Raw genomic sequence first — 55004 nt, 5'->3', positions numbered from 1 at the left:
CGAGACAGTAGACCGATTCGAGCGCGACGGCGTCCGGCGCGTGCGCGTCCGCGGCATCGCCGTGCGCTGCGTCGAACCGGCAGCCCGTGCGGGCTTCAGCGTGCGCGGCGAGCGTTTCGCAGCCCATGCTGCGGCACGCTTCGGCGCGGCACATCTGGATCGTCACGCGCGCGGGCGGCACGGTACGGAAGTGGTGATAGTAGGTCAGTACGCCGTGCACTTCCGCGCGCGACAGGTTCAGCGCCCTGGCGAGCGGCGCGACACAGCCCGGCGGCACGTAGCCCGCGTCGTCCTGGATCGCATGAAGGATCGCGACCAGCGACCGGCCGGCGCGCGCATGGCGCTCGACGAGCGCGTCGGGCGCATGGGAATTCGGGGACATCGGTTATGCTCCTCCAAAGTCTCATATGCGCTCACTATTCATATAGTGTGCATCGCGACTTCGTTCAGATTGATTTTCATCAACGATAAGCGGAAGATTTCGCAGTCGCAATAGGAAATCGGAGTACATAATTGGTTCGAATCGAATGCGACGCGTATCTGACCGTACGCGACACGGAAGGTCGCACGGCCAGCCTGTCGGACGTCGCGCCGTTGCTGGAACTCGTGGCCGACACGGGTAGCATCGCGCAGGCTGCCCAGGCAAAAGGGCTGTCGTACCGGCACGCGTGGGGCATGCTGCGCGCGCTGGAAGCGTGCATCGGCGCAGAGTTGATCGAAACCGCGCGGGGCAAGGGATCGACGCTGTCGGAGCTCGGGCAGGCGGTCGTCGACGCGCAGCGCCTCGCGCGCAGCCGGCTCGACGGGAACCTGCGCACGCTGGCGGCCGAGGTGGCCAGCGACCTGAACCGGCGGCTTGCGCAGCGCGACGGCGCCGTGCGTATCCACGCGTCGCACGGTTACGCGGTCGCGACGCTCGTGTCCGCGCTCGTCGATGTGCAGGCAGCCGTCGACATCAAGTATCGCGAGAGCGTCGAGGCCGTGCAGGCGCTCGCGCGCGGCGAATGCGACCTGGCCGGCTTCCATTTGCCGCGCGGCGCGTTTCGCGCTCAGTGCGCGCAGATCTACCGGCCGTGGCTCGACGACGCGCGCCACGTCCTGATTCACCTGACGCGCCGCCAGCAGGGGCTGTTCGTGCCGCGCGGCAACCCGAAGCAGGTCTGCGGGCTCGCGGACCTCGCGCGCAACGACATCCGCTTCGTCAACCGGCAGCCGGGGTCGGGTACGCGCATGCTGCTGGATCTCGCGCTGCGCGCGATCGGCATCGATCCCGAGCGCATCGACGGTTATGCGTCGGCCGAACTCACGCATTCGGCGATCGCCGCGTTCGTCGCGAGCGGGATGGCCGATCTCGGCTTCGGCGTCGAGCCGGCCGCCCGTCATTTCGGGCTCGATTTCATCCCGGTCGTCGACGAGGACTATTACTTCGCGTGCGAACGCGCGCGGCTCGGCGCGCGGCCGCTCGACGGCGTGCTGGCGCTGCTGCGCGACGCGCGCTTCGTCGAGCGCGTCGCCCATCTCGACGGCTACGATCCGGCCGCATGCGGGACGCTGACGAGCATTGCGACGGGGCTGGCGGGCAGTGACGGCACGAGCGCGCCGGACGGCCATTCCCGGTGACGGGCACGCGGTCGGACTGCGCTGCAGGAGCGGGAGATTTGCGCTACGCTTGGCGCTTGATCAACGTTCCAACAAGCACGCCGTTCAGGCGTCATCCCGCCATGAAATTTTCCGTTTCCCTCGCCGCGGCAGCGTTGACCGCGGGGCTTCTGGTCGCTGCTTCGCCGTTCGCGCTTGCGCAGAATTCCCCGGGCGTGCCCGGCGGCATCCTGAGCGAACAGTTTCGCTTGAACGAGCATCCGCAGATGCCGTTCGCGGCGTCGGCGCCATCGCAGAAATACCAGGGCAGCAAGAAATCGGCCTTGCGTCGCAAGGGCGACCTGGGCGACCCGAACGGCTGCAATCTGAAGTGCCCGATGGATACTCAGTAACACCTGGACAGGCGTGTTTGCACCGTCGTCGTGCGGTGTCGAATCGGCAGACGGGTGATGGGCACACGCATATCGGCTTGACCGTCTGACCGGCGCGACTGCACGAATCCCGTGCAATACCATTCGAGCCCCGCGAAGCGTTGTCGCTTCGCGGGGCTCGTGCTTTCAGGCGAGTCGTCATGCGACGCGATGTCGGGCGAAGCAGCGTTCGCGAATCGCCGGCCCGGCGAGTGATCTAGGGTTAACCCGTAAATCAGGAAGGATGTCTTCCTGAAACCTGCCTTATTCTTAAGCATCCGCCTACATAAACTTCAGTTTGTCGGCGCTGAACAAGGTGTTCACCGCGAAAACAGACAAATCTGGAGGTAGGTCATCATGAAGTCGCTCGTTCAAGCTGTTGTCGTTGCTGCCGCTCTCGTTGCCCCGGTCGTGTCGTTTGCCCAGTCGGGTTCGACGATCACCCGCGCGCAGGTCCGGGCCGAGCTGGTCCAGCTCCAGCAAGCCGGTTACAACTCCGCCCGCGGCGAAGATCCGCACTATCCGGAAGCGGTCCAGGCCGCAACGGCCCGTGTTGCGGAACAGCAGCGCAGCGCACTGGCGCAAGCGCAAGGCGCCGACGCCAGCGGGTACGGCGCGCAGGCACAGGGCGCATCGGCATCGGGTTCGCATGCCATGGGCGTGCGCCCGGCCAGCGCTGAAGAAATGAAGTCGCTGTATCGCGGCAGCTGAGTCTTGTATTGCCTGGTGTGCTCGAGCGCAGGGTGCGGCGGACACGTCGCGCCCTGCGCAGCGGCAACCGGGCTGGCCGCAGCCCGTTGCGACCGACGCTTGCGCGGGCGCGGCGGAATATCCGTCACCTCCTGTCGCCGGAATACCGGCGGCATTCCGCCCGGCCCGTCCGTGGCTGGGCGCTTTTTCGAAGGAGAGGGGACGCATGCGTTTCGCCGGCAACAAAAAACCCCGCAGACTTGCGTCATGCGGGGTTCGTGCGGCGAGCGCGGAATTTGGTGGAGGCGGCGGGAATCGAACCCGCGTCCAGAAGCGCTCCACGACTAGTTCTACATGTTTAGTTCAGTCATTTGATTTAACCGCAGCGACGCGGACGAACACGCTGCACTACGGCGATTCGCTAGGTTTTCGACCCTGGCGTCGCGACGCCGACAGGGCTTAACTGACGTAAATGACCTCTGGCGGTATTGCTACCGGTCTTGCGACACTAGCCCGTCAGTGAACTAGGCAGAGGACGGCGGCCGTTAGGCTGCCAGTGCGAACGTATCGTCGTTTGCAGTTACGATTTTCCCATTGATTAACGAGGTGACGGGTCCTCGACATGCCCTAGCCGCTTCACAACCCCTGTCGAAACCAGGTCGCCCCCGCGGATCAGATCGATCATTATAGCCCAACATCGCGCAGCAGTTCGCGCAGTTCCTGCGTCGTGTCGACGAGATGCTGGGCCTGCCAGTCGGCCGGCGCGGCGCCGTCGCCGCAGTAACCGTACGCGGCCGCGACCGTCGCCATGCCGGCCGCGCTGCCGGCCTGAATGTCGCGCAGATCGTCGCCGACATAGACGATGCGCGCCGGCGCGAGCGTCAGCTGGTCGGCCGCGTGCAGCAGCGGAGCAGGGTGCGGCTTCGAGTGCGGCGTTGTGTCGCCCCCGACGACGCAGGCCGCGCGCGGTGCAAGACCGAGCAGGTCGACGAGCGGCGCCGTGAGCCGCATCGCCTTGTTCGTGACGATGCCCCAGCGCACGCTGCGCGCATCGAGTTCGTCGAGCACGTCGCCGATGCCGGGGAACAGCGTCGTTTGCACGCAGATATCCGTCGCGTAGTTGGCCAGGAACTCGTCGCGCATCGCTTCGTAGCCGGGCATGTGCGGATCGATGCCGAACGCGCCGCCGAGCAGGCCGCGCGCGCCGGCCGAGGCCAGCGGCCGCAGCACGTCGAGCGGCGTTTCGGGCAGGCCGCGCGCGCGCTGCATCTTGTTGACGGCGGCGGCGAGATCGGGCGCCGTGTCGGCAAGCGTGCCGTCGAGGTCGAACAGCACGGCAGCGCAGTGCAGCAGGCGCGGTTCGTCGAGTGCGGCCCGCGCGGTCGAAAGGGGAGTCGTCATGCCGGTCGGAGGGTCACGCGCCGCGGCGGCACGCGACGAGGTAGTTGATGTCGGTGTCGTTCGACAGCGCGAAGCGCTTGCCGATCGGGTGATACGTGATGCCCTTGATCTCCACGATGTGCAGATCCGTCGCGCGCACGAAGCCGGCCAGTTCCGACGGGCGGATGAAGCGCGCGTAGTCGTGCGTGCCCTTCGGCAGCATTTGCGCGATGTACTCTGCGCCGATCACCGCGAACAGGTAGGACTTCAGATTCCGGTTCAGCGTTGAGAAGAACACCCAGCCGCCCGGCTTCACGAGCGTCGCGCACGCGGCGACGATGTCGCCGGGCGACGGCACGTGCTCGAGCATCTCCATGCACGTGACGACGTCGTAGCTGCCCGGCTCGCGCGCGGCGATCGCTTCGGCGGCGATCGCCTCGTAATCGACCGCGATGCCGCTTTCGAGGCTGTGCAGGTCGGCGACGCCAAGCGCTTCGGTCGACAGGTCGATGCCTTTCACCTGGGCGCCAAGCCCGGCCATCGATTCGGACAGGATGCCGCCGCCGCAGCCGATGTCGAGTGCGCGCTTGCCGGCCAGGTGCGCATGTGCGTCGATCCAGCCGAGCCGGACCGGGTTCAGGTCGTGCAGCGGCTTGAATTCGGCATTCGGATCCCACCACCGATGGGCGAGGTCGCTGAATTTCTGGAGTTCGTGCGGATCGGCGTTGGTCATGGCGGCAAACGGGCTACGGAAGGAGGGCGGTGCTGTGGTTCGTCAGCCCCGAGTATATAAGCGGGCGGACGACGAGGCCAGCGAGCGCCCGGACGGGCGTCAATGAAAAAGCCCCGCCGGAGCGGGGCTTTGAAGCAGTCGAAAACCGCGGCTTACTGCGCCGGAACGGTCGTCTTCTGGACTTCTTGCGTACCAACCACTTCGACTTCCACGCGGCGGTCCGGTGCGAGGCAGGCGATCAGCTGCTTGCGGTTCTTCTGGTTGCAGCCAGTCGTAACCGGGTTGCGCTTGCCCTTGCCTTCCGTGTAGATCTTGTTGGCCGGCACACCCTTGCTGACCAGGTACGACTTCACGGCCTGCGCACGGCGCAGCGACAGACGGTCGTTGTACTTGTCCGAACCGATGCGGTCCGTGTAGCCCGTTGCGACGACCACTTCCGTGTTCATGCCCTGGATCTTCGAAGCCAGTTCGTCCAGCTTCTGCTTGCCCAGCGGCTTGAGCGTTGCCTTGTCGAAGTCGAACAGGGCGTCAGCTTGATACGTGATCTTCTGGCTCGTGATGGCCGGAGCGACCGGAGCGACCGGCGGCTGCGGTGCCTGGGCGACCAGTGCGCCATCGCACTTCGCGTTGGCGGTGGCCGGCGTCCAGAACGCATCGCGCCAGCAGAGCTCGTTCGTGCCGTTCATCCACACCCATTCGCCCGTGCCGTTCACCCAGTTGTCATTGACGGCTTGACGCGACGCCGGCACCGACTGTGCCGAAGCGGATGCAGCCATAACTGCGGTAGCTGCAATGAACGCGAGCTTTGAAAGTTTATTCATATTTCTCCTCTCGAAATTGAGATTACCGCAGGTTTACTGCGAGCCTGTTGACGGTGACAAGTCATACATTGCTCGAAGTATAACATTGGTGCGGCACAAAAAACGCGGCACCGCTCTGTGTAGACTTCGAGCAGCGTCTAACTTTCAGTGCGTTGGCATTTTGCCATATCGTTCCCTTCCTACGAAAAAAAATCCTCCCCACCCTAAGATCCCCTCAACTTTGTGGTGCATGCGCAACACCGGCCTGCCGCAACTTTTAGAGATTGTCAAGAGTGCGCCGGCGAAATTGCGCGGGTGCGGGCAACTGTTTACTCGTGCGCGTGAAACAAACCGGGTGGGATCGCCGGTAAACCGGGCGCGATCAACGGTGGCGTCGAGTCGCGTGCGGTTCCGGCCGGTCCGCCGCCGCCGCGATTTTCGCTATTTATATATAGAGGGGGAGGCGAATTTGCGGCTGATGGGCGCATGTTAGAATCTCGCGTTGCGTTGCGCATGCAGCGCCCACGCGAAAGGCGTTCGCCGTCTTCGCTCCGAAACGATACGGATACATGGATCAATTCGCCAAAGAGACCCTGCCCACCTCCCTAGAGGAGGAAATGCGCCGTTCGTATCTCGATTACGCGATGAGCGTGATCGTCGGACGTGCCCTCCCGGATGTCCGCGATGGCCTGAAGCCCGTGCACCGGCGCGTGTTGTTCGCGATGCACGAACTGAACAACGACTGGAACCGCGCGTACAAGAAGTCGGCGCGTATCGTCGGTGACGTGATCGGTAAGTACCACCCTCACGGCGACACCGCGGTCTACGACACGATCGTGCGGATGGCGCAGGACTTCTCGCTGCGCTACATGCTGATCGACGGGCAGGGCAACTTCGGCTCGATCGACGGCGACAATGCCGCGGCGATGCGTTACACCGAAATTCGCATGGCGAAGATCGGTCACGAGCTGCTCGCCGACATCGACAAGGAAACGGTCGATTTCGAGCCGAACTACGACGGCAACGAAATGCAGCCGTCGGTCCTGCCGTCGCGCATCCCGAACCTGCTGATCAATGGCTCGTCGGGCATCGCGGTCGGCATGGCGACCAACATCCCGCCGCACAACCTGAACGAAGTCGTCGACGCGTGCCAGCACCTGCTGAACACCCCGGAAGCGACGATCGACGAGTTGATCGAGATCATCCCGGCGCCGGACTTCCCGACCGCCGGCATCATCTACGGCGTCGCCGGCGTGCGCGACGGCTACCGCACCGGGCGCGGCCGCGTCGTGATGCGCGCGGCCACGCACTTCGAGGAGATCGACCGCGGCCAGCGGATGGCGATCATCGTCGACGAGCTGCCGTACCAGGTGAACAAGCGCTCGCTGCTCGAGCGGATCGCCGAGCTCGTCAACGAGAAGAAGCTCGAAGGCATCTCCGACATCCGCGACGAGTCCGACAAGAGCGGCATGCGTGTCGTGATCGAGCTCAAGCGCGGCGAAGTGCCCGAAGTGGTGCTGAACAACCTGTATAAGGCGACGCAGCTCCAGGACACGTTCGGCATGAACATGGTCGCGCTCGTCGACGGCCAGCCGAAGCTGCTGAACCTGAAGGAAATCCTGCAGTGCTTCCTGTCGCATCGACGCGAAGTGCTGACGCGCCGCACGATCTACGAACTGCGCAAGGCCCGTGAACGCGGCCACGTGCTTGAAGGTCTCGCGGTCGCGCTCGCGAACATCGACGAGTTCATCGCGATCATCAAGGCCGCGCCGACGCCGCCGATCGCGAAGCAGGAACTGATGGCGAAGCCGTGGGATTCGTCGCTCGTGCGCGAGATGCTGACGCGCGCCGAGAGCGAGAACGCGGCGGCCGGCGGCCGCTCCGCGTACCGCCCGGAAGGCCTGAACCCGGCGTTCGGCATGCAGGTCGACGGGCTGTACCGTCTGTCCGACACGCAGGCCCAGGAAATCCTGCAGATGCGCCTGCAGCGCCTGACCGGCCTCGAGCAGGACAAGATCATCGGCGAGTACCGCGAAGTGATGGCGCAGATCGCCGACCTGCTGGACATCCTCGCGCGCCCCGAGCGGATCACGACGATGATCGGCGAGGAACTCACGTCGGTGAAGGCCGAATTCGGCGATGCGCGCCGCTCGAAGATCGAGCTGAACGCGACCGAGCTGAACACCGAGGATCTGATCACGCCGCAGGACATGGTCGTCACGATGTCGCACGCGGGCTACGTGAAGTCGCAGCCGCTGTCCGAGTACCGCGCGCAGAAGCGCGGCGGTCGCGGCAAGCAGGCGACGCAGATGAAGGAAGACGACTGGATCGAGACGCTGTTCATCGCGAACACGCACGATTACATCCTGTGCTTCTCGAACCGCGGCCGCGTGTACTGGGTCAAGGTCTATGAGGTGCCGCAGGGCTCGCGCAACTCGCGCGGCCGCCCGATCGTCAACATGTTCCCGCTGCAGGAAGGCGAGAAGATCAACGTCGTGCTGCCGGTTAAGGAATTCTCGGCCGACAAGTTCATCTTCATGGCGACGTCGCTCGGCACCGTGAAGAAGACGCCGCTCGAAGCGTTCAGCCGCCCGATGAAGAAGGGCATCATCGCGGTCGGCCTCGACGACGGCGACTTCCTGATCGGTGCGTCGATCACCGACGGCGCGCACGACGTGATGCTGTTCTCCGACGCCGGCAAGGCCGTGCGCTTCGACGAGAACGACGTGCGTCCGATGGGGCGCGAGGCGCGTGGCGTGCGCGGCATGCAGCTCGAGGACGGGCAGCAGGTCATCGCGATGCTGGTTGCGGGCAGCGAGGAGCAGACCGTGCTCACCGCGACCGAGAACGGCTACGGCAAGCGCACGCCGATCACCGAGTACACGCGTCACGGTCGCGGTACGAAGGGTATGATCGCGATCCAGACGTCCGAGCGCAACGGCAAGGTCGTGGCCGCGACGCTCGTCGACGCCGAGGATCAGATCATGCTGATCACGACGGCCGGCGTGTTGATTCGCACCCGTGTTTCCGAGATTCGCGAGATGGGGCGCGCCACGCAAGGTGTTACACTCATCAGTCTCGATGAGGGTACCAAGCTCTCCGGCCTGCAGCAGATTGCGGAGGCCGAGGAGGGCGATGGCGAGGCCGACGAGGCGTCGGACGGCGAAGCCTGAAGAACGGATGAGACTCTGGCCGCCGCGGGCGTGAAGCGCCGCGGCCGGCGAGCAACCATTCATATTTCCAAAAGGGAGTGATGATGCAAAAGCAATTCAAGCAACTGGTCCTGCTGGCTGCACTGGTGCCGACGTTCGCGATGGCGCAAGCGCTGTCGAATTCCGCACCGGCGCCCGCCGCGGCAGCTGCGCCGATCGACGCCGACAAGAAGGCAGCGATCAAGGATCTGCTCGACGCGATCGACGCGCCGAAGCTCGTGTCGGCAATCGGCAACAGCGCCGAAATGCAGGCCAAGCAGCTCGTGCCGGCGATCCTGTCGGACGCGCTGTCGGAAAACAAGACGCTGAACGACAAGCAGAAGCAGGCTGCCGTTCCGACGCTGCAGAAGAACGCGGTGCCGAAGCTGGTCGACGGCGCGGGCAAGGTGTTCGGCACGCAGCAGTTCCAGAACGACGCAATGTCGGCTCAGTACGACGCATACGCGAAGTACTACAGCACGTCGGAGATCAAGGATCTGACGACGTTCTACAAGAGCCCGACGGGCCGCAAGTTCATCCAGGTTCAGGATCAGGTCGGTCGCGACGTGGTCAACGGCCTGATGCAGAAGTACATGCCGCAAGCGATCCAGGCAACGCGCACGCAGGCTGACAAGGAAGTCGCAGCAGTCAAGCCGGGCAAGTAAGCCGTCCAGGCACGCCCCCCGGCCGTTCGGCCGGGTTTGGCGGGAGCCTTCCGACAGTGCGATAATGGCCGTTTGCGCGCGAGCGCAAGCGGCCATTCTTTTTCTGGCGCGGCTCATTTGCAACTGACATGCGGCGGCAAGCCGCCGGTCGCGTCCCTCCCGAGGTTTTCACGATGCGCGTCTTTAATTTCTCCGCCGGTCCTGCGGCGATGCCCGAGGAAGTGCTGCGGCAGGCCGCCGACGAAATGCTCGACTGGCACGGCAGCGGCATGAGCGTGATGGAGATGAGCCATCGCGGCAAGGAATTCATGTCGATTCACGAGGCCGCGCTGACCGACCTGCGCGACCTGCTCGGCGTGCCGGCAAGCCACCGGATCCTGTTCCTGCAGGGCGGCGGCATCGCGGAAAACGCGATCGTGCCGATGAACCTGCTCGGGTCGCGTAACACCGCCGACTTCGTCGTGACGGGCTCGTGGTCGCAGAAATCGTTCGGCGAGGCGAAGAAGTTCTGCACGCCGCATCTCGCCGCAACCGGCAAGACGGAAGACGGCTTCACGCGCGCGCCGGCGCGCGCCGAATGGCAACTGTCGGACGATCCGGCCTACGTGCATCTGTGCACCAACGAGACGATCGACGGCGTCGAGACGTTCGAGATTCCCGATCTCGGCGACGTGCCGCTGGTCGCGGATGTCTCGTCGCACATCCTGTCGCGCCCGATGGACGTCGCGAAATACGGCGTGCTGTTCGGCGGCGCGCAGAAGAATATCGGCATGGCCGGCGTGACGGTCGTGATCGTGCGCGAGGACCTGCTCGATCGCGCGCTGTCGATCTGCCCGTCCGCGTTCGAATGGAAGACTGTCGCCGAGAACAACTCGCTGTACAACACGCCGCCCACCTATGCGATCTACATCGCGGGTCTCGTGTTCCAGTGGCTGAAGCGGCAGGGTGGCCTCGAAGCGATCGAGGCCCGCAATATCGAAAAATCGAAGCTGCTCTACGACACGATCGATGCGAGCGGCTTCTATCTGAACAAGGTCGAGCCGGCAGCGCGTTCGCGGATGAACGTGCCGTTTTTCCTGGCCGACGAAACGCGCAACGAAGACTTCCTTGCCGGCGCAAAGGCGCGCGGGCTGCTGCAGCTGAAGGGCCACAAGTCCGTCGGCGGCATGCGGGCGTCGATCTATAACGCGGTGCCGCTCGAGGGCGTGAAGGCGCTCGTCGAGTACATGAAGGACTTCGAGCAGCGCGGCGCCTGACGGCGGCGCTGCTCAAACAGCACGGCAAAACGCATGGACGACGAACTGAATTCCCGCCTGAAACCGCTGCGCGATCGCATCGACGCGATCGACGCGCAGCTGATTGCGCTCCTGAACCAGCGCGCCGCGGTGGCGCTGGAGGTGGGCGAGGTCAAGAAGCATTTCAACGCGCCGGTGTTCCGGCCGGAGCGCGAGCTGCAGGTGATCGCGCGGCTGCAGGACATGAGCGCGGGGCCGCTCGAGAGCGAGCACATCAGCGCAATCTGGCGCGAGATCATGGCGGCGAGCCGCGCGCTCGAGCAGACGATCCACGTCGCGTTCCTCGGGCCGGTCGGCACGTATAGCGAACAGGCGATGTTCGAGTATTTCGGCCAGTCGATCGAAGGGCTGCCGTGCCCGTCGATCGACGAGGTGTTCCGTTCGGTCGAGGCCGGTGCGTCCGCGTTCGGCGTCGCGCCGGTCGAGAATTCGACCGAAGGGGCCGTGTCGCGCACGCTCGACCTGCTGCTGCAGACGCAACTGCTGATCAGCGGCGAGCTCGCGCTGCCCATCCACCACAACCTGCTCACGCAGAGCGGCACGCTCGACGGCGTGAAGCGCGTCTGCGCGCATGCGCAGGCGCTCGCGCAATGCCAGCAGTGGCTCGCCGCGAATGCGCCGCAGCTCGAGCGGCAGGCCGTGGCGAGCAACGCGGAGGCCGCGCGCCTCGCGGCGGCCGATCCGACCGTCGCGGCGATCGCGGGTGACCGCGCGGCCGCGCATTACGGCTTGCAGATCGCGTTCTCGCAGATCCAGGACGATCCGCACAACCGTACGCGCTTCGTGATCGTCGGCAAGCAGCCGGCCGGGCAAAGCGGTCATGACCAGACGTCGCTGATCGTGTCGGTGAAGAACGAGCCGGGCGCCGTGTTCAAGCTGCTCGAACCGCTCGCGCGGCACGGTGTGTCGATGACGCGCTTTGAGTCGCGTCCGGCACGCGTCGGCACGTGGGAGTACTACTTCTACATCGACATCGAAGGGCACCGCGACGATGCGTCGGTCGCGGCCGCGCTTGCGGAACTTGGCCAGAAGGCTGCGTTCCTGAAGATACTCGGTTCGTATCCGCGCGCACGCTGACGCGCGGCGGTCCGGCGCCTGCTCGCGCAGGCGCGGCGGCCAGGCGGGCAGGGCAGGCCGATCGGCGCTGCCGAAGGCGGGTTCGGGCGGCATCCGGTGCAGGTCGCGCCGGGTGCGGGCCCGTTGCCCGGAATCTGGAATTCCGTGTGCGGGGCGTCGTTCCGCACGCGTAACTTGGCTCTTGTCGTGTCAGGCTTTGCATTCAACAAACTGGTCATTTTCGGTGTCGGCCTGATCGGCGGATCGCTGGCCCGCGCGCTGCGCGAGCGCGCGCCGGGCGGCGCGGGCGAGATCGTCGGCGTGGGCCGTTCGCGCGTATCGGTCGAGCGTGCGCTGTCGCTCGGCGTGATCGACCGCGCGGCGGCGCTCGACGACGACGCGCAGTTGCGCGACGCGCTGGCGGGCGCCGATCTCGTGCTGCTGGCCGCACCCGTCGCGCAGACGGGCCCGCTGCTCGCGCGCATCGCGCCGTGGCTCGCCGATGCGACGATCGTCACCGATGCGGGCAGCACCAAATCCGACGTCGTCGCCGCCGCGCGCGAAGCGCTCGGCGCGCGGATCGCGCAGTTCGTGCCGGGGCATCCGATTGCCGGCCGCGAGTCGAGCGGCGTCGAGGCCGCGTTGCCGGACCTGTACGTCGGCCGCAACGTCGTGCTGTGCCCGCTGCCGGAGAACGCGCCCGAATCGGTCGCGCGGATCGACGCGATGTGGCGCGCGACCGGCGCCGACGTGCGCACGATGAGCACCGGGCAGCACGACCGCGTGTTTGCGTCGATCAGCCATCTGCCGCACGTGCTGTCGTTTGCGCTCGTCGAACAGATCCTCGGCGAGACGGACGCGGAACTCAAATTCTCGTACGCGGCGGGCGGCTTCCGCGATTTCACGCGCATCGCGGCGTCGAGCCCGGAGATGTGGCGCGACGTGTGCGTCGCGAACCGCGCGGCGCTGCTCGACGAACTCGACGGCTACACGCGCGTGCTCGCGCGGCTGCGCGAGGCAATCGACGCCGGCGACGGCGCGGCGCTCGAAGCCGTGTTCACGCGCTCGCGCGCCGCACGCAAGGCATGGCAGGAGCGTGGCGGCACGCCCGCTGCCGAACCGGTCAAGAAATAACAGGACGATTCTCATGGACTATCTCGATCTCGGCCCGTACTCCAGCGCATCGGGCACCGTGCGCCTGCCCGGCTCGAAGAGCATCTCGAACCGCGTGCTGCTGCTCGCGGCGCTTGCCGAAGGCGAAACGACGATCACCAACCTGCTCGACTCCGACGACACGCGCGTGATGCTCGATGCACTCGGCAAGCTCGGCGTGAAGCTCGCGCGCGACGGCGACATCTGCGTCGTCACGGGCACGCGCGGCGCGTTCACCGCGAAGACGGCCGACCTGTTCCTCGGCAACGCGGGCACGGCCGTGCGGCCGCTGACCGCGGCGCTCGCGGTGAACGGCGGCGACTATCGCGTGCACGGCGTGCCGCGCATGCACGAGCGGCCGATCGGCGATCTCGTCGACGGCCTGCGGCAGATCGGCGCGCGGATCGATTACGAACTGAACGAAGGCTACCCGCCGCTGCGGATCAGGCCCGCGACGATCTCGGTCGATGCGCCGATTCGCGTGCGCGGCGACGTGTCGAGCCAGTTCCTCACGGCGCTGCTGATGACGCTGCCGCTCGTGAAGGCGAAGGACGGCAAGATCGTCGTCGAGGTCGACGGCGAACTGATCTCGAAGCCGTACATCGACATCACGATCCGGCTGATGGAGCGTTTCGGCGTGGTCGTCGAGCGTGACGGCTGGCAGCGCTTCGTCGTGCCGGCCGGCGTCCGCTACCGCTCGCCGGGGCGGATCATGGTCGAGGGCGATGCGTCGTCCGCATCGTACTTCCTCGCGGCCGGCGCGCTTGGCGGCGGCCCGCTGCGCGTCGAGGGCGTGGGGCGGGCGAGCATCCAGGGCGACGTCGGCTTCGCGAACGCGCTGATGCAGATGGGCGCGAACGTGACGATGGGCGACGACTGGATCGATGTGCGAGGCATCGGCCACGACCACGGCAAGCTCGAGCCGATCGACATGGATTTCAACCTGATCCCCGATGCGGCGATGACCATCGCGGTTGCGGCGCTGTTCGCGAGCGGCACGAGCACGCTGCGCAACATCGCGAGCTGGCGCGTGAAGGAGACCGACCGCATCGCCGCGATGGCGACCGAACTGCGCAAGGTCGGCGCGATCGTCGAGGAAGGTCCCGACTATCTCGTTGTCACGCCGCCGGAAAAGCTCACGCCGAACGCGGCGATCGACACGTACGACGATCACCGGATGGCGATGTGCTTCTCGCTCGTCAGCCTGGGCGGCGTGCCCGTGCGGATCAACGATCCGAAGTGCGTCGGCAAGACGTTCCCCGACTATTTCGACCGCTTCGCTGCGCTCGCCAAAGCCTGACCCGACTGTTCCGATGAAATCGACCCGACCCTTTCACCCGACTCCCGTCATCACGATCGACGGCCCGACCGCTTCCGGCAAGGGCACCGTCGCGGCGCTCGTCGCCGCGCACCTTGGCTTCCACCTGCTCGACAGCGGTGCGCTGTACCGTCTCGCGGCGCTCGCAAGCGTACGCTACGGCATTGAGGCGGAGGACATCGACGCGCTGGTGAAACTGATCGACGATCTCCACATCACGTTCCGCGAAGGCTGCGCGCAGCTCGACGGCGTCGACGTGTCGAACGACATCCGCGCCGAAGCGGTCGGCAACCGCGCGTCGGCCATTGCCGTGCACGGGCCCGTGCGCACCGCGCTGGTCGCGCGCCAGCGCGCGTTCCGCAAGACGCCGGGCCTGGTTGCCGACGGCCGCGACATGGGTACGGTGATCTTCCCGGACGCCGTGCTGAAGGTGTTCCTGACGGCCAGCGCCGAGGCGCGCGCGGCCAGACGGCATAAGCAATTGATGCAAAAAGGTTTTTCTGCTAATATAGATGACTTGCTCCGGGATCTTCGTGAACGTGACGCGCGCGACAGCAATCGCGCGGCCGCACCGCTGAAGCCCGCGGCAGATGCCGAGCTGCTGGATACGTCGGCACTTTCGGTCGATGAAGCAGTCGACCAGGTGCTGCAGTGGTACCGGGCGCTCGGCCAGCCCGCCTGAGAAGGCGGGCAGCGGTAGGTGCTCCGCGTCGCAAGCGCGGAGCGTGTTTCGAACCCTTAACCCCGTGTGGTCTTCGATCTGGCCCTTTCAGCCTGCCATTCCGGCCGGCGTGGCACAGCGAGCCATGCACAATCAGATTTTTATGTCCGACCTGCAAACCTCCACCCCGAATACCGAATCCTTTGCGGCTCTGTTCGAAGAGTCGCTGACCCGCCAAGACATGCGCGCCGGCGAAGTGATTTCCGCCGAAGTCGTGCGCGTCGACCACAACTTCGTGGTCGTCAATGCAGGCCTGAAGTCCGAGGCTTACATTCCGATCGAGGAATTCCTGAACGATCAGGGCGAGGTTGAGGTGCAGTCGGGCGATTTCGTGTCCGTCGCGATCGACGCACTCGAAAACGGCTACGGCGACACGATCCTGTCGCGCGACAAGGCGAAGCGCCTTGCATCGTGGCTGTCGCTGGAAAAGGCCCTCGACAACAACGAACTCGTCACCGGCACGATCACCGGCAAGGTGAAGGGCGGCATGACCGTGATGGTCAACGGCATCCGCGCGTTCCTGCCGGGTTCGCTGGTCGACACGCGTCCGGTCAAGGACACGACCCCGTACGAAGGCAAGACGCTCGAGTTCCGCGTGATCAAGCTCGATCGCAAGCGTAACAACGTCGTGCTGTCGCGTCGTGCAGTGATCGAAGCGACGCAAGGCGAAGAGCGCGCGAAGCTGCTCGAGACGCTGAAGGAAGGCGCGATCGTCAACGGCGTGGTCAAGAACATCACCGACTACGGTGCGTTCGTCGACCTCGGCGGCATCGACGGCCTGCTGCACATCACCGACATCGCATGGCGTCGTGTGCGTCACCCGAGCGAAGTCCTGTCGGTTGGCCAGGAAGTCACCGCGAAGATCCTCAAGTTCGACCAGGAGAAGAACCGCGTCTCGCTGGGCATCAAGCAACTGGGCGACGATCCGTGGGAAGGCATCTCGCGCCGTTACCCGTCGGGCACGCGCCTGTTCGGCAAGGTCACGAACATCACCGACTACGGCGCATTCGTCGAAGTGGAATCGGGCATCGAAGGCCTCGTCCACGTGTCGGAAATGGACTGGACCAACAAGAACGTTGCTCCGTCGAAGGTTGTCCAGCTCGGCGACGAAGTCGAAGTCATGGTTCTCGAGATCGACGAAGACCGTCGTCGTATCAGCCTCGGCATGAAGCAGTGCAAGCCGAATCCGTGGGATGACTTCAGCCGCAACTTCAAGAAGGGCGACAAGATCACGGGCGCAATCAAGTCGATCACCGACTTCGGCGTGTTCATCGGTCTGCCGGGCGGCATCGACGGCCTGGTCCACCTGTCGGACCTGTCGTGGAGCGAAGCCGGCGAAGAAGCCGTTCGCAAGTACAAGAAGGGCGACGAAGTCGAAGCAATCGTGCTCGGTATCGACGTCGAGAAGGAGCGTATTTCGCTCGGCATCAAGCAACTCGAAGGCGACCCGTTCAGCAACTACGTTGCAATGAACGACAAGGGCTCGATCGTCGACGGCGTCGTGAAGACGGTCGATGCGAAGGGTGCGGTCATCACGCTGACGGGCGACATCGAAGGCTACCTGCGCGCATCGGAAATCTCGCAGGATCGCGTCGAAGACGCACGCAATGTGCTGAAGGAAGGCGACAAGGTCAACGCGATGGTGATCAACATCGATCGCAAGTCGCGTGGCATCAACCTGTCGATCAAGGCGAAGGATTCGGCCGAGCAACAGGAAGCGATCCGCGGCCTGCAATCGGACTCGAGCGCTGCTGCGACCGGTACGACCAACCTCGGCGCGCTGCTGAAGGCGAAGCTCGACGGCCAGAACCAGTAAGCCTCACGAGGTCTGCTGAAGTATGACCAAATCCGAGTTGGTCGCGCAGCTGGCATCGCGATTTCCGCAACTTGTCCTCAAGGATGCGGATTTCGCGGTGAAAACGATGCTCGATGCGATGTCCGATGCCCTGGCGAAAGGGCATCGCATCGAAATTCGGGGTTTCGGCAGCTTCGGCCTCAACCGTCGCCCGGCGCGCGTCGGACGCAACCCGAAGTCGGGGGAGAAAGTGCAGGTGCCCGAGAAGTTCGTGCCGCACTTCAAGCCTGGCAAGGAATTGCGTGAACGCGTCGACGGCCGCGCCGGTGAGCCGCTGAAGGCTGATGATCCGGACGACGAGCGTTGAGCGTCGTTCGGTTTGCCCGGAACCTGTCCGGCGAAGGCTGAAGAAAAAAGCGCCCCTTGCGGGCGCTTTTTTCGTTTCCGGCAACCGCAGCGCAACGGGGCGAGCAGGATCTGCGCAGCCGCGGAAACGCTTCCTTTACAATACGGGTCGATTCGGTGCGACGAAGGGGAGTCGCGCGCCGCGGCAAACCTCAACATAGAGAGGGCTTCATGAAGTTTATCGTCTGGCTGATCCGGGTATTGGTGTTCGTGCTGCTGCTGGTGCTCGCGCTGGCCAATACGCAAACCGCGACGCTGAATTTTGTTGCCGGCTATGCATGGCAAGCGCCGCTGATCCTGATCGGCCTCGCGTTCTTCGTCGTGGGGCTGCTGGCCGGCCTGCTGTCCGCGCTGCCTTCGATCTTCCGTCTGCGTCTCGAGAACGGGCGCCTGAAGCGCGATCTGCGCGCGGCGCGCGAAACGCCTGCCGTCATCGACCAGCCGCCGATGCCGCCCGTCATTTAACACGGACGCCGCGCGATAATCGCGCGGTTTTCGTCTCTGCTTCGATATTTCGCATGGATCTGGATTTCTGGTGGTTGCTCGCGATTCCGGTTGCGTTCGCGCTCGGTTGGGCGGCGTCACGCTATGACCTGAAGAATCTCCTGTCGGAGAGTGCCAACCTGCCGCGATCGTATTTTCGCGGCCTGAATTTTCTGTTGAACGAACAACCGGACAAGGCGATCGACGCGTTCATCGAGGTCGCCAAGCTCGACCCCGAGACGGTCGAGCTGCACTTCGCGCTCGGCAACCTGTTCCGCCGTCGCGGTGAAACCGACCGTGCAATCCGCGTGCACCAGAACCTGCTGAGCCGTACGGACCTGCCGGTCAACGAGCGCGACCATGCGCTGTACGAGCTCGGCCAGGATTTCCTCAAGGCCGGCCTGCTCGATCGCGCCGAGGAGGCGTTCCACAAGCTCGCCGACGGCGACTACGCGCTTGGCGCACAGCGGGCGCTGCTGACGATCTACGAGATCGAGAAGGACTGGAACAAGTCGATCGATACCGCGAAGCGCATCGAGTCGATGAGCGACAAACCGCTCGGCACCGAAATCGCGCAGTTTCACTGCGAACTCGCGCAGGACGCGTTGCAGCGCAAGAACGCGGCTGCGGCCGCAGAGCAACTGCGGCTCGCGCTGACCGTGAACCCGCAGAACGTTCGCGCGACGATCCTGTCCGGCGATGCCGCGGAGGCGGAGGGCAATCACGCGGCTGCGATCGAGCACTGGAAGCGTGTCGAAGCGCAGAACCCGGCGTATCTGCCGCTCGTCGCCGACAAGCTGATGAAGGCCTATGTCGCGCTCGGCAAGAACGTCGACGGCGCGGAGCTGCTGATGGGGTATGTCGACCGCTATCCGTCGAACGACCTGCTCGACATCGCCTATCAGCATATCGCGGGGTTGCGCGGCCAGGATGCAGCGCACACGCTCGCGCGCGCGCAGATGGAGAAGTCGCCGAACCTGTCGGGGATGCTGCACCTGCTCGATGCGCAGATCGCGGCGGCCGACGAACCGCGTCGTAAGGAACTTGAAATGATGCGTGCGCTGATCAAGCAGCGCACGAAAAATCTGCCACGGTATACGTGCCAGAATTGCGGTTTCCGGGCGCGGCTCTTCTACTGGCAGTGCCCCGGATGCAGCGGCTGGGAAACCTATGCGCCGCGCCGCGTCGAACCTGCGATGTCGAGCTGATCCCGGCACGCGGAACCAACGCGCAGCGGTTGTCGCCGGGCTCGGCCCGGCGGCCAAGTTAGTCAATTACCGGGAAGTACCGGAACATCTATGAAAATCACCATCATCGGCACCGGCTATGTCGGCCTCGTCACGGGCTCATGTCTCGCGGAGATCGGTCACGACGTCTTCTGTCTCGACGTCGATCCGCGCAAGATCGACATCCTGAATAACGGCGGGATGCCGATTCACGAACCGGGGCTGCTGGACATCATCGCGCGCAACCGCGCGGCGGGGCGCCTGCGCTTTTCGACCGACCTCGAGGCGAGCGTCGCGCACGGCGAGATCCAGTTCATTGCGGTCGGCACGCCGCCCGACGAGGACGGCTCGGCCGACCTGCAATACGTGCTCGAGGCCGCGCGCAACATCGGCCGCCACATGACGGGCTTCAAGGTGATCGTCGACAAGTCGACGGTGCCGGTCGGTACCGCGCAGCGCGTGCGCGGCGTGGTCGACGAGGCGCTTGCCGCACGCGGGCTCGGCGGCAGCGTCGCGCATCGCTTCTCGGTCGTGTCGAACCCGGAATTCCTGAAGGAAGGCGCCGCGGTCGAGGACTTCATGCGCCCTGACCGGATCATCATCGGCGTCGACGGCGACGAGACGGGCACGATCGCGCGCGAGAAGATGAAGAAGCTTTACGCGCCGTTCAACCGCAACCACGAGCGGACGATCTACATGGACGTGCGTTCGGCCGAATTCGCGAAATATGCGGCGAATGCGATGCTCGCGACGCGTATCTCGTTCATGAACGAGATGTCGAATCTCGCCGACAAGGTCGGTGCCGACATCGAGGCCGTGCGCCGCGGGATCGGCTCCGATCCGCGTATCGGCTATCACTTCCTGTACGCGGGCGTCGGCTACGGCGGCTCGTGCTTCCCGAAGGACGTCCAGGCGCTGATTCGCACCGCGGGCGAGAACGGCCAGCCGCTGCGCATCCTGGAAGCCGTCGAGGCGGCCAACCATGCGCAGAAGGACGTGCTGATCGGCAAGATCGAGCAGCGCTTCGGCGCCGACCTGACCGGCCGCGAGTTCGCGGTCTGGGGCCTGGCGTTCAAGCCGAACACCGACGACATGCGCGAGGCGCCGAGCCGCCGCCTGATCGCCGCGCTACTCGAGCGCGGCGCGATCGTGCGCGCGTACGATCCGGTCGCGGTCGACGAGGCGCGGCGCGTGTTCGCGCTGGATTTCGGCGACGATGCGGATGCGCTTGCACGGCTGCAGCTCGTCGATACGCAGGACGTCGCCGTGACGGGGGCGGACGCGCTCGTGATCGTGACCGAATGGAAGGAATTCCGGAGCCCCGATTTCACGCGCCTGAAGGCCGAACTGAAGGCGCCGGTGATTTTCGACGGGCGCAACCTGTACGAGCCGGACGCGATGGCCGAACTGGGCATCGACTACTATGCGATCGGCCGGCCGTATGTCGATCCCCAGTCGTTCTCCCGTGGCTGATCACACGATGAATACTCTCCGCGAAGTCGTTCCGGTGCCGCGCGCGCAGCTCGCGCGCTCGCGTGTGCTTGTCGTCGGCGACGTGATGCTCGACCGTTACTGGTTCGGCAACGTCGATCGAATTTCGCCGGAAGCGCCGGTGCCGGTCGTGCACGTGCAGCGTCAGGAAGAGCGGCTCGGCGGTGCGGCCAACGTCGCGCGCAATGCCGTGACGCTCGGCGGCCAGGCCGGATTGCTGTGCGTCGTCGGTTGCGACGAACCCGGCGAGCGGATCGTCGAGCTGCTCGGGAGCAGCGGCGTGACGCCGTATCTCGAGCGCGACCCGACGCTGCCGACCACGATCAAGCTGCGCGTGCTCGCACGCCAGCAGCAACTGCTGCGCGTCGACTTCGAGGCGATGCCTACGCACGAGGTGCTGCTCGCGGGGCTCGCGCGCTTCGACGCGCTGCTGCCGCAGCACGACGTCGTGCTGATGTCGGATTACGCGAAGGGCGGCCTGACGCACGTCACGACGATGATCGAGAAAGCGCGGGCGGCCGGCAAGGCCGTCCTCGTCGACCCGAAGGGCGACGACTGGGCGCGCTACCGCGGCGCCTCGCTGATCACGCCGAATCGCGCGGAGTTGCGCGAAGTGATCGGGCAGTGGAAATCGGAAGACGATCTGCGCGCGCGTGTCGCGAATCTGCGTGCGGAACTCGGCATCGACGCGCTGCTGCTCACGCGTTCCGAAGAGGGCATGACGCTCTTTTCCGCCACCGGCGAACTGCACGCACCGGCGCTTGCGCGCGAGGTGTACGACGTGTCGGGCGCGGGCGATACCGTGATCGCGACGGTCGCGACGATGCTCGGCGCAGGCGTGCCGCTCGTCGACGCGGTCGTGCTCGCGAATCGCGCGGCAGGCATCGTGGTCGGCAAGCTCGGCACGGCCACGGTGGACTACGACGAACTGTTTCACTGAGCGCATTCGGCGGCGCGACGAGCGCGTCGCACGAGTGGCTCGCACTTTTCAGGCAGGACGATCATGACCCTCATCGTCACCGGCGCAGCCGGTTTTATCGGCGCGAACATCGTCAAGGCGCTCAACGAGCGCGGCGAGACGCGCATCATCGCGGTCGACAACCTGACGCGCGCGGACAAGTTCCGCAATCTCGTCGATTGCGAGATCGACGACTATCTCGACAAGACGGAATTTGTCGAACGCTTCGCGCGCGGCGACTTCGGCAAGGTGCGCGCGGTGTTCCACGAAGGCGCCTGTTCGGACACGATGGAAACCGACGGCCGCTACATGATGGACAACAACTTCCGCTACAGCCGCGCGGTGCTCGACGCGTGCCTCGCACAAGGCGCGCAGTTCCTGTACGCGTCGTCGGCCGCGATCTACGGAGGCTCGACGCGTTTCGTCGAGGAGCGCGACGTCGAGGCGCCGCTGAACGTGTACGGCTATTCGAAGTTCCTGTTCGACCAGGTGATCCGTCGCGTGCTGCCGACCGCGAAGAGCCAGATCGCCGGCTTCCGCTATTTCAACGTGTACGGCGCGCGCGAAACGCACAAGGGCCGCATGGCGTCGGTTGCGTTCCACAACTTCAACCAGTTCCGCGCGGAAGGCAAGGTGAAGCTGTTCGGCGAGTACAACGGCTATGCACCGGGCGAGCAGACGCGCGATTTCGTGTCGGTCGAGGACGTCGCGAAGGTGAACCTGTTCTTCTTCGATCATCCGGAGAAGTCGGGCATCTTCAACCTCGGCACGGGCCGTGCGCAGCCGTTCAACGATATCGCGTCGACGGTCGTGAACACGCTGCGCGCGCTCGACAACCTGCCGCCGCTGACACTCGCGCAGCAGGTCGAGCAGGGGCTGATCGAATACGTGCCGTTCCCCGATGCGTTGCGCGGCAAGTACCAGTGCTTCACGCAGGCCGACCAGACGAAACTGCGCGCGGCCGGCTACGATGCACCGTTCCTGACCGTGCAGGAAGGCGTCGACCGCTACGTTCGTTGGCTGTCCGGCCAGGTTTAAGCGGAAGCGTTGTATCGATAGACTGGGTCTCACGGTCGGCAGCCGCCGGCCGTTTTCAACGGAGATCCAGCACATGATCAGAAAATGGTTTGCCGCAGCGGTCATGCTCGGCGCAGTCGCGTCGGCCTGGGCGGCCGTCGACGTCAACACCGCGAACGAGGATGCGCTCGTCGGCATCAGGGGCATCGGCCCGGCGCGGGCGAAGGCGATTCTGGACGAACGCGGCGCGCGCGGTCCGTTCAGGAATGCGGAAGATCTCGCGTCACGCGTGAAAGGCATGGGCGGCCATACCGTCGAGCGACTTCAGCAGGAAGGGCTGACGGTAGGCGCGGCCGGCGCGGGCGCGACCGGCTCGGGCACTGCAGCCGCGCCGGTCGCGGGCAAGGCGGCAGCAGCAAAGCCCGCCGCGGCACCTGCCCGCACCGCGCAGAAGTAACGCGTCGCGCGCGACCGACAAAGAGCTCCTTCAGTCGCCGTCATTGCGACGGCTTCCCGCGGCATGCCGCGGGTTTTTTGCGTGCGCACTGCGTGCGCGGCGATCGCGAATCGCGCGGCATGCGTATTCCATCGTCGCAAAGGGGTTGCCGGCGCGAGCGGCGGCGCTGGTTTACAATCGACCGATTGATCGGCCTCGTACTCACGGCATACCCATGGCTTACAAAACTATCGAAGACACGATCGGCAATACGCCGCTCGTGCAACTGGTCCGCTTGCCGGACGACGAGATTCGCGCGCGCAACAACGTGGTGCTCGCGAAGCTCGAAGGCAACAATCCGGCCGGTTCCGTGAAGGATCGCCCGGCGCTGTCGATGATCAGCAAGGCCGAGGCGCGCGGGCGCATCAAGCCGGGCGATACGCTGATCGAGGCGACGAGCGGCAACACGGGCATCGCGCTCGCGATGGCAGCGGCGATCCGCGGCTACAAGATGGTGCTGATCATGCCGGAGGACCTGTCGGTCGAGCGCCGCCAGAGCATGGCGGCCTATGGCGCCGAGATCATCCTCACGCCGGTGAAGGGCGGGATGGAGCTGGCGCGTGACCTGGCGGACCAGATGCAGCGCGAAGGCAAGGGCGTGATCCTCGATCAGTTCGCCAACCCCGACAACCCGGTCGCGCACTACGAAGCGACCGGCCCGGAGATCTGGCGCGACACCGACGGGCGCGTGACGCACTTCGTGTCGGCGATGGGCACGACCGGCACGATCATGGGCGTGTCGCAGTATCTGAAGGAACGGAATCCCGCGATCGAGATCGTCGGTGCGCAGCCGGAAGAAGGTTCGCGCATTCCCGGCATCCGCAAATGGCCGGAAGCCTATTTGCCGACGATCTTCGATCGCAGCCGCGTCGACCGCGTCGAGAACGTGAGCCAGGCCGCCTCCGAAACGATGGCGCGCCGGCTGGCGGCTGTCGAAGGCATCTTCGCGGGCATTTCGTCGGGCGGCGCGTGCGAAGTCGCGATGCGCATCGCGCGTCAGGTCGAGAACGCGACGATCGTGTTCATCGTTTGCGATCGCGGCGACCGCTATTTGTCCACGGGCGTGTTCCCGGCCTGAGCCCGTCCCGCACGCGATAAAAAAACGCCGCAGTTGCGGCGTTTTTTGTTTGGGAGGGTGCGTCGCCTACTGCGCTTGCTCGTCCGCGTTGCCCGGCGTCAGCGCGCCGCTCGCTTCCATCTGCGCCTTCACGGCCTCGCCGAGCTGATACACGGTGAGTGCGTAGAAGAAGCTGCGGTTGTAGCGCGTCAGCACGTAGAAGTTCTTCAGCCCGAGCATGTATTCGGTCGCGCGCCCCGGCGACGGCAGATCGACCACGGTCACCGGCGTGGCGGCTTCGGTGGTGATGTTGACCGTCGGTTCGTTCAGCGTCATGCCCGCGCGCATCAGTTGCGACAGCGCCCAGTGCGGTTCGGGCTGGCCGTCTGCGGCGGCCTGTGCGATCCCCAGGCTGCCCGTATCGGGCGTGATCTGCCAGACCACCGGGCGGTCGGTTTCCCAGCCGTGCTGCTTCAGGTAGTTAGCGACGCTGCCGATCGCGTCGACAGGACTGCTGCGCAGATCGACATGGCCCGTGCCGTCGAAGTCGACTGCATATTCGCGGATGCTGCTCGGCAGAAACTGCGGAATCCCGATCGCACCCGTATACGAGCCGAGCACGGTGGTCGGGTCGAGCTGGTTGTCACGGGTCCAGACCAGGAAATCCTCGAGGTTCTTGCGGAACGTTGCCTGGCGGCTGTCGCGATTCGGCGTGTCCGGATAGTCGAACGTGAGCGTCGTCAGCGCGTCGAGCACGCGGAAATTGCCCATGTAGCGGCCATAGATCGTCTCGACGCCGATGATGCCGACGATCACCTCGGGCGGCACGCCGAACTCCCGGGATGCGCGCTGCAGCGTTGCCTGGTTGGCCTTCCAGAACTTCACGCCCGCGTTGATGCGGATCGGCTCGATGAAGCGCGAGCGATAGACGCGCCAGTTCTTGACCGTCGGCGACGCGGCGGGCTTCACGAGCTTGACTGCCGTCGCCGAATAGCTGATGCGCGAGAACAGCGCATGCAGGCTCGCGGAGTCGAAGCCGTTGCGGCTCACCATCTCGTCGATGAACGCGTCGACCTTCGCGTTGCTCGCGTAACGCTGCGGAACGATTTCCTCTTCGAAGGTCTGGCCTTGCGGCGCCGGCTGCTGGGGCTGGGCCTGTGCGACGCGCGTACCGGCAGGCTTCGCAGGCTGCGTCTGCGCGCCGGCAGGCGCGGCGCCGAGGGCTGCGGCGACGGCGGCAACGACGAGCGGAGCGCGAACACGGCGCAGCGCGGAGAGAAGGGCGGCAGGCTTGCTGGAATTCATGTCGAAGCGGGCGGACGGGGGCGATTGGGTTCGGCGCAGTATACCCGACGCATCCGGCGCGCCGGGGCGAAACCGGGCCCCGTTGTGGTAAGTTAGCGGCGAATTCGCGGCAGACGATGGACATCATTGATGGAGACCTGCGGCGCACCGCGCGCTGCGGATGACAGCTTATGGCAACCGCTTTCTATACGCACCCCGACTGCATGTTGCACGAGATGGGGGAATGGCATCCGGAATGCCCGGCCCGATTGTCGGCGATCCAGGATCAACTGATCGCGAGCCGCATCGACGACCTGATCGTGCACGAAACCGCGCCGTTCGCGAGCGAGGTGGCGTTGGGCCGTGTGCATACGCAGGCGCACATCGACTACATCCGGAGCATGACGCCGGTCGACGGCTACGTCGAGATCGATCCCGATACGCTGATGAACCGCGACACGTGGCGCGCGGCGCTGCGCGCAGCCGGTGCCGCGATCGCGGCGACCGACGCGGTGATCGAAGGCCGCTACGCGAATGCGTTCTGCGGCGTCCGGCCGCCCGGCCACCATGCGGAGCCCGCGCGCGCGATGGGTTTCTGCTTCTTCAACAACGTCGCGATCGCCGCGCGGCATGCGCTCGACGTGCACGGTCTCGAGCGTGTGGCGATCATCGATTTCGACGTGCACCACGGCAACGGCACCGAGGCTGCATTCGCCAACGACGAGCGCGTGCTGATGTGCAGTTTCTTCCAGCATCCGCTGTACCCGTTCTCGGGCGTCGATCACCAGGCGCCGAACATGGTCAACCTGCCGATGCCCGCGCGCAGCAACGGGATGGCGATCCGCGAAGCCGTCGACATGTTCTGGCTGCCGCGTCTCGACGCTTTCAAGCCGCAGATGCTGTTCGTGTCGGCGGGCTTCGATGCGCATCGCGAGGACGACATCGGCAACCTCGGCCTCGTCGAGACCGACTTCGAATGGCTGACCGCGCAGATCGTCGACGTCGCGCGTCGTCATGCGCAGGGCCGCATCGTGAGCTGTCTCGAAGGCGGCTACAACCTGTCCGCACTCGGGCGCAGCGTCGTCGCGCACCTGCGCGTGCTGGCCGGTATCTGACCGTTCGTCCGCCGCCAGCATGTGCGCTTGATCAGCGCGCCGGCACGCGCGCGTGAATCCACGCGATCAGCGCGTCGATCACGCGGTCGCGTTCGAGATCGTTCATCGTTTCGTGGAAACCACCTTCGTATAGCGTCAGCGTGCGATCGGTCGAGCCGACGCGCGCGCCGAACGCACGGCTGCCGTCGGGTTCGGTCAGCTTGTCGTCGGTGCCGTGATAGACGAGCACCGGGACGCGCAGCGCGCCGCGGCCGCGTTCGATGCGCGCCATCGCGTCGAGAATCTCCGCGCCGGTGCGCGCGGGCACCGCGCCGTGATGCACGAGCGGGTCGGCGCGATTGGCCGCGACGATGGCCGGATCGCGCGACAGCAGCGCCGCGTCGATCCGGATCGCGGGAAAGGTCGGCCACGCGCGGCTGATGACGCGGCTTACCGCGAGCATCCAGCGCGGCACGTCGCGCCCCGGTGCGAGCGCCGGGCTCGACAGCACGAGGCCCGTGAGCGCATGGCCGCTGGCCGGCGCGCGTTCTATCGCGTACAGCGCGGCGACCGCGCCGCCCATGCTGTGTCCCATCAGGAACAGCGGCGTATTGCCGCGCGCGGCTTCGGCGACCAGCGCATCCGCATCGTTCAGGTAATCGTCGAAACGCTCGACCCAGGCTCGCTTGCCGGGCGACTGGCCGTGCCCGCGCAGATCGATCGCGAGCACGTCGATGCCGGCCGCGTTCAGCCGGCCGGCGAGCGCGGCATAACGGCCCGCGTGTTCGGCGAGGCCATGCACGAGCGCGATCGTCGCGCGCGGCGGCGCGGTGCCGCTGCCGGCCGGCCAGCGGTACGATGCCAGTTCGAGCCCGTCCGCAGCGCGCAGCCGGCCCATTTTCGGCGCGGGCGGCGACGAAGGCGCCGATCCGGCGGTGGCGGGCGCGGCGGCCGGCGTGGTGGTGGCGGTCATCTGGCGTGTCCCTGTTCGTTGGTCGGTGTTCCGGATCATAGTCGCGGCATTGTCGCGACGGGCCAGCGGCGCTCCTCTAATTTCGTGAGGTTATGAAAAGATCGAAATCGATTATTAAGGGGAATGAGGGGTTTGCGGTAAAATCGCCGGCTATTCCAGATGCATCGGTGGCCGACTGGCGGGCCTGCTCGCCGGCCGGCCACCGTTTTGTTTACATGATCGAATTACGCAATCTTTCGCAGCGTTTCCCCGGGCCGAGCGGCTGGGTCGAGGCGCTGCACAACGTCAACCTGACGATTCCGCAGGGCGAGGTGTTCGGCATCATCGGCCGAAGCGGCGCCGGCAAGAGCACGCTCGTGCGCACCATCAACCTTCTCACGCGGCCGACCGAAGGCAATGTCGTCGTCGGCGGGCGCGATCTCACGCTGCTGCCGGCCGGCGCGCTGCGCGAGGCGCGCCGCGAGATCGGCATGATCTTCCAGCACTTCAACCTGCTGTCGTCGCGCACGGTGTTCGACAACGTCGCGCTGCCGCTGGAGCTGGCCGGCGCAAGCCGTGCCGACATCGAGGCCGCCGTGCTGCCGCTGCTCGACCTCGTCGGGCTGTCCGCGCAGAAGGATCGTTACCCGGCGCAGATCAGCGGCGGACAGAAGCAGCGCGTCGGCATCGCACGCGCGCTCGCGAGCCAGCCGAAGGTGCTGTTGTCGGACGAAGCGACGTCCGCGCTCGATCCCGAGACCACACGTTCGATCCTCGACCTGCTGAAGCGCATCAACCGCGAACTCGGCCTGACGATCGTGCTGATCACGCACCAGATGGAAGTGATCAAGCAGGTGTGCGATCGCGTCGCGGTGCTCGATGCGGGGCGGGTGGTCGAGGAGGGCCGCGTGATCGACGTGTTCCTGCAGCCGCATCACGAAGTGACGCGCGCGCTGATCGGCGACGTGATCGCGCAGGAACTGCCGCCCGCGCTGAAGGTGCGCGTGGCCGAGCGGCTGAAGACAGGTAGCGGGCATCTGCTGCGGCTCGCGTTCACGGGCTCGGGTGTCGACCAGCCGATCCTGTCGGAGACGATCCGCCGATACGAACTCGATTTCAACATCCTGCACGGCCAGATCGACGAGATTCAGGGGCAGGCATTCGGTTCGCTCGCGGTGCTCGCGGGCGGCGAGCCGGGCAAGGTCGGGCAGGCGCTCGCGTTCCTGCGCGAGCAAGGTGTGGTGGTAGAGGAGCTTTCGTATGTTGAGTGAGATGTTCGATATGTTCGTGCAGTCGTTCTGGGAGACGCTGATCATGGTCGGCATCTCCGGGGCGGTCGGCGCGCTCGTCGGTCTGCCGCTCGGCGTGCTGCTCTACCTGACCGATCGCCAGGGCGTGCTGCAGAACCTCGCGGTGAATCGCGTGCTCGGCGGCATCGTGAACGCCGTCCGCTCGACGCCGTTCATCATCCTGCTGGTCGCGGTGATTCCGTTTACGCGGCTCGTCACGGGCTCGTCGATCGGCACGGCCGCGGCGGTCGTGCCGCTGACGCTGGCGGCCGCGCCGTTCATCGCGCGTCTCGTCGAGACGGCGCTGCGCGAAGTCGACCGCGGGCTGATCGAAGCCGCGCAATCGATGGGCGCGACCACGTCGCAGATCGTATTCAAGGTGTTGCTGCCCGAATCGCTGCCGGGCGTCGTGGCGGGCCTGACGATCACGTTCGTGTCGTTGGTCGGCTATTCGGCGATGGCCGGTGCGATCGGCGGCGGCGGGCTCGGCGATCTCGGGATTCGCTACGGCTACCAGCGCTATCTGCCGGAAGTGATGTGGACGGTCGTCGCGATCCTGATCGTGTTCGTGCAGATCGTGCAGTCGTTCGGCGACTGGCTCGTCCGCCGGCTGAGCCACAAATAAGACGAAATTGATCCGTTAGTTAGGGGGAAGAGACGATGCAACGACGCTTCATGCTGAAGTTCGCGGCGGCACTCGGCGCAGCCGCGCTGTTCGCGGGTGCGCACGCACAGGCCGAAACCATCAAGGTGGGCGTGACGGGCGGGCCGCACGCGCAGATCATGGAAGCGGTGAAGAAGGTCGCGGCGAAGAGCGGCCTCGAGATCCGCGTCGTCGAATTCTCCGATTACGTGCAGCCGAACGCGGCGCTCGCGTCGGGCGACCTCGACGCGAACAGCTACCAGCACGATCCGTATCTGCAGGCGCAGGTGAAGGATCGCGGCTACAAGCTGATCAAGGTCGCGGAGACCGTCACGTTCCCGATGGGCATCTATTCGAAGCGCGTGAAGTCGCTGGCCGAACTGAAGCCCGGCGCGCGCATCGCGGTCCCGAACGACCCGACCAACGGCGGCCGTGCGCTGCTGCTGCTGCAAAAGCAGGGCCTCCTGAAATTGCGCGCGGATGCGGGGCTGAAGGCGACGCCGCTCGATATCGTCGACAATCCGCGCAAGCTGAAGATCGTCGAGCTCGATGCGGCGCAGATTCCGCGCTCGCTCGGCGACGTCGACGCGGCCGCGATCAATACCAACTACGCGATGGAAGCAGGGTTGAAACCGAAACAGGACGCGATCGCGATCGAGGGTCCGAACGGCCCGTACGCGAACATCCTCGCGATTCGCGACGCGGACCGGAACAAGCCGTGGGTCGCGAAACTGATCGCGGCCTATCATTCGGCCGACGTGAAGCAGTTCATCGAAGGCAAGTTCGGCGGCGCGGTCATCGTCGCCTGGTAACGGGCAGAGCACGGGACGCCCGGCGGGATTAGAGTCGATGATCGAAAACCCGGGCTTTGCGTCCGGGTTTTTTCTCTTTTAAAATAGAACGACCGTTCGCTATCATTGGCGCGTCGCCAAGAAGCGGTATCCTCGACAGCCACGATGGATGAGTCCGCTTGGCCGCGCAGTCATGAGGCCTCGCTATAGAATGGCCTCTGGTCGTATTCGTAACTTTGGAGCGTGTGCATGAAAATCCTGGTGCCAGTGAAAAGAGTGGTCGATTACAACGTGAAGGTCCGCGTGAAGTCGGACAACACGGGTGTCGACATCGCGAACGTGAAGATGTCGATGAACCCGTTCGACGAAATCGCCGTTGAAGAAGCGGTGCGCCTGAAGGAAGCGGGCGTCGCGACCGAAGTGATCGCGGTGTCGGTGGGCGTCACGCAGGCGCAGGAAACGCTGCGCACGGCGCTGGCGATCGGTGCGGATCGCGCGATCCTGGTCGAGTCGAACGACAGCGTCGAGCCGCTGGCCGTCGCGAAGATCCTGAAGGCGCTGGTCGACAAGGAGCAGCCGCAGCTGGTGATCCTCGGCAAGCAGGCAATCGACGACGATTCGAACCAGACGGGCCAGATGCTGGCTGCGCTGGCCGGCCTGCCGCAAGCGACGTTCGCGTCGAAGGTGACGGTTGCCGACGGCAAGGCAACGGTCGCGCGCGAAGTCGACGGCGGCGCGGAAACGCTGTCGCTGACGCTGCCGGCGGTCGTGACGACCGACCTGCGCCTGAACGAGCCGCGCTACGTGACGCTGCCGAACATCATGAAGGCGAAGAAGAAGCCGCTGGAAATCGTGAAGCCGGAAGACCTGGGCGTGGATGTCGCGCCGCGTCTGAAGACGCTGAAGGTGGTCGAGCCGCCGAAGCGCGCGGCCGGCGTGAAGGTGCCGGACGTGAAGACGCTGGTCGAGAAGCTGAAGACCGAAGCCAAGGTGCTGTAAGAGGGAGCGCAAAGAAATGACGATTCTGGTGATTGCAGAACACGACAACGCGTCGATCAAGGCCGCGACGCTGAACACGGTGGCAGCGGCGGCGAAGATCGGCGGTGACATTCACGTGCTGGTCGCGGGCCACAATGCGCAAGCGGCTGCAGACGCAGCGGCGAAGATCGCAGGTGTTTCGAAGGTGCTGCTGGCCGACGCGCCGCAGCTCGAAGCGGGCCTCGCGGAAAACGTCGAAGCGACCGCGCTGAACATCGCGAAGGACTACTCGCACATCCTCGCGCCGGCCACGGCGTACGGCAAGAACATCGCGCCGCGCATCGCCGCGAAGCTGGACGTCGCGCAGATTTCGGATATCACGGCGGTCGATTCGGCCGATACGTTCGAGCGCCCGATCTACGCAGGCAACGCAATCGCGACGGTGCAGTCGAGCGACCCGATCAAGGTCATCACGGTGCGTGCGACGGGTTTCGATCCGGTGGCGGCCGAAGGCGGCAGCGCTTCGGTCGAGAAGATCGAAGCGGCAGCCGACGCAGGCAAGTCGCAGTTCGTGAGCCGTGAAGTGACGAAGCTGGACCGTCCGGAACTGACGTCGGCAAGCATCATCGTGTCGGGTGGCCGCGGTCTGGGCAGCGGCGAGAACTACACGAAGGTGCTCGAGCCGCTGGCGGACAAGCTGTCGGCCGCACTCGGCGCATCGCGCGCGGCAGTCGACGCGGGCTACGTACCGAACGACTACCAGGTCGGCCAGACCGGCAAGATCGTTGCACCGCAGCTGTACATCGCGGTCGGCATCTCGGGTGCGATCCAGCATCTGGCCGGCATGAAGGATTCGAAGGTGATCGTCGCGATCAACAAGGATCCGGAAGCGCCGATCTTCAGCGTGGCCGACTACGGCCTCGTCGGCGATCTGTTCACGCTCGTGCCGGAACTCGTGGCCGAGCTCGGCTGACGCGGCGTGCCGCTTCAGCGGTAAGCACACGGAAAAAGGGGCGCTACGAGCGCCCCTTTTTTTGATGCCGGTCGACCCGCATTGCTGCGGGCCGCCGCGGCTTATGCGTATGCCGGGCGCGTCTGGCCGGTCACTTCCTTCAGGTAGCGGTGCACCGACAGATCGTCGGCCTGGATCGCCGGCTTCTTGCCCGAGATCAGGTCTGCGAGCAGTTGGCCCGAACCGCACGACATCGTCCAGCCGAGCGTGCCGTGGCCGGTGTTCAGGAACAGGTTCGACACCGGCGTGCGGCCGACGATCGGTGTGCCGTCCGGCGTCATCGGGCGCAGGCCCGTCCAGAACGTCGCCTTCGACGTATCGCCGCCGCCCGGGAACAGGTCGTTCACGCACATCTCGAGCGTTTCGCGGCGCGCGGCGCGCAGGTTCTTGTCGAAGCCGACGATTTCCGCCATGCCGCCGACGCGGATGCGCTGGTCGAAGCGCGTGATCGCGATCTTGTAGGTCTCGTCGAGCACGGTCGACACGGGAGCGGCCGCTTCGTTGACGATCGGCGCGGTGATCGAATAGCCCTTCAGCGGATAGACCGGGATCTTCATCAGGTTCGAGATGAAGCTGGTCGAGTACGAACCGAGCGCGACGACGTACGCGTCCGCGCGCACCATCTCGCTGCCGCATTGCACGCCGGCGATCTTGCCGCCGGCAATCGCGAGCGCGTCGATCGGCGTGTTGTAGCGGAACTTGACGCCGAGCGATTCGGCGAGCGCCGCGAGGCGCGTCGTGAACAGCTGGCAATCGCCCGTTTCGTCGCCCGGCAGGCGCAGGCCGCCCGTCAGCTTGTGCGATACCGCGGCGAGTGCCGGTTCGGCATTCTTCAGGTCGTCCGGCGACAGCAGTTCGAACGGCACGTTCGCTTCCTGCAGCACGGCGATGTCCTTCGCCGCGCCGTCGAGTTGCTGCTGCGTGCGGAACAGCTGCAGCGTGCCGCCCGTGCGCCCTTCGTACTGGATGCCGGTGTCGGCGCGCAGCGCCTGCAGGCAGTCGCGGCTGTATTCGGCGAGGCGAACCATGCGGCCCTTGTTGACTGCATAGCGCTCGGTCGTGCAGTTGCGCAGCATCTGCCACATCCACTGGAGCTGGAAGCGCGTGCCGTCGAGACGGATCGCGAGTGGCGCATGCTTTTCGAACATCCACTTGACGGCCTTCAGCGGCACGCCGGGCGCGGCCCACGGCGCCGCATAGCCGGGGGAGATCTGGCCTGCGTTCGCGAAGCTCGTCTCGAGCGCCGGCCCGGCTTCCCGGTCGATCACCGTGACTTCATGACCGGCGCGCGCGAGGTAATACGCGCTTGCCACGCCCACCACACCGCTGCCCAGAATGACGACTCGCATAGCTGCTCCAGATCGAAGGGACCAGATCGAGGCCGGACGCACCCGCGGCTCCGTGTAACCTCTAGCTGATCTAGTTTTTTGAGCTATGGTATTGTCGAATGTGCAGGTTTTGTTATCGTATTTTTCAGGTTTTCAGCATAAACAAATGAGAACGCAACGTCAGCCCGTACGCTCGCTCGACAAGCTCGACCGGCGCATCCTCAAACTGCTCCAGGACGACGGCCGGATGGCGATGAAGGACCTCGCGGAACAGGTCGGATTGACCGTCACGCCGTGCATCGAGCGCGTGCGGCGCATGGAGCGGGACGGCGTGATCACCGGCTATCACGCGCGGGTCGACCCGGGCCAGCTGGGTGCCGCGCTGCTGGTGTTCGTCGAGATCACGCTCGGCCACAAGGGCGGCAACATGTTCGAGCAATTCCGTCGGGAAGTGATGAAGATCGACGAGGTGCTCGAATGCCACCTCGTATCCGGCGATTTCGACTATCTGATCAAGGCACGGATCGGCGAGATGGCCGACTACCGTAAGCTGCTCGGCGACATCCTGCTGCAGTTGCCCGGCGCCGTGCAGTCGAAGAGCTATGTCGTGATGGAGGAAATCAAGGAAACGCTGACGATCGCGGTCGGCGAGTGACGCGCCGGCGGCCCGTTAACGGGCCCCTTATCACGCCCTTGGCATGCTGCGCCCAATACTGTATAAATGTACAGTATTGGGCGCAGGCGAATGGGTGGGCACATGGACGATCGGTCCGACAACGAATTTCCGGTAGCGCCGCCCGTGCCCCGCAAGGGGCGCGGTGCGGTCGACAACTTGCAGGGGCGGTACGAGCTCGCGCAGCGCGAAGCGGTCGACGACGGCTGGACGCACGAGTCGGACGACGCCGACTTCCCCGCGCCGCTGCGCACGCAGGTGTTCGAGGAGCGTGCGAAGAGCATCCTGACGCATAACCAGTCGCCCGATATTCCGTTCAGCGTATCGCTCAATCCGTATCGCGGTTGCGAGCACGGCTGCATCTACTGCTTCGCGCGGCCGACGCACAGCTATCTCGGCCTGTCGCCGGGGCTCGATTTCGAAAGCCGCATCTACGCGAAGGTCAATGCGGCCGAACTGCTCGAGCGCGAGATTTCGCGCAAGCGCTACGTGCCTGAGCCGATCGCGCTCGGCGTCAACACCGACGCCTACCAGCCGGTCGAGCGCGACCTGCGCATCACGCGCAGCGTGATCCAGGTGATGCACGATCGCGGGTTGCCGTTCGCCGCGATCACGAAATCGTCGCTGATCGAGCGCGATCTCGACCTGCTTGCACCGATGGCGGAGCGCAGGCAGGTAATGGCGGCAGTCACGATCACGACGCTCGATGCCGATCTCTCGCGCACGCTCGAGCCGCGGGCGGCGACGCCGGCGCGCCGGTTGCGCACGATCCGCGCGCTGCGCGATGCGGGCGTGCCGGTCGGCGTGAGCATTGCACCGGTGATTCCGTTCGTCACCGAGCCCGACATGGAGCGCGTGCTCGAAGCGTGCGCGGAAGCGGGCGCGACGCACGCGAGCTACATCATCCTGCGGTTGCCGTGGGAGGTCGCGCCGCTGTTCAAGAACTGGCTCGCCGCGCATTTTCCCGATCGCGCGGAACGCGTGATGAACCGCGTGCGCGACATGCGCGGCGGGAAAGACTACGACTCGGATTTCTCGAAACGGATGAAGGGTGAGGGGATCTGGGCCGACCTGTTACGGCAGCGGTTCCGCCAGGCCGTCAAGCGGCTCGGGCTGAACGAGCGCACGAACGGCATCCTCGATCTGTCGCAGTTTCGCGGCGCGCCGGCCGCCGCGGTGCCCGCGCCGCGCGTTGCAGTTCGCGCAGCCGGCGCGAAGTCGCGCGACGACATGCAGTTGAACCTGTTCTAAGGGGCGCGCAATACCGGTGCTCGTCGGCGCCGGTGCGTCGCGCTCGTTGCGCTTACTGCGAAATCTGCTTCGCTGCTTCGACCTGCGATTCGAAATACGTCTGGAACGACAGCGCGAGCGCGGTCATCAGCAGGAACGCACCGATCAGCAGCGAGAAGATCACGACAAAGATCACGGTCCAGCCCGACCGGCTGTGCTTGCCCGTCTCCGCGTTGAATTGCGCGTCCCACTTTTCGTCGGGGCGCAGCCCGTAGACGAGTGCGGCGAGGAACGCCGCCAGCAGCGAGATTGCGCCGGGTACCGCGAGCCACCAGCCGAGGCCGGCGCTGCGCTGGGTCGCCGCGAGCAGCAGGAAGCCCGGGATGCCGACGATCGTCGCGAGCAGGTGTGCCCAGCCGTACACGTCGCGAAAGCCGTACAGATAGAAGCGGTGCGCGCCGAGCGATCCGAACAGGAATGCGAGGGCGGCGGTGAGCGTCTTGGAACGGAAGCGGCGGGACGGTGCGGTGCTGCTGGACATGGATGGCGGCGTATTGTCGTTGGCATGGGCGGCCGGCGGGCCGGCGCGGGCGCGCGGCCCGGCACGCATTCTACGATGCCCGGTCGGGCCCGGTCACCCCCGGCCTGCGTCAAGGTGCCGCATAGGTCACGCGATAGATTGCACCTGCGTAGTCGTCGCTGACGAGCAGCGAACCGTCCGGCAGCGGCAGCACGTCGGCCGGGCGTCCCCACACTGTGCCGTCGGGCCGCAGCCAGCCCGTGACGAACGGGGTCTGGCGCGCCTGGCTGCCGTCTGCCGATACGACGACGCGCATTACGCGGTAGCCGACCTTCGTGCTGCGGTTCCACGAACCGTGTTCGGCAATGAACATGTTATTGCGATACGACGCGGGAAACATCGGCCCGGTATAGAAGCGCATGCCGAGCGCCGCGACGTGTGCGCCGAGTTTCAATACGGGCGGCACATAACGGCGGCATACGTCGGCGCTGCCGAATTCGGGGTCGGGTGTATCGCCGCCATGGCAGTACGGAAAACCGAAGTCGAGGCCGGCGCGCGGCGCGCGGTTCAGCTTGTCATCGGGCACGTCGTCGCCCATCATGTCGCGCCCGTTGTCGGTAAACCAGAGCTCGCCCGAATCGGGGTGCCATGCGAAGCCGGCCGTATTGCGCACGCCGCGGGCGACGACCTCGCTTCCGCTGCCGTCGGCCTTCATGCGTGCGATGATCGCGTAGCGGCTGCGATCGGCGAGGCAGACGTTGCACGGTGCGCCGGTCGGCACGTAAAGCTTGCCGTCGGGGCCGAACGCGATGAATTTCCAGCCGTGATGGTGGTCGGTCGGCAGCGCGTCGGTCACGACGACAGGGGGCGGTGGCTTGGCGAGCCGGTCGTCGATGCGATCGAGGCGCAGGATGCGCGACACGGCTGATATATAGAGCGCACCGTCGCGGTAGGCTACGCCGACGGGCATGTCGAGTCCGGACGCGATCACGTGGCGCGCGCTGATCCGGCCCTCGTGCATCTCGAACGCATGCACGCGGCCTTCCCGCGTGCCGACATACAGGATGCCGCGCGGCGACCACGCCATTTCGCGTGCGGTCGGTACTGCGTCGGTCAGCACTTGCACGTGGAAGCCGGGCGGCACGACCAGTTCATCGACCGGCAACGTTGCGGCGAACGCCGTAGCGGACGCGAGGCAGGCAAGGCCGGCGAGCAGCGTGATGAAACGGTGCTGAGCGCGGCGCGTCGGGGCGGCGCGAAGGAGCGGCATGACGGTCGGGAGCGTCCTGGACACGACGATTGTATGCCCGGCTGGCAGGCCGTCCGCGGATTTTTTGCGCGTAAGTGTTTGTTGTGCCTCTGGTTTCCGGCTATAATCGCGTGTTTCAGTAGTTTCGAACCCGGTTTTCCGAAGGACATCATATGGTTATCATCCGTCTGGCTCGTGGCGGCTCGAAGAAGCGCCCGTTCTACAACATCGTTGCTACCGATTCGCGTAACCGTCGTGACGGCCGCTTCATCGAGCGCGTCGGCTTCTACAACCCGGTCGCTACGAAGGGCGAATCGCTGCGTATCGCTCAGGACCGCCTGACGTACTGGCAAGGTGTTGGCGCGCAACTGTCGCCGACCGTCCAGCGTCTCGTGAAGGAAGCGCAAAAGGCGCAACCGGCTGCCTAACATGGCACGGTGTGCCGGTCGTGCCGGCTGTGAGGTGCATTGATGGCGGGTCACGATTCCGGTAATGCAAGGCGCGGGCGTGCGTCATTCGGCGCATTCGTCCGCAAGCCGGTCGAGCGCGACGTTGTCGCGAACGCCGGTCAGGCTGCCGAACAGGGTAGCCTCGAAGCGACGCAGGCCTGGCCCGACGATGCCGTCGAGGTCGGGGCGGTGGTCGACGCCTACGGCCTGAAGGGCTGGATCAAGGTGGCGACGCATGCCGATGCCGGTCGCGGCGGCGACGCGTTGCTCAACGCGCGCCGCTGGTGGCTGGAACGCGGTGCGGAGCGGCTTTCCGTCCGCATCATGCAGTCGAAGACGCACAGCGACACGGTCGTTGCGCAACCCGCGGGCGTCAGCGACCGCGATGCCGCGCTGGCCATGCGCGGCTTTCGCGTGTTCGTGCGCCGGGAAGATTTCCCGGCATTGGCCGCGGACGAATTCTATTGGGTCGACCTGATCGGTCTCGAAGTCGTCAACGAGCAATCGGTGGCGCTCGGGAAGGTGAGCGGGATGATCGACAACGGCGTGCATTCGATCATGCGTGTCGAGTATCCGGCGACCGGCAAAGACGGTCAGCCGACCACCGATGAACGGTTGATTCCGTTTGTCGGCGTATACGTCAAAACGGTGGACCAGGCGGCGCGTCGCATCGTCGTCGACTGGGAAGCCGATTACTGAAATGAACCAGGTTACCGAGAGCGCGGTGCAGTTCGACGTCGTCACGCTCTTTCCCGAGATGTTCCGTGCACTGACCGACTGGGGAATCACCAGCCGGGCCGTCAAGCAAGGGCGCTTCGGGCTGCGCACCTGGAACCCGCGTGATTTCACGACGGACAACTACCGCACGGTCGACGATCGTCCGTACGGCGGCGGTCCGGGCATGGTGATGCTGGCCAGGCCGCTCGAAGCTGCGATCGGCGCCGCGAAAGCAGCGCAGGCGGAGCAGGGCATCGCGAGCACGCGCGTCGTGATGATGTCGCCGCAGGGCGCGCCGCTCACGCACGAGCGAGCGGTGCGGATGGCACAGGAGCCGGGTGTCGTCGTGCTGTGCGGCCGCTATGAAGCGATCGACCAGCGCCTGCTCGACCGTTGCGTCGACGAGGAAATCAGCCTCGGCGATTTCGTGCTGTCCGGCGGGGAACTGCCGGCGATGGCGATGATGGATGCGGTCGTGCGGTTGCTGCCCGGTGTGCTGAACGATTCGCAGTCGGCCGTGCAGGACAGTTTCGTCGACGGCCTGCTCGATTGTCCGCACTACACGCGCCCCGAGGAATACGACGGCGTGCGCGTGCCGGACGTGCTGCTCGGCGGGCATCATGCCGAGATCGAGCGGTGGCGTCGCCAGGAAGCATTGCGGAATACGTTGCGGAAGCGGCCGGACCTGATCGTCCGGGCGCGTCGCGAAAAGTTGTTGAGCCGTGCCGACGAGGCATGGCTCGCGAACCTCGCACGCGAAGCGAAGGACGCCTCCTGAGGCGGCGTCGCGGGCGGGAATTGGCGGTGCCGTGCATGCGTGCGCGGTGCCTGATGTGAATCCATCCTCTATCGGGGCCGGCCTGGGAGCAGGCAGGTGCAAACGCCGACACGATGGCAATAGGAGTCAGTGATGAACCTCATCGCAAAACTTGAGCAGGAAGAAATCGAGCGCGCGCTCGCCGGCAAGACGATCCCCGAATTCGCCCCGGGCGACACGGTGATCGTGAACGTGAACGTGGTTGAAGGTAACCGCAAGCGCGTTCAGGCTTACGAAGGCGTCGTGATCGCAATTCGCAACCGTGGCCTGAACTCGAACTTCATCGTCCGCAAGATCTCGTCGGGCGAAGGCGTCGAGCGTACGTTCCAGACGTACTCGCCGCTGCTGGCAAGCATCGTCGTGAAGCGCCGCGGTGATGTGCGTCGCGCGAAGCTGTACTACCTGCGCGAGCGTTCGGGCAAGTCGGCTCGTATCAAGGAAAAGCTGGTGTCGAAGGATCGCACCGCAGCAGCTTCCCAAGAGTAAGAGCTGTAAGGAAAAAGCACCCGACCGGGTGCTTTTTTCATTCTGGCGCGACAATATGCTCGATACGACACGAACCAGAGAGCCCCATTGAACCGCCGCCCCATCATCGATCCCGAAGTATTGCCGGTCGAAGGCACCGGCGCCGGCCTGCCCGCCATCGATCCCCGCCTGATGACGCCGTCCGGCTTGCGCGATCGTTTCGCGCGCACGCTCGACTGGAACGTCGAGCCCGGAGAGGCGAGGCTGCAGGAAGGCGTCGATCCGCGCAGCGCGGCCGTTCTCGTGCCGCTCGTCACCCGCGAGTCGGGCCTCACCGTGCTGCTGACCCAGCGCGCCGATCACCTGAACGACCACGCCGGGCAGATCAGCTTTCCCGGCGGCCGTCGCGAACCGTTCGATCGCGACGCGACCGCCACCGCGTTGCGCGAAGCGAAGGAAGAGATCGGGCTGGCCGCCGAACGCGTCGAGATCCTCGGCGCGTTGCCCGACTACCTGACCGGCACCGGCTTCTGCGTGGCGCCGGTGGTCGGCCTCGTGCATCCGCCGTTCACCGTGCAGGCCGACACGTTCGAAGTCGCCGAGATCTTCGAGGTGCCGCTCGCGTTCCTGATGAATCCCGCGAACCATCAGGTCCGCGTGTTTCGCTGGGAAGGCGGCGAGCGTCGTTTTTTTGCGATGCCCTATCCGAACGGCGAACCGGGCGGGCATTACTTCATCTGGGGCGCAACTGCCGCCATGTTTCGCAATCTGTACCGCTTCTTGGCCGCTGCATAGACGCGCATACCGGCACATGCGCGCGGCCGGCCGCCGGGCGGCTGCGTCGGCAGCCATGCTCGGCTTACGCTGTGCTATCGTTATGCAAAAAATGACATAACTCCGAAGACGGCGCCACGCATGACTTTCTTTTCGGTTCTCCTTGCCCTCATCATCGAACAGGTCCGCGCGTTGTCGCCGAACAATCCGGTGTTCGCGCTGTTCCAGTTTCATGCGGAAACCGTCGCGCATGGCCTCGACGCCGGCAAGCAGAAGCACGGCATCCTCGCGTGGCTCGCGGTCGTGCTGCCCTGGGTGCTGGTCGTCGCACTGATCTATTTCCTGCTGTACAAGGTGAGCTTCGTGCTCGCGTTCCTGTGGAACGTGGTCGTCGTGTATTTCACGCTTGGCTTCCGACAGTTCAGCCATTACTTCACCGATATCCATCTCGCGCTCAACAACGACGACGTGCCGCGCGCGCGCGAAATCCTGCGCGAGTGGACGGGCATCGACACGGTCGACATGCCGGTCGGCGAAATCGTCCGCCATACGCTGATTCACGCGGTTGTCGCATCGCATCGCCACGTGTTCGGCGTGTTCTTCTGGTATGTGCTACCGATCGGGCCGGCCGGCGCCGTGCTGTACCGGATTTCCGAATACCTCGCGCGCAGCTGGTCGACGCCGGGCGACGAGCGCACGGCCGCCTTTTCGACGTTCGCGCAACGCGCGTTCTTCGTGATCGACTGGATCCCCGCGCGACTGACCGCACTCGGCTTCGCGATCGTCGGCAATTTCGAGGACGCGATCTACGCGTGGCGCAACCACACGCGCCAGTGGCCCGACCCGAACGACGGCGTGCTGCTGGCAGCCGGCAGTGGGGCGCTCGGTGCGCGTCTCGCGGGGCCGCTCGCGGAACCGTCGAGCCTCGACGCGCTGGCAGTCGGCGACAGCGGTCCGCTGACGGTCGGTGACGATTGCACGCCGCGTACGCTGCAGTCGGCGGTCGGCCTCGTCTGGCGTGCGGTGATCCTGTGGATGATCCTGCTGCTGATGCTGACGCTCGCCGTCTGGGTGTCGTAACGGGCCGCGCAGCGCCCGATGAAAGGCAAAGGCCGGCTTGATGCCGGCCTTTTTGCTGTGGGTCAGTCGTCGAGCGGATCGCGCACGGCACCGCATTGCCAGCACGCCGTGAACTGGGCCTCGAGCGCTTCGCCGCACTGTCGGCAGCGCCACGGCGCGGCGCCGGCCGACGGGCCGTGCGACGCGGCATCGAGCAGCCGGCGAGCGAGCGCGTCGTCGCGTTCGTCGTCGAGCCACAGCTCGGGCGTGCACGCGTCGGCGGGCAGGCCGCCGAGTGCGCCGGTCGCGTAGCAGTTATGCAGCTCGCAACCGACGCCGGCCACCTGGAGCACGTTGGCCCAATGCTGCGCCGTCGCAAGATCGGGTGCCTTGAAACGCATGGCGGCTCCTGTCGATGAAGGCCGGCCCGAACGGCATTGGCCGCCGCGCGCCTGTCGCGCGATCAGCGGACGATCTGGCTCGCCTCGTGCACGAGCTGCGCATACAGCGCGTGCCGCGACGGCGCGATGCGGCCGTCGTCGACCGCTTCGAGAATCGCGCAGCCGGGCTCGTGCAGATGATGACAATTATAGAAACGGCAGTCCGCGAGCAGAGGCCGGAACTCCGGAAATGCGCGCTCGAGACGGCCTTCCGTCAGATGGTAGAGGCCGAACTCCTGGAAGCCCGGCGAATCGATCAGCGCGCCGCCGCCCTCCAGCGGGTAGAGGCGCGTGAACGTCGTCGTGTGGCGGCCGCTGTTGAGCGCGGCCGAGATCTCGCGCGTCGCGGCTTCGGCGTCGGGAACCAGCAGGTTCACGAGCGTCGACTTGCCCATCCCGGACTGGCCGAGCAGGATCGTCGAATGGCCGGCGAGGTGCGGCATCAGTTGCGCGCGCGCGTCGTCGGGCGAGTCCTTTACCGACAGTTCGAGCACGTCGTAGCCGAGTGCGCGGTACGGCGCGAGGCGCTCGCGCGCGACCGGCAGCGCAGCTTCGACGTCGATCTTGTTCAGCACGACGAGCGGTTTCAGCTCGTTCGCCTCGGCGGCGATCAGCGCGCGGCCGAGCAGGTCTTCGCTGAAATAGGGTTCGGTCGCGAGCACGATCAGCAACTGGTCGAGGTTGGCCGCGAAGAGCTTCGACTTGAACTGGTCGGAACGGTACAGCAGGTTGCGCCGCTCGCCGATCTCGACGATCACGCCCTGGTCGGCCGACGCGTGTTCGTACACGACGCGGTCGCCGACCGCGATGTCGCTCTTCTTGCCGCGCGGGAAGCACTGCAGCATCGGGCCGCCGTCGTCGGGCGCGACGATGTAGTGGCGGCCGTGCGCCGCGATCACGCGGCCTTCGACACGTTGCGCGCCCGACGCGCGCGGGGCCGGCTTGCGGGAAGGCGGCCGGCTCATGCGAGCTGCAGCAGGCGGTCGATCCGCTGCGATGCGGGCGGATGCGAGTAGTAGAAGGCCGTGTAGACGGGGTCGGGCGTCAGCGTCGACGCGTTGTCCTCGTAGAGTTTCACGAGCGCGCTGACGAGATCCTGCGCGTCGGTCTGGCTGGCCGCGAACGCGTCGGCCTCGAATTCGTGCTTGCGCGACGTGAGGCTGCTGAACGGCGTCGCGAAGAACAGGAACACCGGAATGGCGAGGAAGAACAGCACGAGCGCGGCGCCTGCATTGCTCGTGTCGAGCGACGGCGTGACGCCGAGCCCCGTATAGAACCAGGTGCGCTGCGCCAGCCAGCCGAGCAGTGCGAGCAGCACGAGGCTCAGCACGAACGACACGAGCATCCGCTTCATCACGTGGCGGCGCTTGAAATGGCCGAGTTCGTGCGCGAGCACGGCTTCGATTTCCTGGCCGGACAGGCGCGCGAGCAGCGTGTCGAAGAACACGATCCGCTTCGATGCGCCAAAGCCCGTGAAGTACGCGTTGCCGTGCGCGGAGCGGCGGCTGCCGTCCATCACGAACAGCCCCTTCGCCGCGAAGCCGCAGCGCTTCATCAGCGACTCGATGCGCAAGCGCAGCGCGTCGTCCTTCAGCGGCTCGAACTTGTTGAAGAGCGGTGCGATGAAGGTCGGGTAGATCAGCAGCACGAGCATCTGGAACGCGACCCAGACGATCCAGGTCCACAGCCACCACAGGCTGCCGGCCTGGTTCATCAGCCACAGCACGGCGAACAGCAGCGGCAGGCCGAGCGCGGCGCCGAGCAGCGTGTTCTTCAGCATGTCGGTGAAGAACAGCCGCTTCGTCATCCGGTTGAAGCCGAAACGCTGCTCGATCCCGAACTGGCGGTAATACTCGAACGGGACGTCGATCACGCTCGTGATCACGAGCACCGCTGCGACGAGCGCGACCTGCTGCCCGTAACCGCGGCCGAGCCAGCCGGTCAGCAGCGTGTCGAGCGCGCCGACGCCGCCGAGCAGCGTGAGGCCGACCAGCACGGCCGCGCTGACGACGATCTCGAGCATCGTCAGCCGGGTGCGCTCGACCGTATAGTCGGCCGCGCGCTGGTGGGCGGTCAGCGGGATGGTTGCGCTGAACTGCGCCGGCACGCCGTTGCGGTGCGCGGCGACGAAGCGAATCTGCCGCGACGCGAGCCACAGCTTGGTGACGACCATCGCGAGCACGGCGAGCGCGAACAACAGGGTGAACGAAAAGGGTGACATCGAAGGCGCCAAAGGGTTCTATGCGAGAATTATATGTTCTTGCGGACCGGGCCCGCTGATGCGTTGCCGGCCGCCCGGGCGGCGCCGCGCGCCGTCCGCCATTTTCCAGGATGACTCATGACCGATACCGCCGCTTCCGCCAGCCAGCCCGCGCTCGTGCGCAACGAGTTGAACCTCGTCTGGCTCGACATGGAGATGACGGGCCTCGACCCGGATAACGACCGCATCATCGAGATCGCGGTCGTCGTGACCAATTCCACGCTCGACGTTGCCGTTGAAGGCCCCGTGTTCGCGATCCACCAGAGCGACGAAACGCTCGCGAAGATGGACGACTGGAACAAGTCGACGCACGGCCGCTCGGGCCTGATCGACCGCGTGCGCGCATCGACCGTGACCGAGGCGGAAGCCGCCGCGCAGCTGCAGGCGTTCCTCGCGCAGTACGTGTCGCCCGGCAAGTCGCCGATGTGCGGCAACTCGATCTGCCAGGACCGCCGTTTCATGGCGCGCTGGATGCCCGAATTCGAGAAATTCTTCCACTACCGCAATCTCGACGTCAGCACGCTCAAGGAGCTGTGCCGCCGCTGGCAGCCCGCGATCTACAAGGGCTTCCAGAAGCGCGCGATGCACACGGCGCTCGCGGACATCCACGAGTCGATCGACGAGCTGAAGTACTACCGCGAGCATTTCCTGATTCCGGCCGCGCCGGCGTCGGCAGGCGAGTCCGCGCCGGCCGCCTGAGCGGGCCGGCACGCGCTCAGCGCTCGGTACACGCTCAGCGCTGCGCGCTTTTCGGCCGGAACGCTGCGACCACCGCAGCGTCGGTCTCGATGTACGGGCCGCCGATCAGGTCGATGCAGTAGGGCACCGCGGCGAAGATGCCGGGCACGGTCGACTTGCCGTCGGCGTCGCGCAGCCCTTCGAGCGTTTCCCGGATCGACTTCGGCTGGCCGGGCAGGTTGATGATCAGCGCCGCATGGTCGGCCGTCTCGCGAATCACCGCGACCTGCCGCGACAGGATCGCGGTCGGCACGAAATTCAGGCTGATCTGCCGCATCTGTTCGCCGAATCCCGGCATTTCCTTCGTCGCCACGGCCAGCGTGGCCTCGGGCGTCACGTCGCGGCGCGCGGGGCCCGTGCCGCCCGTCGTCAGCACGAGGTCGCAGCCGGCGACGTCGACGAGCTCGGCGAGCGTGGCGGAGATCGTCGGCGCGTCGTCCTGGATCAGCCGGGTTTCGGCGCGCCACGGCGAGACCAGCGTGCCGGCGAGCCATTCCTGCAGCGCCGGAATACCCTTGTCTTCATAGACACCCGTGCTGGCACGGTCGCTGATCGATACGAGACCGACGACGAGCTCGTCCGGGTGGTTACGCTTCGTCGTCATGGTCGTCTCCGGCGTCGTCGGCCGCTTCGTCATCCCCGCCGGGCGTGCCGCTCGCGGTCTTGACCCACTGGAACAGCTCGCGGAAATAGCGCGGCGGCTTGCCTTGCTGCGCTTCCTTGCGCGCGTTGCGGATCAGCGTGCGGCCTTCCTGGATGTCGGCGTCGGGGTGCTGGCGCAGGAATTCGGTCAGTGCGTCGTCGCTGGCGAGCAACTGTTCGCGGGTGCGCTCGATCCAGTGCAGGCGGGCCGTCGCGGCCTTGTTCACGCCGCGCTGTGCGTCGAGCGCGGTGCGCAGCGCGGCCGTCTCGTCGTCGGCCAGCGAGCGCATCACGCGGCCGACGTACTGGAGCTGGCGGCGCTTGCCTTCGTGATCGGTGATCCGGCGCGCCTCGCGAACGGCGTCCGCGAGGGCTTCCGGCATCGGCATGCGCTTGAGCGCGTCCTTCGGCAGGTCGACGAGCGCCTGGCCGAGCTCCTGCAGCGCGTGCATCTCGCGCTTCAACTGGGATTTGCTGGGGCGATCGTAGCCGTTGTCGTCGTCTTCGACGGCATGCTCGATCGGCTGAATTCGGGTTTTGCGTGTCATGGGCGGCATTGTATCGCGGCGCGGACACCCCAAGCTTGTCTGTGTCCGTCCCCGGACCTTGCTATGATCGCGGGATACGCAACATTTTGAACATGCGGGCGCCCGCCCGCCACCGGATACCAAGACGATGGCAGCCAATCTCGACGTACAAGCGCGCTATTTCCCGCACACGCAGGACCAGCTCAAAGAAATCGCGTCGGACATCCTTCGCCATGCGAAGGCACTCGGCGCGACGGACGCCGCGACCGAAATCTCCGAGGGCGACGGCCTGTCGGTGTCGGTGCGCCGCGGCGAAGTCGAAACGATCGAGCACAACCGCGACAAGATGGTCGGCGTGACCGTGTTCATCGGCAAGAAGCGCGGCAACGCGAGCACGTCCGATTTTTCGCCGGCCGCGATCAAGGATACCGTCGCTGCCGCCTACAACATTGCACGTTTCACGGCCGAGGACGAGGCGGCCGGCCTGGCCGAGGCCGAGCTGCTCGAAACCGACCCGCGCGACCTCGATCTCTATCATCCGTGGGCGCTGACGGCCGACGAGGCCGTCGAGCTCGCCCGCCGCGCGGAAGATGCCGCATTCGCGGTCAGCGCGCAGATCCGCAATTCGGAAGGCGCAAGCGTGTCGGCGCAGCATTCGCAGTTCGTGCTCGCGACGTCGCGCGGCTTCCTGTCCGGCTATCCGTACTCGCGCCACTACATCGCATGCGCGCCGATCGCGGGCAGCGGCCGTCAAATGCAGCGCGACGACTGGTATTCGTCGAAGCGCAGCGCGATCGATCTCGCGGCACCCGAAGCGGTGGGCCGTTACGCGGCCGAGCGTGCGCTCGCGCGGATGGGCGCGCGCCGTCTCGACACCCGCAAGGTGCCCGTGCTGTTCGAGGCGCCGCTCGCGGCCGGTCTGCTCGGCGCATTCGTGCAGGCCGTGAGCGGCGGCGCGCTGTACCGCAAGACGTCGTTCCTCGTCGACAGCCTCGGCAAGCCGGTGTTTGCGCCGCATATCCAGGTCGTCGAGGATCCGCACGTGCCGCGCGCGATGGGCAGCGCGCCGTTCGACGAGGAAGGCGTGCGTACGCGCGCGCGCAGCGTCGTCAAGGACGGCGTCGTCGAAGGCTACTTCCTGTCGACCTATTCGGCACGCAAGCTCGGCACGCAGACCACCGGCAACGCGGGCGGCTCGCACAACCTCGCGCTGCGCAGCTCGAACACGCAGCCGGGCGACGATTTCGACGCGATGCTGAAGAAGCTCGGTACGGGCCTGCTGCTGACCGAGCTGATGGGGCAGGGCGTGAACTACGTGACGGGCGACTATTCGCGCGGCGCGGCAGGGTTCTGGGTTGAGAACGGCGTGATCCAGTACCCGGTCGAGGAAATCACCGTCGCGAGCACGCTGCAGGAGATGTTCCGCCATATCGTCGCGATCGGGGCGGATTCGATCGTGCGCGGCACGAAGGAAACGGGCTCGGTGCTGATCGAGCAGATGACGATCGCAGGGCAGTAAGCCGCGCGCGGCGCAGGCCGCCACGAAACGAAAAAGCCCGACCGGCGCGAGCCGGTCGGGCTTTGCTCATTGTGCGCGACGCGTCAGATGCGCTTGCGCTCGTAGACGACGAACGCATAACCGAACGTGTTCGGCGCGGCAGCCTGGTGTGCATCGCGCGAGACTTCCTGCCAGTGCGCGGCGTCGGGCGCAGGGAACGATGCATCGCCGTCGAAGTCGGCATCGATCTCGGTGACGATCAGTTTATCCGCGAGCACGAGGCCTTCCGCGTAGAGTTGCGCACCGCCGATCAGGAATGCTTCGGGCACGCCGTCACGTGCGGCGAGCGCCAGCGCGTCGGCGAGCGACGTGACCGTGTCGCAGCCATCGAAGCGGCGCGTTGCGTCGCGCGTGACGACGATGTTGCGGCGGCCCGGCAGCGGCCGGCCGATCGACTCGTGGGTCTTGCGGCCCATCACGATCGGCGCGCCCATCGTCGTGCGCTTGAAGAACGCGAGATCCTCGGGAAGTTTCCAGGGCAACTGGTTGTCGCGGCCGATGATGCCGTTGCGGGCACGCGCGACGATCAGGGTCAACGTCGTCATGAAGGTCGGAGAAGAGGAAAGCCGGAATGGCGCCGATTCTACCGGAACGGCGGTGCATGCCGGATTCCTCGCACGTGCATCGGCTTTCCGGTGTTGCGCGCCGCGATGCGCGATGCAGTGGCGGCGCGGCGACGGACTGAGTAAAAAGAGTGCCCGCCGGGGGACGGAGCACAAAAAAACGTTTCGTGTCGCGGGGGCGGTGAGGGTGGTCGCGATCGATGCTGTCGGCCGATTCGGATAACTACGGAATCCTCATCGAATGGATTGGTGCATGCTCACTGGTGCGTGGTGCCTTGGGTGTTTTTTTCCATCGCATGCTGCACGTCGCGTGGCTGCGGTACCGGGAGCGGTGTCGGCAACTGGGGCGGAGGCGGGATCTCGTCCCACAGCGTCACCGAAGCCTTGCCGGCCGGCAGCGGTTGCGGTGCCGACACGGTCACGATGCCGAACCCGTTGCCGGGCTGCATGCCTGGCGCGTTTTCCGCAAGCAGCATCGCGCGATCCAGCTTCACGTTTTCATCCGCGTGCGCCGGCGCGGGCGGGCCGGCGGCCGAGAGCGAAATCGCCATCGGCACGAAAGAAAGTAACAGATGTTTTCGCATGGTCGCTGTCTCCGATATATTCTTATTCAGCGAAATACATGCCATCGCGCCGGAACCCTTGCCACGACTGCGATTCACGCACACGCGTCGACACTTGCGGCGAAAAACGCCTGAAAATGTTTCAGGCCTGAAACGAGGGGGCTTGGGAATACTGCGGATTCAATCAATACGCGTCAAGGATGAAAATCGATGCGTGTGTCGATGAAAGCACTCTTCGCTGCGCAAGTGTTATGTGCAGATGATTGACATACGTCGACCTCCCGAGCGATTCGACCGCATCGCTTGAGGCGCTGAAATCGATTTGTCGCATTCAGTGCCTATAACTAAGCTGTCTTGATCAAAAAACGGACGCGAGATAAGCGCCATCATGCGAGGCATTGTCGTTGCCGCGCATCGGCATGGCGAATCGAGCCACCTTGGGCTGACCCGATTCGATCCTTTCGCACGCGACCTGGCGTGCGCGGCAATCGTTAGATGGTTGATGAACGGGGTGGGCATATGGGAGCCGATCAGCGGCACGTGATCTATTACTCGCGCGAACCGAACGATGCGTTGCGCGGCCATTTCGACGAATGCGGTTGGCGCGTCGATCTCGCGGAGACCGTACGCGACGTACGACGCGTCGTGCAGCACGGTGTTGCAACGGCCGGCCTGCTCGATTTCTCGCCGGGCTTCAAGCCCTCGGACCTGCGCGAACTCGAATCCTGCCTGAGCATCCAGCACATCGGCTGGATCGCGGCGACGCGGCGCGGCCAGTTGCAGGACGCCACGCTGCGCCATCTCATTCGCGACTATTGCTTCGACTACGTGACGATGCCGTACGAGATGTCGCGGATCGTCGAGACCGTCGGTCATGCACATGGCATGGTCGCGCTGACCGAGCCCGTTGCGCCGCTCGCCGGTGCGGGTCGCAGCGAAGGCGAGATGGTCGGCACCTGCGATGCGATGCTCGGACTCTTCAGGACAATCCGTCGCGTCGCATCGACCGACGCGCCGGTGTTCATCTCCGGCGAATCGGGCACGGGCAAGGAACTGACGGCGGTCGCGATTCACGAGCGTTCGTCGCGTGCGCAGGCGCCGTTCATCGCGATCAATTGCGGTGCGATCCCGTCGACGCTGCTGCAGGCCGAGTTGTTCGGTTATGAGCGCGGCGCGTTCACCGGTGCGAACCAGCGCAAGATCGGCCGCGTCGAGGCCGCCAACAGCGGCACGCTGTTTCTCGACGAGATCGGCGACCTGCCGCTCGAAAGCCAGGCAAGCCTGTTGCGTTTCCTGCAGGAAGGCAAGATCGAGCGGCTCGGTGCGCACGTATCGGTGCCGGTCGATGTGCGCGTGATCTGCGCGACGCACGTGGACATGGAAACGGCGTTGCGCGAAGGGCGGTTCCGCGAGGACCTGTTCCATCGCCTGTGCGTGCTGAAGATCGAGGAGCCGCCGCTGCGCGCGCGGGGCAAGGACATCGAGGTGCTCGCGCGCCACATGCTCGAGCGTTTCAAGGGCGACGCGCATCGGCGCCTGCGCGGCTTTTCCCCCGATGCGGTGGCCTCGCTGTACGGCTATTCGTGGCCGGGCAACGTGCGTGAGCTGATCAATCGCGTGCGCCGAGCGATCGTGATGTCGGAGGGCCGGATGATCACCGCGGCCGATCTCGAGCTGAACGACTACGCGACGCTTGCGCCCGTGTCGCTGCTGGAGGCGCGCGAGGCGGCCGAACGGCAGGCGATCGAGCAGGCGCTGCTGCGCCATCGCGGCCGTTTCGCGGACGCCGCGCGCGAACTCGGCGTGTCGCGCGTCACGCTCTACCGGCTGATGTGCGCGCACGGAATGCGCGATCGCGGCGACGCGCTGGCAGGGTTTCCGGCGTCGTTGCCGGAGCTTCCGCATCACGCTTGCTAAAATTGGCGGGTACGGCCGCCCTCGCGGCCGAAGGAACCCGCATGAAACAGTATCTCGACCTCGTTCGTACCATTCTCGATACCGGCACCTGGCAGGAGAACCGCACGGGGATCCGCACCATCAGCATGCCGGGCGCGATGCTGCGCTTCGACCTGCAGCAAGGCTTCCCGGCCGTCACGACCAAGAAGCTCGCGTTCAAGTCCGCGGTCGGCGAACTGGTCGGCTTCCTGCGTGCGTCGCGCAGCGCGGCCGATTTCCGCGCGCTCGGCTGCAAGGTGTGGGACGCGAACGCGAACGAGAACGCGCAGTGGCTCGCGAACCCGTATCGCCAGGGCGTCGACGATCTCGGCGACGTGTACGGCGTGCAATGGCGCCAGTGGCCGGGCTACAAGGTGCTCGATGCGGGCGCCGATGCGCAGATCGCCGATGCGACGCGCCGCGGCTTCCGGATCGTCACGCGTTTCGACGAAGACGGCGCACCGAAGGTGCTGCTGTACAAGGCGATCGACCAGCTACGCCAGTGCCTGGACACGATCATGGAGAATCCGGCCGACCGTCGTATCCTGTTTCACGCGTGGAATCCGGCCGTGCTCGACCAGATCGCGCTGCCCGCATGCCATCTGCTGTACCAGTTCCTGCCGAATGCGACGAAGCGCGAGATCTCGCTGTGCCTGTACATCCGCAGCAACGACGTCGGGCTCGGCACGCCGTTCAACCTGACGGAAGGGGCCGCACTGCTGTCGCTCGTCGGCCGGCTGACGGGCTATACGCCGCGCTGGTTCACGTATTTCATCGGCGACGCGCACATCTACGAGAATCAGCTCGACATGCTTCAGCAGCAGCTCACACGCGAGCCGTACGAAAGCCCGCGGCTCGAGATCGCCGAGCGCGTGCCCGAATACGCGAAGACGGGTGTCTATGCGCCCGAGTGGCTCGAGCAGATCGAGCCGTCCGATTTCTCGCTCGTCGGCTATCGCCACCACGAGCCGCTGACCGCGCCGATGGCGGTCTGATCGCGCAGCCCCCCTCAGAATGAAGGCCTGACCGGCATCAGCCGGTCGGGCCTTTTTGCTGCACGTTTGCGGCACTTACTGGCGGTGCCGCTCTTCGTGACCGCCTTGCGGCGGCGGGTTGCTCGGGCGCGGCGCCTCGACGTGCGGCGCCGGTTGCGGCCGCGGTTCCATCCGGGGCGCGGGCATCGACGGGCGCGGCTCCGCGTGCGGCGCGGGCATCGACGGCCGTGGCTCCATGCGCGGCGCCTGCGGCTGTGGGCGCGGCATTTCATGTGCGGCGGGGGCCGGCGGACGGTACTCGTTCACGCGCGGCGGTGCGACTTCGCGGTGTGGCGCCGGTTGCGCGAATTCGGGGCGCGGTTGCGGCGCGGGGGCGGCCCGTTCCGGTTGCGGCTGCCCATGCTGGGCCGGCGTCGGGAATTCGGGGCGCGGACGCGGCTGCGGGATTTGCGCCGTACTGTCGAACCTCGGTTGCGGCAGCGCGCGCGGTGCTTCGTTCCGGCCGCCGGGCTGCGCGCCCTGCGGAGCCGGTGCGCCGTCCGGATGCGGCGCCGGCACCGCGCTGCGCACGGGCGGCAGCGCATTCTGTCCTGCCGCGTGCAGCGCGGCCGGCGGGGTGGGGCGTTGACGCTCCATCGGCGTGTGCGGCTGCATCCACGCAGGTGACGGCGCCTCGGCTGCGTGCGCGTTGCCGTTGCCCGACGGGAAATTGCCGGCCACCGGCGGATGCGGGACGCCGTTTCCGGGCACGAACGCCTGGCGCGGCGCCGGGTTGCCCGGTGCCTGCGGCATGCCGCCGTTGGCGAAGCGCGGCGCATTGGGGTTCTCGCCGTTCGCCGGCCGCGCGATAGTCGGCGCGCCCGGCACCGGTGCGCCCGGACGTCCGGCCTGCGCGGCTGGCGGCTGGCCTTCGCGCGGCGCGCGTGACGGCTGCACGACGGGGCCGTGCGGATTCACGAGCTGCACGTTGTGCATCGCCCATGCGCCGCCGTTCGGGTTGCCCGGAACGCGAACCGGGCGAGCCGTGTAGTCGGCCGGCACGTTCGTCTTCACGACGGGGGCGCCGGCGCCCGGTACGCGTCCGCCTTGCTGCGCAAGGTGGGCGGCGGCCTGGTCGCGATACGCGGCCGGCACGGCAGGATTGCGCGTCGCGACGTACGGGTGCTGCGCGATCGCCACCGGCGGACGGTAGCCGGCATTGCGCAGCCCGCCGGTAAAGCTCTGGCGCACGGGCGCGATACCGGGCGTACCCGGTGTCACGTGCGCATTGCGCCATTGCTGCGGATCGACATGCTGCGAGAAGTGCGCAACAGGCTGACCGTGCACGAACGCGGAGGCCGGCACGGCCGTGATCGCGTGCGGCGCGTGGAAGTTCACGTACGTCTTGTTGATGTTGGTGATATTGGTGATGTTCGTCACGTTCACCGTCTTGTTCACGTTCACGTTGTTCACCACGATGTTGCGGTTCACGCGATCGTAGTAGTGCGGGCTCCAGCCGCCCCAGCCGGGGTGCCACGGCTCACCCGGGCCGAGCGCGAACCATGCGCAGCCGGCCGCGGCGACGCCGCCGACGGTGAGCGCGACGCTCCAGTCGGGACCGCCGCCGCCGCCGCCGCCGCCGCCACCGACGAACGCGACGAGCGCCGGCGCATAGACGGGCGGCTGGCTGACGACCATCGGGCCGGGCACCCATGCCCAGCTATCGTCCACGTACGCCCAGCGGCCGTAGTGATACGGCGCGAAGCCCCACGGTGCATCGTCGACCCACGTCCAGCCCCATGGTGCCTGCCAGATCCAGTGGCCGTCGTGATACGGCGCCCAGTCGGCCGGCGTGTCGTTCGGCACCCATACCGAGCCGTAATTCGGGGTTTCGCGCCACGTGCCGTTCGCGTCGAGATCCTGGTAGCCGGGAACGTCGCGGGACACATAGCGGGCCGACACCGAGCGCTCCTCGGCCGCATCGCGGCTGGCGGCCCACTGGTCGAGCGCATCGGGGCCCGGCGCGGGCGATTGCTGCGCAACCTGCAGGTCGGTGCCCGTGAACACGACCTGCTGTCCGGGCGACAGCGGATATTGTCCGTTGCTGCCGTACACGGTCGCGCTGCCGCTGCGCACCGTGACCGTCGTGCTTGCGCCGTCCGGCGCGACATCGACGCGATAGTCGCCGGGGCCCGTGATGCCGAGCGCGAGGTTCGGCGTGTCGATTTCGTACGATCCGCCGGCCGGCAGCTGGCGCACGTGCGTCGATACGGTGCCGAGGCCGACCTTCAGTTGCGTCGTCGTGTCGTCGAGGTTCAGCACCGACAGGCTCGTCGAATTGCCGAGCCGCACCGCGGTCGAGCCGATGTGCAGTTCCGAGCGCGCGCCGGCATCGTTCCAGAGCTGGTCGCCGGTCGTCAGCGGCCGGTTCACGGCGGCGTACGACCACGTATCGGTGCCGGCCGGTTCGGTCGTCACGGCGCCCGACAGGTAATTGAGCCGCGCGACGCGCCCCGGCGGATCGCCGCCCGGTTGCCGGGCCGCGGCCGTATACGGCGGGGCATCGGCCGATTGTGCGAATGCGGGGGGCAGCGTCGCAAGCGCGACGAACGCGAGCAGCGTATAGCGGGCGGATCGCTTGAGCGTGAACAGGGGGGCCATGGTGAGCGTCTTCGTCGTTATCGCGGCGCGTCGATTCGTGCCGTTGAGTTCACGATATCCGCTCGGTCTGTTTCAGTGCTCGGTGTTTTGTAAGCCGGATGGCACGCGATGTAACAAAACCTGTCCATCGCGCGCCGTTGTCGTGCAGCTGCAATGCAGGCGTCAAGCGGACGTAAGCCACCCGTCGAAAACCTGCTGCCCGGGCACGGTGACGCGCAGCACGCGCGGTCGCGCGGAGCGCTCGATCCAGCCGTGCGCACAGAAGCTGTCGAGCAGTGCGGCGCCGAGCGCGCCGCCGAGATGCGAGCGCCGCTCGCTCCAGTCGAGACAGCCGCACGCGAAGCGGCGCCGGCGCGCGCGCTGCTGGGCGACGTCGATGCCCCATCGCGCGAGCGCCCGGGTGCCGAGTTCGGTGGTCTCGATCTCATCGCCGTTGGCGAGCAGCCAGCCGCGCGCGGTGAGCCCGTCGAAGATGCGCACTGCGAGTTCGCCGGCCATGTGGTCGTAGCAGGTGCGTGCGTAGCGCAGTTCGGCCGGCACCGTGCGCGACGGCGGCGGAACCGGGCGGTGCGGCGCGGCCGCGCGGGCGACGTTCGCGAGCGCCTCGAGCGATGCCGCGATGTCGGACGATGCGATCCGGTAATAGCGGTGCCGGCCGCGCACGTCGAGCGCGAGCAGGCCGCCTTCGGTCAGCCGCGCGAGATGCGCGCTTGCCGCGGACGGCGACAGCCCCGCGATCATCGTCAGTTCGCCGGCCGGTCGCGCGCTGCCGTCCATCAGCACCCACAGCATCGCGGCGCGCCCCGGGTCGGCGATCAGCGCGCCGATGCGGCTCAGGCCCGGAAAGTGGTGGTCGTCTTGATCGGTCATCGTCGTGTCTC

At 66.1% G+C, this 55004-nt stretch carries 55 protein-coding genes and 1 other RNA gene (1 of these 56 only partly in view); 37 read left to right on the top strand and 19 right to left on the bottom strand.

Features of this window, described 5'->3' with window-relative positions:
* A protein-coding gene (locus KVT39_RS05700) for an NAD(P)H-dependent oxidoreductase subunit E (RefSeq protein ID WP_034183017.1) crosses the window boundary here: on the bottom strand, positions 1-382 show its 5' portion. 119 nt of this gene lie to the left of the window's left edge; only the first 382 of its 501 coding nucleotides appear in the window; the start codon lies at positions 380-382; its stop codon lies off the left edge, out of view.
* A gap of 131 nt (positions 383-513) precedes the next feature.
* On the opposite strand from KVT39_RS05700, the gene KVT39_RS05695 reads away from it, so the two are divergent.
* The 3 genes from KVT39_RS05695 to KVT39_RS05685 all read left to right on the top strand — a co-directional run bounded on the left by KVT39_RS05695 (position 514) and on the right by KVT39_RS05685 (position 2720).
* On the top strand, positions 514-1620 hold the full coding sequence (locus KVT39_RS05695) for a substrate-binding domain-containing protein (RefSeq protein ID WP_034183018.1): 1107 nt from the start codon (positions 514-516) through the stop codon (positions 1618-1620).
* Positions 1621-1721: 101 nt separating this feature from the next.
* Positions 1722-1991 (top strand): hypothetical protein, encoded by a 270-nt coding sequence (locus tag KVT39_RS05690; protein ID WP_034183019.1) that lies wholly within the window; start codon positions 1722-1724, stop codon positions 1989-1991.
* A 375-nt stretch (positions 1992-2366) separates the two neighbouring features.
* Positions 2367-2720 carry a DUF4148 domain-containing protein gene (locus tag KVT39_RS05685; RefSeq protein WP_034183020.1) on the top strand — a complete coding sequence of 118 codons (354 nt, stop codon included), beginning with the start codon at positions 2367-2369 and terminating at the stop codon, positions 2718-2720.
* A 276-nt stretch (positions 2721-2996) separates the two neighbouring features.
* Here KVT39_RS05685 and ssrA read toward each other — a convergent pair.
* The 4 genes from ssrA to ompA form a co-directional block, all read right to left on the bottom strand.
* Positions 2997-3366, bottom strand: a transfer-messenger RNA (tmRNA) gene (gene ssrA / locus KVT39_RS05680).
* A gap of 17 nt (positions 3367-3383) precedes the next feature.
* Positions 3384-4100 carry a phosphoglycolate phosphatase gene (gene gph, locus KVT39_RS05675; RefSeq protein ID WP_217588108.1) on the bottom strand — a complete coding sequence of 239 codons (717 nt, stop codon included), beginning with the start codon at positions 4098-4100 and terminating at the stop codon, positions 3384-3386.
* 13 nt (positions 4101-4113) lie between these two features.
* Positions 4114-4812: a bifunctional 2-polyprenyl-6-hydroxyphenol methylase/3-demethylubiquinol 3-O-methyltransferase UbiG gene (gene ubiG / locus KVT39_RS05670; RefSeq protein ID WP_034183031.1), complete on the bottom strand. Its 699-nt coding sequence runs from the start codon at positions 4810-4812 to the stop codon at positions 4114-4116.
* A 152-nt stretch (positions 4813-4964) separates the two neighbouring features.
* Positions 4965-5633 carry an outer membrane protein OmpA gene (gene ompA, locus KVT39_RS05665; RefSeq protein WP_006400736.1) on the bottom strand — a complete coding sequence of 223 codons (669 nt, stop codon included), beginning with the start codon at positions 5631-5633 and terminating at the stop codon, positions 4965-4967.
* Between the two features lie 548 nt (positions 5634-6181).
* On the opposite strand from ompA, the gene gyrA reads away from it, so the two are divergent.
* The 16 genes from gyrA (at position 6182) to cysM (ending at position 23959) form a co-directional block, all read left to right on the top strand.
* Positions 6182-8785, top strand: coding sequence for a DNA gyrase subunit A (gyrA, locus tag KVT39_RS05660; RefSeq protein WP_034183032.1), 2604 nt, complete (start codon positions 6182-6184; stop codon positions 8783-8785).
* Positions 8786-8868: 83 nt separating this feature from the next.
* Positions 8869-9468 (top strand): DUF2059 domain-containing protein, encoded by a 600-nt coding sequence (locus tag KVT39_RS05655; protein WP_021157463.1) that lies wholly within the window; start codon positions 8869-8871, stop codon positions 9466-9468.
* A 173-nt stretch (positions 9469-9641) separates the two neighbouring features.
* The gene (gene serC, locus KVT39_RS05650; RefSeq protein ID WP_034183033.1) at positions 9642-10724 is read left to right on the top strand and encodes a 3-phosphoserine/phosphohydroxythreonine transaminase; all 1083 of its coding nucleotides are present in this window, start codon (positions 9642-9644) and stop codon (positions 10722-10724) included.
* Between the two features lie 33 nt (positions 10725-10757).
* Positions 10758-11840: a prephenate dehydratase gene (gene pheA, locus KVT39_RS05645; RefSeq protein WP_034183034.1), complete on the top strand. Its 1083-nt coding sequence runs from the start codon at positions 10758-10760 to the stop codon at positions 11838-11840.
* Positions 11841-12026: 186 nt separating this feature from the next.
* Entirely contained in the window at positions 12027-12953 is a 927-nt protein-coding gene (locus KVT39_RS05640; protein ID WP_034183035.1) for a prephenate dehydrogenase/arogenate dehydrogenase family protein, read from the top strand.
* Between the two features lie 13 nt (positions 12954-12966).
* A complete protein-coding gene (gene aroA / locus KVT39_RS05635) occupies positions 12967-14271 on the top strand; it encodes a 3-phosphoshikimate 1-carboxyvinyltransferase (protein WP_217588105.1) in 1305 nt (434 codons plus the stop codon).
* Between the two features lie 13 nt (positions 14272-14284).
* Positions 14285-14971 (top strand): (d)CMP kinase, encoded by a 687-nt coding sequence (gene cmk / locus KVT39_RS05630; protein WP_034183037.1) that lies wholly within the window; start codon positions 14285-14287, stop codon positions 14969-14971.
* Positions 14972-15095: 124 nt separating this feature from the next.
* On the top strand, positions 15096-16826 hold the full coding sequence (gene rpsA / locus KVT39_RS05625) for a 30S ribosomal protein S1 (protein ID WP_006750753.1): 1731 nt from the start codon (positions 15096-15098) through the stop codon (positions 16824-16826).
* 22 nt (positions 16827-16848) lie between these two features.
* A complete protein-coding gene (locus KVT39_RS05620) occupies positions 16849-17172 on the top strand; it encodes an integration host factor subunit beta (RefSeq protein WP_006486894.1) in 324 nt (107 codons plus the stop codon).
* Positions 17173-17381: 209 nt separating this feature from the next.
* On the top strand, positions 17382-17675 hold the full coding sequence (locus tag KVT39_RS05615; protein ID WP_034183038.1) for a lipopolysaccharide assembly protein LapA domain-containing protein: 294 nt from the start codon (positions 17382-17384) through the stop codon (positions 17673-17675).
* Positions 17676-17728: 53 nt separating this feature from the next.
* The gene (gene lapB / locus KVT39_RS05610; RefSeq protein ID WP_034183039.1) at positions 17729-18901 is read left to right on the top strand and encodes a lipopolysaccharide assembly protein LapB; all 1173 of its coding nucleotides are present in this window, start codon (positions 17729-17731) and stop codon (positions 18899-18901) included.
* A gap of 90 nt (positions 18902-18991) precedes the next feature.
* The gene (locus KVT39_RS05605) at positions 18992-20392 is read left to right on the top strand and encodes a UDP-glucose/GDP-mannose dehydrogenase family protein (protein WP_034183040.1); all 1401 of its coding nucleotides are present in this window, start codon (positions 18992-18994) and stop codon (positions 20390-20392) included.
* A gap of 7 nt (positions 20393-20399) precedes the next feature.
* The gene (gene rfaE1, locus KVT39_RS05600) at positions 20400-21350 is read left to right on the top strand and encodes a D-glycero-beta-D-manno-heptose-7-phosphate kinase (protein WP_217588100.1); all 951 of its coding nucleotides are present in this window, start codon (positions 20400-20402) and stop codon (positions 21348-21350) included.
* A 63-nt stretch (positions 21351-21413) separates the two neighbouring features.
* Complete coding sequence (gene rfaD, locus KVT39_RS05595; protein WP_034183439.1) at positions 21414-22406, top strand: ADP-glyceromanno-heptose 6-epimerase; 993 nt, start codon at positions 21414-21416, stop codon at positions 22404-22406.
* Positions 22407-22479: 73 nt separating this feature from the next.
* Positions 22480-22842, top strand: a complete 363-nt coding sequence (locus tag KVT39_RS05590) for a helix-hairpin-helix domain-containing protein (protein WP_217588099.1) — start codon at positions 22480-22482, stop codon at positions 22840-22842.
* A gap of 214 nt (positions 22843-23056) precedes the next feature.
* On the top strand, positions 23057-23959 hold the full coding sequence (gene cysM / locus KVT39_RS05585; RefSeq protein ID WP_034183042.1) for a cysteine synthase CysM: 903 nt from the start codon (positions 23057-23059) through the stop codon (positions 23957-23959).
* 66 nt (positions 23960-24025) lie between these two features.
* Here cysM and mltB read toward each other — a convergent pair whose 3' ends face one another.
* On the bottom strand, positions 24026-25243 hold the full coding sequence (mltB, locus tag KVT39_RS05580) for a lytic murein transglycosylase B (protein ID WP_217588097.1): 1218 nt from the start codon (positions 25241-25243) through the stop codon (positions 24026-24028).
* Positions 25244-25413: 170 nt separating this feature from the next.
* Here mltB and KVT39_RS05575 point away from each other — a divergent pair, with 170 nt between their 5' ends.
* Positions 25414-26337 carry a histone deacetylase family protein gene (locus tag KVT39_RS05575; RefSeq protein ID WP_034183044.1) on the top strand — a complete coding sequence of 308 codons (924 nt, stop codon included), beginning with the start codon at positions 25414-25416 and terminating at the stop codon, positions 26335-26337.
* Between the two features lie 31 nt (positions 26338-26368).
* Here KVT39_RS05575 and KVT39_RS05570 read toward each other — a convergent pair whose 3' ends face one another.
* On the bottom strand, positions 26369-27289 hold the full coding sequence (locus tag KVT39_RS05570; RefSeq protein ID WP_217588095.1) for an alpha/beta hydrolase: 921 nt from the start codon (positions 27287-27289) through the stop codon (positions 26369-26371).
* A gap of 215 nt (positions 27290-27504) precedes the next feature.
* On the opposite strand from KVT39_RS05570, the gene KVT39_RS05565 reads away from it, so the two are divergent.
* From KVT39_RS05565 to KVT39_RS05545, 5 genes are all read left to right on the top strand, one after another.
* Positions 27505-28539 (top strand): methionine ABC transporter ATP-binding protein, encoded by a 1035-nt coding sequence (locus KVT39_RS05565; protein WP_034183046.1) that lies wholly within the window; start codon positions 27505-27507, stop codon positions 28537-28539.
* The gene (locus KVT39_RS05560) at positions 28529-29182 is read left to right on the top strand and encodes a methionine ABC transporter permease (RefSeq protein WP_006486982.1); all 654 of its coding nucleotides are present in this window, start codon (positions 28529-28531) and stop codon (positions 29180-29182) included. The genes KVT39_RS05565 and KVT39_RS05560 overlap by 11 nt, the downstream gene beginning before the upstream one ends.
* A 35-nt stretch (positions 29183-29217) precedes the next feature.
* A complete protein-coding gene (locus KVT39_RS05555; RefSeq protein ID WP_217588094.1) occupies positions 29218-30012 on the top strand; it encodes a MetQ/NlpA family ABC transporter substrate-binding protein in 795 nt (264 codons plus the stop codon).
* 228 nt (positions 30013-30240) lie between these two features.
* Positions 30241-30990: an electron transfer flavoprotein subunit beta/FixA family protein gene (locus tag KVT39_RS05550; RefSeq protein ID WP_072436048.1), complete on the top strand. Its 750-nt coding sequence runs from the start codon at positions 30241-30243 to the stop codon at positions 30988-30990.
* Between the two features lie 16 nt (positions 30991-31006).
* Positions 31007-31942 (top strand): electron transfer flavoprotein subunit alpha/FixB family protein, encoded by a 936-nt coding sequence (locus tag KVT39_RS05545; RefSeq protein ID WP_034183049.1) that lies wholly within the window; start codon positions 31007-31009, stop codon positions 31940-31942.
* A 101-nt stretch (positions 31943-32043) separates the two neighbouring features.
* On the opposite strand, the gene KVT39_RS05540 is transcribed toward KVT39_RS05545, so the two are convergent.
* Entirely contained in the window at positions 32044-33330 is a 1287-nt protein-coding gene (locus KVT39_RS05540; RefSeq protein ID WP_217588093.1) for a D-amino acid dehydrogenase, read from the bottom strand.
* A gap of 145 nt (positions 33331-33475) precedes the next feature.
* Between KVT39_RS05540 and KVT39_RS05535 the strand changes: the two genes are divergently transcribed.
* On the top strand, positions 33476-33964 hold the full coding sequence (locus KVT39_RS05535) for an Lrp/AsnC ligand binding domain-containing protein (RefSeq protein WP_012492860.1): 489 nt from the start codon (positions 33476-33478) through the stop codon (positions 33962-33964).
* Positions 33965-34054: 90 nt separating this feature from the next.
* On the top strand, positions 34055-35233 hold the full coding sequence (locus KVT39_RS05530) for a PA0069 family radical SAM protein (RefSeq protein WP_217588092.1): 1179 nt from the start codon (positions 34055-34057) through the stop codon (positions 35231-35233).
* Between the two features lie 52 nt (positions 35234-35285).
* On the opposite strand, the gene KVT39_RS05525 is transcribed toward KVT39_RS05530, so the two are convergent.
* Both KVT39_RS05525 and KVT39_RS05520 read right to left on the bottom strand, forming a co-directional pair.
* Positions 35286-35753 carry an NINE protein gene (locus tag KVT39_RS05525; protein WP_034183440.1) on the bottom strand — a complete coding sequence of 156 codons (468 nt, stop codon included), beginning with the start codon at positions 35751-35753 and terminating at the stop codon, positions 35286-35288.
* A gap of 109 nt (positions 35754-35862) precedes the next feature.
* Positions 35863-37002 (bottom strand): sorbosone dehydrogenase family protein, encoded by a 1140-nt coding sequence (locus KVT39_RS05520; protein ID WP_217588091.1) that lies wholly within the window; start codon positions 37000-37002, stop codon positions 35863-35865.
* A 152-nt stretch (positions 37003-37154) separates the two neighbouring features.
* On the opposite strand from KVT39_RS05520, the gene rpsP reads away from it, so the two are divergent.
* The 6 genes from rpsP (at position 37155) to KVT39_RS05490 (ending at position 41283) form a co-directional block, all read left to right on the top strand.
* Entirely contained in the window at positions 37155-37409 is a 255-nt protein-coding gene (gene rpsP, locus KVT39_RS05515) for a 30S ribosomal protein S16 (RefSeq protein ID WP_006476550.1), read from the top strand.
* A gap of 42 nt (positions 37410-37451) precedes the next feature.
* Complete coding sequence (gene rimM / locus KVT39_RS05510; protein WP_034183053.1) at positions 37452-38129, top strand: ribosome maturation factor RimM; 678 nt, start codon at positions 37452-37454, stop codon at positions 38127-38129.
* 1 nt (position 38130) lies between these two features.
* Positions 38131-38925: a tRNA (guanosine(37)-N1)-methyltransferase TrmD gene (trmD, locus tag KVT39_RS05505; RefSeq protein WP_034183054.1), complete on the top strand. Its 795-nt coding sequence runs from the start codon at positions 38131-38133 to the stop codon at positions 38923-38925.
* Between the two features lie 132 nt (positions 38926-39057).
* Positions 39058-39450 (top strand): 50S ribosomal protein L19, encoded by a 393-nt coding sequence (gene rplS / locus KVT39_RS05500; protein ID WP_011883860.1) that lies wholly within the window; start codon positions 39058-39060, stop codon positions 39448-39450.
* Positions 39451-39537: 87 nt separating this feature from the next.
* Positions 39538-40224 carry a CoA pyrophosphatase gene (locus KVT39_RS05495; protein ID WP_034183055.1) on the top strand — a complete coding sequence of 229 codons (687 nt, stop codon included), beginning with the start codon at positions 39538-39540 and terminating at the stop codon, positions 40222-40224.
* Between the two features lie 120 nt (positions 40225-40344).
* Entirely contained in the window at positions 40345-41283 is a 939-nt protein-coding gene (locus KVT39_RS05490) for a CobD/CbiB family protein (protein ID WP_034183056.1), read from the top strand.
* 62 nt (positions 41284-41345) lie between these two features.
* Here the strand turns inward: KVT39_RS05490 and KVT39_RS05485 are convergent, their stop codons facing one another.
* The 3 genes from KVT39_RS05485 to KVT39_RS05475 all read right to left on the bottom strand — a co-directional run bounded on the left by KVT39_RS05485 (position 41346) and on the right by KVT39_RS05475 (position 43923).
* Positions 41346-41663, bottom strand: coding sequence for a hypothetical protein (locus tag KVT39_RS05485; protein WP_034183057.1), 318 nt, complete (start codon positions 41661-41663; stop codon positions 41346-41348).
* Between the two features lie 62 nt (positions 41664-41725).
* Positions 41726-42667, bottom strand: coding sequence for a ribosome small subunit-dependent GTPase A (gene rsgA, locus KVT39_RS05480; protein ID WP_217588087.1), 942 nt, complete (start codon positions 42665-42667; stop codon positions 41726-41728).
* A complete protein-coding gene (locus tag KVT39_RS05475) occupies positions 42664-43923 on the bottom strand; it encodes a M48 family metallopeptidase (protein WP_034183059.1) in 1260 nt (419 codons plus the stop codon). Before KVT39_RS05475 ends, rsgA begins: the two co-directional genes overlap by 4 nt.
* 117 nt (positions 43924-44040) lie before the next feature.
* Here KVT39_RS05475 and orn point away from each other — a divergent pair, with 117 nt between their 5' ends.
* Positions 44041-44661 carry an oligoribonuclease gene (gene orn, locus KVT39_RS05470; RefSeq protein ID WP_034183060.1) on the top strand — a complete coding sequence of 207 codons (621 nt, stop codon included), beginning with the start codon at positions 44041-44043 and terminating at the stop codon, positions 44659-44661.
* Between the two features lie 34 nt (positions 44662-44695).
* Here the strand turns inward: orn and mog are convergent, their stop codons facing one another.
* Complete coding sequence (gene mog / locus KVT39_RS05465; RefSeq protein ID WP_175748820.1) at positions 44696-45304, bottom strand: molybdopterin adenylyltransferase; 609 nt, start codon at positions 45302-45304, stop codon at positions 44696-44698.
* Complete coding sequence (gene yjgA, locus KVT39_RS05460; protein ID WP_279388921.1) at positions 45288-45890, bottom strand: ribosome biogenesis factor YjgA; 603 nt, start codon at positions 45888-45890, stop codon at positions 45288-45290. The genes mog and yjgA overlap by 17 nt, the downstream gene beginning before the upstream one ends.
* 127 nt (positions 45891-46017) lie before the next feature.
* Between yjgA and pmbA the strand changes: the two genes are divergently transcribed.
* Entirely contained in the window at positions 46018-47388 is a 1371-nt protein-coding gene (gene pmbA, locus KVT39_RS05455; protein ID WP_131948080.1) for a metalloprotease PmbA, read from the top strand.
* 83 nt (positions 47389-47471) lie between these two features.
* Here the strand turns inward: pmbA and KVT39_RS05450 are convergent, their stop codons facing one another.
* Positions 47472-47972 carry a dihydrofolate reductase gene (locus KVT39_RS05450; RefSeq protein ID WP_034183063.1) on the bottom strand — a complete coding sequence of 167 codons (501 nt, stop codon included), beginning with the start codon at positions 47970-47972 and terminating at the stop codon, positions 47472-47474.
* A 275-nt stretch (positions 47973-48247) separates the two neighbouring features.
* Positions 48248-48574, bottom strand: a complete 327-nt coding sequence (locus tag KVT39_RS05445) for a hypothetical protein (protein WP_034183064.1) — start codon at positions 48572-48574, stop codon at positions 48248-48250.
* A gap of 498 nt (positions 48575-49072) precedes the next feature.
* Here KVT39_RS05445 and KVT39_RS05440 point away from each other — a divergent pair, with 498 nt between their 5' ends.
* Positions 49073-50470: a sigma-54 dependent transcriptional regulator gene (locus KVT39_RS05440; protein WP_217588085.1), complete on the top strand. Its 1398-nt coding sequence runs from the start codon at positions 49073-49075 to the stop codon at positions 50468-50470.
* A gap of 41 nt (positions 50471-50511) precedes the next feature.
* Positions 50512-51483: a thymidylate synthase gene (locus tag KVT39_RS05435; RefSeq protein ID WP_072436420.1), complete on the top strand. Its 972-nt coding sequence runs from the start codon at positions 50512-50514 to the stop codon at positions 51481-51483.
* Positions 51484-51558: 75 nt separating this feature from the next.
* Here KVT39_RS05435 and KVT39_RS05430 read toward each other — a convergent pair whose 3' ends face one another.
* Positions 51559-54123, bottom strand: coding sequence for a DUF6600 domain-containing protein (locus tag KVT39_RS05430; RefSeq protein WP_217588084.1), 2565 nt, complete (start codon positions 54121-54123; stop codon positions 51559-51561).
* 162 nt (positions 54124-54285) lie between these two features.
* Entirely contained in the window at positions 54286-54993 is a 708-nt protein-coding gene (locus tag KVT39_RS05425) for a helix-turn-helix transcriptional regulator (protein ID WP_034183067.1), read from the bottom strand.
* Positions 54994-55004: the final 11 nt, after the last annotated feature.

The sequence above is a fragment of the Burkholderia sp. GbtcB21 genome, assembly GCF_019091065.1.
In the GTDB taxonomy this organism is placed as follows: Bacteria; Pseudomonadota; Gammaproteobacteria; order Burkholderiales; family Burkholderiaceae; genus Burkholderia; species Burkholderia pyrrocinia_C.
The sequence above is the reverse complement of the archived record's forward strand: the minus strand, read 5'-3'. Positions and strand labels throughout refer to the sequence as shown.

Bases quoted from the DNA above. Each gene is read 5' to 3' on its own strand.
- KVT39_RS05690 (WP_034183019.1), top strand. From the start codon at position 1,722: ATGAAATTTTCCGTTTCCCTCGCCGCGGCAGCGTTGACCGCGGGGCTT.
- KVT39_RS05685 (WP_034183020.1), top strand. From the start codon at position 2,367: ATGAAGTCGCTCGTTCAAGCTGTTGTCGTTGCTGCCGCTCTCGTTGCC.
- gph (WP_217588108.1), bottom strand. From the start codon at position 4,100: ATGACGACTCCCCTTTCGACCGCGCGGGCCGCACTCGACGAACCGCGC.
- ubiG (WP_034183031.1), bottom strand. From the start codon at position 4,812: ATGACCAACGCCGATCCGCACGAACTCCAGAAATTCAGCGACCTCGCC.
- ompA (WP_006400736.1), bottom strand. From the start codon at position 5,633: ATGAATAAACTTTCAAAGCTCGCGTTCATTGCAGCTACCGCAGTTATG.
- gyrA (WP_034183032.1), top strand. From the start codon at position 6,182: ATGGATCAATTCGCCAAAGAGACCCTGCCCACCTCCCTAGAGGAGGAA.
- KVT39_RS05655 (WP_021157463.1), top strand. From the start codon at position 8,869: ATGCAAAAGCAATTCAAGCAACTGGTCCTGCTGGCTGCACTGGTGCCG.
- serC (WP_034183033.1), top strand. From the start codon at position 9,642: ATGCGCGTCTTTAATTTCTCCGCCGGTCCTGCGGCGATGCCCGAGGAA.
- pheA (WP_034183034.1), top strand. From the start codon at position 10,758: ATGGACGACGAACTGAATTCCCGCCTGAAACCGCTGCGCGATCGCATC.
- aroA (WP_217588105.1), top strand. From the start codon at position 12,967: ATGGACTATCTCGATCTCGGCCCGTACTCCAGCGCATCGGGCACCGTG.
- cmk (WP_034183037.1), top strand. From the start codon at position 14,285: ATGAAATCGACCCGACCCTTTCACCCGACTCCCGTCATCACGATCGAC.
- rpsA (WP_006750753.1), top strand. From the start codon at position 15,096: ATGCACAATCAGATTTTTATGTCCGACCTGCAAACCTCCACCCCGAAT.
- KVT39_RS05620 (WP_006486894.1), top strand. From the start codon at position 16,849: ATGACCAAATCCGAGTTGGTCGCGCAGCTGGCATCGCGATTTCCGCAA.
- KVT39_RS05615 (WP_034183038.1), top strand. From the start codon at position 17,382: ATGAAGTTTATCGTCTGGCTGATCCGGGTATTGGTGTTCGTGCTGCTG.
- lapB (WP_034183039.1), top strand. From the start codon at position 17,729: ATGGATCTGGATTTCTGGTGGTTGCTCGCGATTCCGGTTGCGTTCGCG.
- KVT39_RS05605 (WP_034183040.1), top strand. From the start codon at position 18,992: ATGAAAATCACCATCATCGGCACCGGCTATGTCGGCCTCGTCACGGGC.
- rfaE1 (WP_217588100.1), top strand. From the start codon at position 20,400: ATGAATACTCTCCGCGAAGTCGTTCCGGTGCCGCGCGCGCAGCTCGCG.
- rfaD (WP_034183439.1), top strand. From the start codon at position 21,414: ATGACCCTCATCGTCACCGGCGCAGCCGGTTTTATCGGCGCGAACATC.
- KVT39_RS05590 (WP_217588099.1), top strand. From the start codon at position 22,480: ATGATCAGAAAATGGTTTGCCGCAGCGGTCATGCTCGGCGCAGTCGCG.
- cysM (WP_034183042.1), top strand. From the start codon at position 23,057: ATGGCTTACAAAACTATCGAAGACACGATCGGCAATACGCCGCTCGTG.
- mltB (WP_217588097.1), bottom strand. From the start codon at position 25,243: ATGAATTCCAGCAAGCCTGCCGCCCTTCTCTCCGCGCTGCGCCGTGTT.
- KVT39_RS05575 (WP_034183044.1), top strand. From the start codon at position 25,414: ATGGCAACCGCTTTCTATACGCACCCCGACTGCATGTTGCACGAGATG.
- KVT39_RS05570 (WP_217588095.1), bottom strand. From the start codon at position 27,289: ATGACCGCCACCACCACGCCGGCCGCCGCGCCCGCCACCGCCGGATCG.
- KVT39_RS05565 (WP_034183046.1), top strand. From the start codon at position 27,505: ATGATCGAATTACGCAATCTTTCGCAGCGTTTCCCCGGGCCGAGCGGC.
- KVT39_RS05560 (WP_006486982.1), top strand. From the start codon at position 28,529: ATGTTGAGTGAGATGTTCGATATGTTCGTGCAGTCGTTCTGGGAGACG.
- KVT39_RS05555 (WP_217588094.1), top strand. From the start codon at position 29,218: ATGCAACGACGCTTCATGCTGAAGTTCGCGGCGGCACTCGGCGCAGCC.
- KVT39_RS05550 (WP_072436048.1), top strand. From the start codon at position 30,241: ATGAAAATCCTGGTGCCAGTGAAAAGAGTGGTCGATTACAACGTGAAG.
- KVT39_RS05545 (WP_034183049.1), top strand. From the start codon at position 31,007: ATGACGATTCTGGTGATTGCAGAACACGACAACGCGTCGATCAAGGCC.
- KVT39_RS05540 (WP_217588093.1), bottom strand. From the start codon at position 33,330: ATGCGAGTCGTCATTCTGGGCAGCGGTGTGGTGGGCGTGGCAAGCGCG.
- KVT39_RS05535 (WP_012492860.1), top strand. From the start codon at position 33,476: ATGAGAACGCAACGTCAGCCCGTACGCTCGCTCGACAAGCTCGACCGG.
- KVT39_RS05530 (WP_217588092.1), top strand. From the start codon at position 34,055: ATGGGTGGGCACATGGACGATCGGTCCGACAACGAATTTCCGGTAGCG.
- KVT39_RS05525 (WP_034183440.1), bottom strand. From the start codon at position 35,753: ATGTCCAGCAGCACCGCACCGTCCCGCCGCTTCCGTTCCAAGACGCTC.
- KVT39_RS05520 (WP_217588091.1), bottom strand. From the start codon at position 37,002: ATGCCGCTCCTTCGCGCCGCCCCGACGCGCCGCGCTCAGCACCGTTTC.
- rpsP (WP_006476550.1), top strand. From the start codon at position 37,155: ATGGTTATCATCCGTCTGGCTCGTGGCGGCTCGAAGAAGCGCCCGTTC.
- rimM (WP_034183053.1), top strand. From the start codon at position 37,452: ATGGCGGGTCACGATTCCGGTAATGCAAGGCGCGGGCGTGCGTCATTC.
- trmD (WP_034183054.1), top strand. From the start codon at position 38,131: ATGAACCAGGTTACCGAGAGCGCGGTGCAGTTCGACGTCGTCACGCTC.
- rplS (WP_011883860.1), top strand. From the start codon at position 39,058: ATGAACCTCATCGCAAAACTTGAGCAGGAAGAAATCGAGCGCGCGCTC.
- KVT39_RS05490 (WP_034183056.1), top strand. From the start codon at position 40,345: ATGACTTTCTTTTCGGTTCTCCTTGCCCTCATCATCGAACAGGTCCGC.
- KVT39_RS05485 (WP_034183057.1), bottom strand. From the start codon at position 41,663: ATGCGTTTCAAGGCACCCGATCTTGCGACGGCGCAGCATTGGGCCAAC.
- rsgA (WP_217588087.1), bottom strand. From the start codon at position 42,667: ATGAGCCGGCCGCCTTCCCGCAAGCCGGCCCCGCGCGCGTCGGGCGCG.
- KVT39_RS05475 (WP_034183059.1), bottom strand. From the start codon at position 43,923: ATGTCACCCTTTTCGTTCACCCTGTTGTTCGCGCTCGCCGTGCTCGCG.
- orn (WP_034183060.1), top strand. From the start codon at position 44,041: ATGACCGATACCGCCGCTTCCGCCAGCCAGCCCGCGCTCGTGCGCAAC.
- mog (WP_175748820.1), bottom strand. From the start codon at position 45,304: ATGACGACGAAGCGTAACCACCCGGACGAGCTCGTCGTCGGTCTCGTA.
- yjgA (WP_279388921.1), bottom strand. From the start codon at position 45,890: ATGACACGCAAAACCCGAATTCAGCCGATCGAGCATGCCGTCGAAGAC.
- pmbA (WP_131948080.1), top strand. From the start codon at position 46,018: ATGGCAGCCAATCTCGACGTACAAGCGCGCTATTTCCCGCACACGCAG.
- KVT39_RS05450 (WP_034183063.1), bottom strand. From the start codon at position 47,972: ATGACGACGTTGACCCTGATCGTCGCGCGTGCCCGCAACGGCATCATC.
- KVT39_RS05445 (WP_034183064.1), bottom strand. From the start codon at position 48,574: ATGCGAAAACATCTGTTACTTTCTTTCGTGCCGATGGCGATTTCGCTC.
- KVT39_RS05440 (WP_217588085.1), top strand. From the start codon at position 49,073: ATGGGAGCCGATCAGCGGCACGTGATCTATTACTCGCGCGAACCGAAC.
- KVT39_RS05435 (WP_072436420.1), top strand. From the start codon at position 50,512: ATGAAACAGTATCTCGACCTCGTTCGTACCATTCTCGATACCGGCACC.
- KVT39_RS05430 (WP_217588084.1), bottom strand. From the start codon at position 54,123: ATGGCCCCCCTGTTCACGCTCAAGCGATCCGCCCGCTATACGCTGCTC.
- KVT39_RS05425 (WP_034183067.1), bottom strand. From the start codon at position 54,993: ATGACCGATCAAGACGACCACCACTTTCCGGGCCTGAGCCGCATCGGC.